We start from the raw sequence: 55,189 nt of genomic DNA, 5'->3' as shown, positions 1-55,189 counted from the left end.
GCACATGCACCGGCACCGGATCGAAGATCGTCAGAACCTGCGCGCCGTTCGCGTCGACGAACTGAGTCACTTCGCCATCGCGGTACTCGATCCCCACGCCATCCGGAATCACCTGCGCCGCCGTCGCCGCCAACAGGTCGGCGGTGAGCGGTACATCGCTCAACAACACGAGTTCCATCGCCATCAGGACATCCCCCCGAGCTCTGTGGCGAGCACAGCACCCAGCCGTTCCTGATCGAGGTCGTAGGCGAATGCCCGCAACTGTGCCCAAAGAGCGTCCCGTCCTGTCATCCGCACCAGCGCACTGGGCACCCGCCCTGGGCCGAGCGTGGTCAGGTCGTGACGCTCGGCAAGCCTCGTGAAATCGAGACGAAGGTCCCTGACCGCGCGCGGACCGATCAGCACTGCCAACGGCGCATCCACTGGCTGAGCCCCCACCCTGAATCCGAAGTCCGCAGCGTTGTGCCTCAGCATCCCGGCCGAAACCATCGCCACCCGCGGCCGGAATTCGTCGACCAGCCCGGACAGCATGCGTGTCACGGTAGGCATGACTCGATCGCGCAGCTCTTCGACCGGTGTGGAGCTCAGACTCGGCAGCGGCACGCCCCCGTGCACGCGCTGGATCAGTCCGTCGCGCGTGCGCGCCACCGTGAGCGAGCACCATGCGCCCAGATCGGATGCAGCGAGGATCACCTCGCTCGCCGGCATCTGACCCTGCACCTGCGTGGTCAGCTCGCGATGATCCCACTGCGATGTCAACGGCTCATCGCGACCGTATCGAGTCAGCGGACCGCCACCCAGCGTCGCCACCGCGTGATCAGCCAGCGGGCCGACGAGGGTGGAGTCCACTGCTCGTTCCGTCGCGTAGATGTCGAAGAGCACGACAGGTACAGGCAGCCCTTCGACTGCGATGTCGGTGTGGCGCTCGGAAGCATCCGTACCGGTCCACAGCTCTGAGATGCTCTGGATGCGCAGTCCGGATCGCGCGTCGAACACTCCCCGGGCATTGCGAAAGGCCCAGAGCGCGCCGCTCTCAGTCATCGCGGTATAGAGGTGGGGGCTGATGAGCGCACCCTCCCCGGTGAGGAGGACCGGTCGCAGACCGTCCGCGCGGCAGTGGGCGAGGAAATGCCGTAGCGGCCGTGAATATGCGATCCGGTCGTGCTCGACCGAGAACAGTGCGTAGTCATCCGTCCACTCATCCGCGAACGGATGGACGGCGGTGACCATCAGATCGGCAGCGCCGCCCGCGCACGCTGCAAAGCGCGCAGTGCGACATCATCGTTCTGCTCGAGCGATCCGCGGATGGCGGCGATCACACCGCGCACCTGGACGCCCGCATCGTTCCACTGCTTCTCCAGGGCGGCGTACTCGTCCGAGACGCCATCGGCCTGGTAATCGGCCATCGCGGCCTTGACATCCTGATCCCGGCGCTCGAGAGCCGCCTCAAGGCGACCCGCGACGGTCTCGAAGTTCGACTGCGTCGACTGGGATGCACCGACGTTGTAGTCGTTGCGATCTGCTTGGTTCTCAAGTGGCATGACATACCCTCCGTGATGTGTCTGAGTCTTGACAGGTCAGGCGCTGGACTGACCCGAGATGCGAGCGAGTGTCGCCTCGCTGCTGAAATCGGCGGACGACTGCCCGGCGTCGTGCGCGGCGGCCCCGTCTTCACCGGCAGTGTTGAACGCGATGTTCTGCCCCGAGATCGCACCGACGATACCCGCGAGAGCACCGTTGAGGCCGTTCGCGATCGCGTCGGTGTTCAGCTTGAAGTTGTCGAATCGTGCACGTGCGGGACCGTTGAAGACCCCTTGAAGCGGCTCAGCGGCCTCGACGAGCGAGCGGACGAGCGTGCCGAGATCTTCGGACTCGGTCGCCGAACGCTGGCCGAGACGGACCAGCGTCTCCGCCTCCATAGCGAATTTAATGTTCATACCGCACTCCTTCCGAGAGACGTGTTCAATGCTAGGGAAACTGCTGCGGAAGTCCATGGGTAATAGTCCCCATGCCCCAAGGTCACAGGCGAACATCAGGTGAACCGGTGCGCTGTGTACGATGGCCGACGTGTCCTCTGATCCTGCCGTGCCATCCCGTGCAGCAGTCCTCACCTCCGTAGGGATGGATGTGCTGACGGTGATCCTGGCGGGTGCGGTCGGCTTTGCGATCGCCCCGTCGGCGCCCCTCGTCTGGGCGCTTTCGGTGGGCGCGGCGGCGGTCGTGGCACTCGTGATCTGGCGCGGGATGCTGGGCGGCAGCATCGGGCATTCGTTGCTGCGACTGCGCAGCATGGACCAGCTTTCGGGGCTTCCCTCCTTCCGCTTCCGCTCTTCGCGCATTGCCCGACGCGGCAGCGAGGACGACCCGTTCGCACTACGTCCGCAGCGATCCTCCATCGCGGCACCGCCGCGGCCCGACTCTCGCCCCGAACCGCCGCGCTCGCACCTCCGTCTGGTCGTGGATGACGGCACGACCCATACGGTGCAGCATTCGGCACTCATCGGCCGCGACCCGACCGTTCCGCTCGATCCCCGACACTCACTCGTCGCGATCCCCGATCTCACCCGCACGATCTCGAAGGTGCACATGCTCGTCCAGATCGGCACGGACGGATTGTCCGTCACCGACCTGGGCTCATCGAATGGGACATACGTAGAGGGTGCGGATGCACCCCTGATCCCGCACCTCGCGACCGTCGTGCCGTGGGGAGCCGCGCTCCTTCTCGGCGATCGTCGGGTCACCCTGGAACAGCGACGGCGCTCGACGGAGGTCTCGTGATCGACTACGACCAGACCCTGCTGGAGTCGACGCGCACGCACCGCGATCGACTCACCGCGGCCTTCGTGCACGGCGCGCAGCGCGACCGGCGCAAGGTCAACAACAACCTCAGGCGTCTGACCGGATCCATCATCCTGGGCGCTGTGATCTGCGCAGGCTGCCTGGGTACCGGCTTCGTGCTGAACATCATCGAGACGCAGCGCGAGGACAAGGCGATCGCCGCATTCCGCTCGGCGATCGCCTCCAGTCCGCTGCAAGCCGGTGACGGGCTTATCGAGGATGAGGAGACCGGTTATCTGATCGACACCGCGACCTCTGAACTCATCGATCCGCGCACGGGATTCATCGTGGACCCGACGACCGGATGGGCCACCGACCCGCAGGGACGCACGATCGATCCGCGCACGGGTTGGTACATCGACCCCGAGACCGGCTATTACACCGACCCGGAGACCGACGTCACCATCGATCCCGAGACGCTCGAGGTCATCGAATCGGTCGAAGATCAGAAGGAATGATGGAATACACGCGCGTCACAGTCATCGGCAGCCGCCGCAAGGCGGACCTCGTGCTGCCGGACGACCACCCCGTCGACGAGTTGCTCCCGGAGATCATCGACCTGCTCGAGGAGCCCGCCGCGGCCGGCTCCCCGCTCGTGCTTTCCACGCTGCTGGGGCAGCCGGTCGACGGACGCGCGCCTCTGTCCGATCAGAGCATCGACCACGGTGCGCTGCTCCGCCTCCTCCCCGCCGACGACGCACCGCGTCCGCCCGACGTCGCAGAGGTCACCGAGGCTGTCGCCGATGCGTCGGTCGGTCGCCCTGATCGTTGGAACAGCCGACTCACGGCGATCGTGGTCGCGTCGACGATCGCCGTGGTCACCACGACGGCCGGTCTGCTGCTTCCGCTGCCGGCGACGGCCGCGATCATCCTTCTGTCCTCCGTCTTCCTGCTCGCCGCCGTCGGTGGCGTCGTGCTCTCCCGGCGCGACAACATCTCAGGACAGCACGGCCTGCTCGGACTGTGCATCGGTGCCGCCCTGCCGCTCGGACTCCACACAGCCGTCTCCTTGCCTGCGCAGGGTGCCGCGGTGATCCCGGTCACACTCGCGATCACCTGGGCACTGATCTGGGCCGCGGTGGCCGTCGTGGTCGGTATCGGCGGCCGGCATCCCGGAGTACTGTCGGGCGCAGCGCTGGCCCTCCTGAGCAGCGCCGTCGTGCTTGTGGCGACGCTGAGCGCGGCGTCGATCCCGCTCGTGGCGGCGTTCTCGGGTATCGCGGCGGCTGTCGTCCTCGCACTCGCACCGTCGTTCGCCCTCAGCAGCGCGGGTGTGACCAGGCTGGACGACACCGCCATGGACGGTGACACGGTCAAACGCACCGACATCGACTCGGCATTGGCCACGGCGTTCGCCTCGCAGACCGCTCTCGTACTCGCACTGACGCCCCCGATCGCATCGACGGCCATGATCCTCGGCGCCGGTGACACCTGGCAGGCCGGCCTCGCCGCAGCCCTCGTCATCCTTGTGCTGGTGCGCAGCAGACTCTTCCCCTTCGCGACCGCCCGCATCGCCCTGCTCGCGGCGACCGTGCTTCCGGCCGCCCACTGGTTGTGGACCACTGACATGCTGCCCCAGCCGTGGCCCGTCCTCATCAGCGGGGTTGTCGTCCTCCTTCTCGTGCTGGTCGCCGTCATGCGACCGTCTGCGGCAGCGCAGGCGCGTTTGCGGCGCTTCCTCGGCGTCCTCGAATCGTTGTCCGCGATCGCACTGATCCCACTCCTGCTCGGCATCCTCGGCATATTCGACGATCTTCTCGGAGCGTTCTCGTGAGCAGGTGGGGAGGGCTGCTCCAGGTCTGGTCGACAGCACGGCACGAGCAGGCGATCTCCGCCGAACGCGACCTGCGCGCGCCCCTCCCGGTGGTGCGTCGGATCGGATTCGCATCGCTTCGGGGCGGAACCGGATGCTCCACCGCAGCGCGTGGCGTCGCATCGACGCTCGACGGGCGCAGAAGCGGTGGTGTCCTGCTCCTCGACGCGGCCGACGCCAGCCCCATCCGGTCCCCTCTTTCGGACTCGGGCACAGGGCGCGCCCCCGAACTCACGCTCACCGACTGGGGCTCCATCGACGCCGCACGGCTCTCCACGATCTCGGCGTCATCTCACGTGCTGTGCTTGACGTCGACGACCGAACGGCCGGCGGTGCAACAGGCCCTGGACGCGGCATCCTCCGTGATCGCATCGGGAACGCCGACGGTACTGGTGGCGTCGTCCGTGCGCGGGAGGGCGACGCCCGTGGCGCGACGGATGCTCGCATCGTCGCCGGTCCCCGTGTTCCTCCTGCCCTTCGACCGCACCGTTCGCCTCGGCGAGCCCGGCGCCCGCAGCAGTGCGAGCGCCTTCGCCCTCGCGACGCTGAGCGCAGAGATCGTGCGCCTCGGCGGACGCTCCTCGACGGAGGTGCTGGTCGCATGACCCGGACGTTGTTCCACCGCCCCACACGAGTGACGGCGCCTCCGACTCCACCGGAGCCCGAACTCATCCCGCCGCCCCCGGCGCTCACCGATCAGGGCGGCGGCATGCCGCTGCAGTTCATGCTTCCGCTGATCGGGGCGTTGTCGTCCGTCATCATGATGGTCGTGCTGCGCAACGGACAGCCGTTGTTCCTCGTTCTGGCCGCCGTGATCTTCGTCGTCGCCATCGTCGGTGGACTCGGTTTCGCCCTGTCCGCACGCGGTCGGGCGGCACGCAAGGCCCGCACTCAGCGCGAGCTGTACCTCGACTACCTCGAGCGCTACCGGTCCGAGTTGCGTGAACGCGGCGCCAGCGACCGCGCCTCTGCGATCGCCGTGCATCCCGCCCCTGAAGCCCTCGTCGGCATCATGCGCGATCCGGCTCGCCGATGGGAACGCCGCCGCTCCGATGACGACTACCTATCCGCACGGATCGGCGTCGCATCGCGTCCGTGGTTCTCACTATCCGTCGCTCGAAGCGATTCCCCGCTCGAGCCCGCGGACCCCATCCTGCTGCGCGAGGCGGAGATCGTCGCACGCAGCCTCGACGCCGTACCCGAGATGCCTGCGACGGCAGATCTGCAGGACGCGTGGGTCGTGTCCGTGGTCGGTGACCGTGACCGCGGCATGTCGGTGATCCGCTCACTGGTCGCCCAACTGGCCACCGCGCACACTCCGGACGATCTGACCCTGGCCGCCGCCTACGCGCCGCAGCACGCCGATCAGTGGAACGGATTCGATCTCCTGCCCCATGTGCAGGATCCCGGTCTCTTCGACGGCCCTGTCCCTGCACGCCGGATCGCTCCCGACATCCGTTCCCTCGCTGATGTCCTCGCGGGCGACCTCGGCAAGCGTGCCGGTTCCGCCGCAGGCGTGCAGCGCCACGGCCGAGGCGAGAATCCGCACGGACGCCTCGTCGTCTTCCTCGATGACCACGGGCGGGCCGCGTCGCGTCTGAACAGCCCGGATCCGCACCTGCGCATTCGTGACCTCAACATCACCGTCGTCCATCTGCTCGCAGACCGTCTGGATGAGCCGGACGACGTCGACATCCGCGTCACCGTCGACGACGACGGTGCGGTGATCACCTCACAGGCGTCTTCGGCCGCTCCCGCGCATGTCGCCTTCACGCCGGATCGGACACACGACGGGACGGTGACGACGCTGGCTCGCTCGATGGCCGCGTTCCGCACGGTGCACGCGTCTCGGCCGCAGAGCGGCACGACCGAGGCCTTCGACATCACCCAGCTTCTCGGGATCACGGATGCGTCCGCGATAGACCCGGATGAGCTGTGGACTCCCCGCTCGCCCAGCGCCTTCCTGCGCGTGCCGTTCGCGCTCGACGACAATGACCGCCCCGTCTTCCTCGATCTGAAGGAGAGCGCGCAGGAGGGCATGGGCCCACACGGCATCTGCGTCGGCGCCACAGGTTCGGGCAAGTCCGAGATGCTGCGCACCCTGTTGCTCGCCCTCGCCCTGGCGCATCCGCCTGAGGACCTGAGCTTCATCCTCGTGGACTACAAGGGCGGCGCGGCGTTCTCGCCTTTCCAGAAGCTGCCGCACATCGCCGGACTCATCGACAACCTCGCCGACGACCCTCAGCTCACCACTCGCGCACGCGCCTCACTCCAGGGCGAGGTGGTCAGGCGACAGCAGCTGCTCAAGGATGCTGATGCGTCGCCCTCCATCACGCATTACCGTGAGCTCCGCAAGACTCGGCCCGATCTGCCGCCGATGCCTCATCTGTTCATGGTGATCGACGAGTTCGGCGAACTGCTCACCGCCGAGCCGGAGTTCATCGACCTGTTCCTGCAGATCGGCCGGATCGGCCGGTCCATCGGCATTCATCTGCTCCTTTCCAGCCAGCGCATCGAGGCAGGCAAGCTGCGCGGACTCGACACGTATCTGTCCTACCGTCTCGGGTTGCGGACATTCAGCGAGAGCGAGTCGCAGGTCGTGCTCGGGACGACGGACGCCTATCGACTTCCGGCATTGCCCGGCTACGGCATCCTCAAGGTCGACACGTCGCTGTATCAGCGATTTCGCGCCGGATATGTGTCCGGTCCGGTGCCGGTCCGGGCCGCGCCTGCACCCAGCGAGGGCGAGCTCACACGCGTCTTCCGCGTGCCGACGTACAACGGCATCAGCCGGGACGACGACGATGACGGGCCATCGGCGAGTCCGGCGTTCACGACGCCAGAGGTCGGGCAGCTGCTCGTGGACGAGGCCGTTCTGCGACTTCGCGCCGACGATCGCACCGTCTCGTCGGCGTGGTTGCCTCCGCTGCCGGAGACCCTCGCACTCGGGCAGATCCTGGGAGAGCGGGAGCGGACGGTCGCCCTGGAGACGCCGATCGGGCTGATCGACGATCCGGCGCACCAGAATCAGCAGCCGTGGATGCTCGATCTCACGCGCGGCGGCGGCCATCTCGCCATCGTCGGAAGCCCCCAGTCAGGGCGCACCACGCTGCTTCGGACCATAGCCGTGTCCCTCGCGCTCGGTCGCACCCCGGCCGAAGTCGCGGTGTACGGGATGGATCTTGCCGGCGGGGGGCTTCGCCGACTCGAGCCGTTCCCGCATGTCGGCGGCGTCGCCACTCGATCGGATCCCGCACGAGTGCGCCGGCTGATCGAAGAACTCGAGTCGATGCTCGCCACGCGTGAGCGCGTGTTCAAGGACTCCGGCATCGATTCGGTCTCGCAGTTGCGTGCACGGCACGCCGCCGGACAAGTGCCGCAGCTGTCGTCCGCAGACGTGGTCGTGCTCGTCAACGGATACGGCGCCCTCAGACAGGAGTTCGACGATCTCGATGCGGCGTTCACCGCTGTGATGCTGCGTGCGTCTAACTACGGCGTGCACATCGTGCTCGGACTCTCCCGGTGGAGCGAGTTGCGCATCGCCCACCAGTCGCTGTTCGGGACGAAGATCGAACTGCGACTGAACGACCCGACCGAATCGACGATCGACCGCTCTCTCGCCAAGACGATCAGCACGTCGACGCCGGGGCGGGCCCTCGCCGACAGCGGACTCCTGGGCCATATCGCGCTGCCCGTTCTCGAGACGAGCAGCGACGAGGAACTGGGTGACCAGATCGAGGAACTCGGACGGCGGGTGGCGGCGTCGTGGGCCGGCCCGTCTGCCGCCCCCATCCGGTTGCTCCCGCAGGAATTGGATCCGGAACAGCTGCCGGAGGCTGTCGACGAACCGGATGCCGTGCCGTTCGGCCTGCGCCAGGACACGATGGCCAGCGCGTTCTGGGAGTTCCAGCAGGCGGATCAGCATCTGCTCGTGCTCGGCGATGCGCGCAGCGGGAAGTCGGCGACGCTGCGCATGATCGCCGCAGGTCTCATCGAGAGATTCACGCCGGAGGAGCTCGCTATCGCCGTGGTGGATTCCCGCGGCCACGTCGCAGAGGTCATCCCCGACGAATACCTCGCCGCACACGCCAGGACGGCGACGCAGGCGTCAGGCCTGGCGTCGTCGATCGCGACGGAGCTCGCCCGCAGACCGCAGATGTCCGCGAAAGAACTCAGGAGCGTTCCCCGAGTGGTGCTGCTCGTCGACGACCACGACATCATCAGCGCGGGCGGCATGGAGCACCTGTCGGCGCTGGCGCCGCATCTGCCCACCGCGCGCGACAGCAAGTTCCACATCGTGCTCGCGCGTCCCGTCGCCGGGTCGGTGCGTGCGATGTACGGCGCCTTCCTGCAGGGCATCCGCGACACCGGGGCAGCGCTGCTGATCCTGTCCGGCGATCGGAGCGAAGGGCAGATCATGCCCCGTCTGTACGCGGAGAGATTCCCGCCGGGGCGCGGACGCTATGCACGGCGCGGAGAGAGCCCGTTCGTCGTGCAGGTCGCGCATCTGCCCGACAGTGCGGAGGCGAGACCATGACCTCGTTGACGTTCCTCGGCACGAGTGGAGGAACCGGCACGACGACCCTCGCTGCTCTGAGCGTGCTGCTTCTGGTCGAGCAGGGCTCGCGGATCCCGACCGTCGTCGCGGAGGATGCGCAGTCGTTCGACCTCCGCCTCGGCACCCTCTCGTCGCCGGTGCGCGGGAGCGGGCACGAGCTGGTCGACGGCGGACGATATCAGGCCGGAAAAGCCGCGGCGGCGATCGAGCAGGGCCGCCTGGTCCTGGTGGGCGCATCCACTCCCCAGGGCGTCGCCGCGCTCGAGAGCAGTCTCTCGGACGTGGCGCAGCGCTTCGGCGCCCCCGGTCTCGAACGCACCCTCCCGGTGCTCTGCTCGGCGTTCGGGAGATCCCCGGCCGTCGCCGGCCGCGTGTCCATCCCCTTCGACGCGCGTCTCGCCGTCGGCGCGCCGCTCACGAAGACGTTTCCGTCCCTGCGCACGCGGACGAAGACCGCACTGAACATGCAGTGGCTGCCCGTCGTGCGGGAGACCTACGGTATCCGGTGACCTGTGCGTCACCGGCGCGGCTCTTCGTCGGAGCGGCTCTTCAGAGACTCTGAACCCAGTTGCGCAGCAACTGGATGCCGGCGTCTCCCGACTTCTCAGGGTGGAACTGCGTCGCTGAGAGCGGGCCGTTCTCGACCGCGGCGAGGAACGGCGTGCCGTACGTCGTCCATGTGAGCGCGGGCTGCGGGAACGGGGGGATCACGTCGAGCTCCCAGCTCTGCGCGGCATAGGAGTGCACGAAGTAGAACCGCTCGTCCTCGATACCGCGGAACAGTACGCTGCCCTCGTCTGGCGTGACGGTGTTCCATCCCATGTGCGGCAGAACGGGCGCGTCCAGTTGCGTCACGGTTCCCGGCCATTCGCCGAGGCCTTCGACGTCCTGCCCGCGTTCCACACCGTGCGAGAAGAGCACCTGCATGCCGACGCACACTCCGAGCACCGGCCGGCCACCGGCGAGTCTGCGCTCGATGATCTCGTCGCCGCCCTTGGCGTGCAGCGCCTCGCGCACCGCAGCGAACGCGCCGACGCCGGGCACGAACAGTCCATCGGCCTCCAGCGCGGCCTTGCGATCACCCGTGAGCGTCGCATCGGCTCCCGCCGCGATCAGCGCCTTGACCGCGGAGTGGACGTTGCCTGATCCGTAGTCGTAGACCGCGACGGTGGGTCTGCGTGTCACAGTGCGCCCTTGGTGGAGGGGATGCCGACCACCTGAGGGTCGAGCGCCTTGGCCTGGCGGAATGCGCGTGCGAACGCCTTGAACTCTGCCTCGGCGATGTGGTGCGGGTCTCGGCCGCCCAGTACTCGCACGTGCACGGTCAGCCCCGCACCGAACGTGATCGCCTCGAAGACGTGCCGCACGAGGGAGCCGGTGAAGTGGCCGCCGATGAGGTGGTGCTCGAATCCTGCAGGCTCGCCGGAGTGGACGAGGTAGGGACGGCCGCTGATGTCGACGACCGCCTGCGCGAGAGCCTCGTCGAGCGGCACGAGTGCGTCGCCATATCGGGAGATGCCGGATTTGTCGCCCAGTGCCTCGCGGATCGCCTGGCCGAGCACGATCGAGATGTCTTCCACCGTGTGGTGAGCGTCGATGTCCGTGTCGCCCGACGCGCGCACGGTCAGGTCGGTGAGCGAGTGCTTCGCGAACGCCGTGAGCATGTGGTCGAAGAACGGCACAGACGTGTCGATGTGACTCTGCCCTGTGCCGTCGAGGTTGAGCTCGAGCTCGACGGTCGACTCGGACGTGCTGCGGGTGCGGGTCGCGGTGCGGGAAACGCTCATGACGCCGATCCTATCGAGGCCAGCGCGTCCAGGAACGCCGTCGTCTCGGCCTCGGTGCCGGCGGTGACCCGCAGGTGGTTCGCGATGCCCACGTCGCGCACCAGCACGCCGCGTTCGTAGAGTGCCTGGAACGTCGCCTGCGGATCTGCCACTCCCCCGAACAGCACGAAGTTCGACCATGACTCGTGGGGCTCATAGCCGAGCGCTTCCAGGGTCGCGGTGATCCGGTCGCGCTGCTCGACGATCTCGTCGACCATGCCGAGCATCGTCGGCGCATTGCGCAGCGCAGCCACGGCGGCCGCCTGGGTGAGGGCGCTGAGGTGGTACGGAAGCCGGACGAGCCGGAGAGCGTCGATGAACGCCGGGTCGGCGGCGAGATACCCGACCCGTGCGCCGGCGAACGCGAACGCCTTGCTCATCGTGCGCGAGACGGCGAGACGGGGGCGACCTTCGAGAAGCGTGAGAGCGGATGCCGACTCTCGGGGCGCGAACTCCTGATACGCCTCATCCACCACGACGACCCCGCTGGACGCCTCGTAGACGGCCTCGATCACGTCAAGGCCGAGCGGGGTGCCCGTGGGGTTGTTCGGCGTGCACAGCATGATCACGTCGGGATCTGCGTCGATGACTTGAGCCACCGCGTCCTCCACGGTGATCGTGTAATCGGGCTGACGCTCCCCCGCGACCCAGCGCCCACCCGTGCCCTGGGTGAGCAGGGGGTACATCGAGTACGTCGGTGCGAAGCCGAAGACCGTGCGCCCCGGCCCTGCGAAAGCCTGAAGGATGTGCTGCAGCACCTCGTTCGAACCGTTGCCCGCCCAGATCTGCGACGCGTCGAGGCCGTGTCCGAGGTATTCGGCGAATCCTTCGCGCAGGGCCGTGAACTCCCGATCCGGGTAGCGGTTCACGTCGCGCAGTGCGACGGCGATGTCGTCGAGGATGTCGCTCGCGACTTCATCCGGCACGGGATGGGTGTTCTCGTTCACGTTCAGCGCGACGGCCAGCGGGGCCTGCGGTGCGCCGTAGGGGGTGAGACCGCGAAGATCGTCGCGGAGGGGTAAGTCGCTGAGTGAAACAGTCACCCTCCCCATGTTAACGGTGAGATCAGCCGGCGTACTCCGCCGGGATCGCGAGCTGCTGTCCGACCTGCAGGGACCCACCGTTCAGAGCGTTGAGCTTCTGGATCTCACTGATGACCGTGCGAGGGTCTTCGGCGGGGGCGACATCTTCGGCGATCGCCCAGAGCGTGTCGCCCGGCATGACGGTCACAGTGTCGAAGACGGTCGCGTCAGCGGCGTCGCCCGAAGCGAGCGCCGAACCGCCGCTGATCGCGGCGAACCCGATGCCGGCCGCCAGAGGGAGAGCTGCAAGAGCGAGCAGAAGTCGACGCCCGCGCGCCGTCAGCCGGAGTCGCGTCGGTGCGCTGGAAGCGGCACGAACGGGAAGAGCTGCGGGGGCGCTGATGCTGATGGTGCTCATGTGATTTCTCCTCTGCCTCTTGGCTGCCTCGGGACTTGCGTCCTTTGGCGTAGCGTTCGCATTCGCCGCTCGGCCGGGAGCGAGGAATGCGAAGCTACGTACCGAATGTATCTTCGAATTCGAACATCTGTCAAGACTTATTCGAAACCCATCCAGCGAATTCACCGACACGCTCGAACAGATCTTCCGTTTCAGTGCGATTCTCGGATACGGTTTCGATACGAACACCACACCACGGGCCACCGACATTCGAAGATGAACGCCGGTGGACACGAACGCCAGCACCGTGAAAGCGCACGAAGGAGCACCCATGAGCGACATCTCCGTCCCCGGCCCTGAGGCTCCGCGCACCCGTCGGCGCAAGAACCTCAGCGCGAAGCAGCTGGCGATCCTCGAGGTCATCCAGACCTCGATCGCGAGGCACGGTTATCCGCCGAGCATGCGAGAGATCGGCGACGCCGTCGGGCTGAAGTCGCTCTCCAGCGTCACCCACCAGCTCGGGCAGCTCGAGCTGAGCGGCTACCTGCGACGCGACCCTGGCAAGACGCGTGCCATGGAAGTGCTCATCGACCTGCCGGGCACGAGCGGCGAGAATCCGGCAGACTCCGCCACACCCGTCGGCGACGCGGCGATGGTGCCGCTGGTCGGTCAGATCGCGGCCGGCATCCCGATCACCGCCGAGCAGCAGGTCGAAGAGATCTTCCCGCTGCCCCGCCAGCTCGTCGGCAAAGGCGATCTGTTCATGCTCAAGGTCTCCGGTGAGTCGATGATCGACGCCGCCATCTGCGACGGCGACTGGGTCGTCGTGCGCACGCAGAACACGGCGGAGAACGGCGAGATCGTCGCGGCCATGCTCGAAGGCGAGGCGACGGTGAAGACGTTCCGCCAGCGCGATGGCCACACCTGGCTGCTCCCCCGCAACTCCTCGTTCGAGCCCATCCTCGGCGACGACGCCGTGGTGCTGGGCAAAGTCGTCGCGGTGCTGCGCGCGGTCTGACCGCATCAACGGGTCTTCCGCTCGCCGTCGCCGAGCGCGCATCCAGCGTGACGCCGCGTGTCAGGCGGACGGCGAATAGGCTCGAGGCATGCAGCCGTACGGAACCTGGTCTTCCCCCTTCCACGCCGCCGACATCGCATCATCCGCGCCGCGCATCGACGGCGCCAGGTTCGTCGGCGATGAGATCTGGTGGGGCGAGTCGGTGCCGGCCGAGGGCGGCCGCGTCACGGTGCGCAGCTCGAACGGCGCGGTGCTCCTCCCCGAGCCGTGGAGTGCCCGATCGCGCGTGCACGAGTACGGCGGTGGGGCATGGACGGCGGATGCGGACGGCACGCTGTTCTTCGTCGATGCCGGTGATCAGCGCGTGTACCGGATGCCGCGTGGCGGGACGCCGGAACCGCTGACACCGACCGGCGCGGACGGCACCGGCCCGAACCATGGCGGGCTGCGTCTGCAGCACGGGCGTCTGCTGGCGGTGCGTGAGGATCTCGCTGCGGAGCCTCACCGACGGGCGATCATCGAGATCCCGACGGACGGATCCGCCGCCGCGGACGCTGCGGCGATCGGCGTGTTCGTCCAGGGCGACGCGTTCTTCGCGCACCCCGCGCTCTCGCCCGACGGCACCCGGATCGCATGGGTCGAGTGGAGCGGCAGGCGGATGCCATGGCAGGAAGCCATGCTCCGCATCGCGGCGGTCGGCGGTGACGCTCGCGCCGACACCCGCGCTCAGGCGGCTCTCCAGCCGGAGTGGATCAGCGACACCGAGCTCGTGTACGCGGACGACCCGACCGGCCGATGGAATCTCCACCGTCTGCGGATGGACGGGCTCGACGCGGGCACTCCGGAGCCGATCGCGCCGGCGGACGCCGACACCGGCTACGGCCTCTGGGTGCTCGGGAACCGCTGGTACCAGTTGCTGGCCGACGGCCGCATCGTCGCCGTGCGCACGAACGGCTCGGACGAGGTCGTGCTCATCGGGCACGACGGGTCGGAGGATCGCATCGAGGTGCCGGCCACGGCCCATGTGAGTGTCGATGACGCGTCCGGCTCGCGCGTGCTCCTCTCCGGCGGCGGCGCCGGTGTGAGCGCGGGCCTGTGGTGCGTCGACGTCGACTCCGGCGCGGTCGAACGGGTGCGCGGCGGACGACCGGTCGACGAGGACTGGATGCCCCCGGCGACCCGCATCACATTCGACCGTGCGAACGGGCCCGTCCACGCGTTCGACTACGCACCCTCCAACCCCGACGCCACCGCGGACGAGAGCGAGCTCCCGCCGTACATCGTCCTCGTGCACGGTGGACCGACCGCGCACGTCGCGGGCGCGGCATCCGCCGCCATCGCGTTCTACACGACCCGCGGGATCGGCGTGCTCGATGTGAACTACGGCGGGTCCACCGGGTACGGCCGCGCGTACCGCGAGCGACTGGACGGCCAGTGGGGCGTCGCCGACGTGGACGACGTGCTGGCCGCCGCACACGGACTGGCCGATTCCGGTCGTGCGGGCCCGAGCCGCATCGCGATCCGCGGCGGGTCGGCGGGTGGGTGGACGGTGCTCGCGTCACTTGTGCGCGGAGGGGTGTTCTCGGCGGGCATCAGCCGCTACGGCGTGACGGATCTACGTGCGCTCGCGGAAGACACGCACGACTTCGAGAAGTACTACCTGGACGGCCTCGTGGGTCCGTTGCCCGCGGCCGAACAGGTCTACATCGATCGCTCCCCGCTCACGCACGCGGAGCGGATCGACGTACCGGTGCTGCTGCTGCAGGGCGCTGACGACCGGGTCGTGCCGCCGTCGCAGTCGGAGTCGATCCGCGACGCCCTTGCGGCGCGCGGCATCCCGCACGAGTTCGTCGTGTACCCCGGTGAGGGGCACGGCTTCCGTCGTGCAGAGACGATCATCGACGCCCTGGAGCGTGAACTGCGCTTCCTCGGCGAGGTGTTCGGCTTCGAACCGGAGCTGTAGGTCGGCTACTCGCCCACGCGGTTGCGCATGCGCATGGCGCGCTGGGCCTCGCGGGTGTCCTGGCGTTCGCGCAGCGTCTGACGCTTGTCGAACTCGCGCTTGCCCTTCGCGAGCGCGATCTCGACCTTCGCCCTGCCGTCGGAGAAGTAGAGCTTGAGCGGGATGAGCGTGTAGCCGCCGGCGGACACCGCGTGCTGCAGCTTCTCGATCTCCTCGCGGTGCAGCAGCAGCTTGCGGATGCGCTTGGACGAGTGGTTCGTCCAGTGCCCCTGCGAGTACTCCGGGATGTGCACGGAGTCGAGGAACACCTCGTTGCCCTTGACGAACGCGTACCCGTCGCTGAGGTTCGCGCGGCCCTGCCGCAATGACTTCACTTCGGTGCCGGTGAGCACCATCCCCGCCTCGTACGACTTCTCGATGTTGTAGTCGTGACGTGCGCGACGATTGGGCGCGACGACCTTCTCCCCGCGTTCCCTGGGCATGATGCTCTCCTGATCCGTGCCGCGCCGAACGCACGACAGCCCATCAGTCTACAACGGCGAAGGCCGCTGCCGGGACGCACGGCCGGATGCTACGTGCGCAGCCACCGGCGGATCGCGAACCCTGCCGACAACGCCGCCAGGATCACGCCTATGCCGATGAGCACCGGCACGACGAACGCAGCATCCTGCATCGTCACCCAGGTGGTGATGAACGGCACCCTGCCCTTCAGATAGCCGTTGACGCCGAAATGCACGCCGGCGATGACGGCCCCGCTGGCGAGCACGGAGCCGATGAAGGCCGCGAACACGCCCTCGAGCACGAACGGCGTCTGGATGAACCGGTTCGAGGCGCCCACCAGGCGCATGATGCCGATCTCCTTGCGTCTGGCGTACGCGGACAGTCGGATCGTGGTGGCGATCAGCAGGATCGCGGCGATGAGCATGAGCACGGCGATGCCGACCGCGATGTAGGTCGCGACGGTGAGCGCGGAGAAGAGCGGATCGAGGTACTGCAGCTGATCGCGCACCTCCTCCACGCCGCTGATGCCGGCGAACGCCTCGACGATCACCTGCGACTGGCCTGGGTCCCTGAGGGTGACGTAGAACGTCTCCGACATCTGCTCCTCGGTGAGCACGCTGGCCTGTTCCTCGCCCAGCAGTTCGGTGATGTTGGCGTAGGCCTCCGCCTTGGTCTCGAACCGTAGGTCACCGATCAGTGACGCGAGCGGATCCGCTTCGAGCTCGGCGCGCACCTGATCGACCTGCTCGGGTGTGGCGGCGCCGTCGATGCAGCTCTCACCGGTCGAGACCGTCGAGCACATCGAGACCGACACCTGCGCGCGCTCGGTCCAGTAGTCGCGCATGGTGCTGATCTGGCCCTGCATGAGGATCGCCGCGCCCACGAACGTCAGCGACACGAACGTCACCAGCACGACGGAGATCACCATCGAGATGTTGCGCCGAAGGCCCCCGAGGGCCTCGGTGAGGATCAGACCCACCCTCACGATGTCGGCCCCACTTCCTCGTCGTCCTTGCCGTCGGAGAGACCGAGGCGATCGGCGACACCGAGCTCGGCGACGTCGACGTCCGGCAGCACGATCGGATGCGTGCCAGGGCCGACGTTCGTCGGAGCCTGCTCGGCCGCCGGAGCCTGCGCGGATGCCGGCGCATCTGCGACCGGCGCCGCGGGAGCGTCAGCGCTGCGCGCTGCCTTCATCTGCGAGATCATCTCGGCGGTGAGGGGCTCGAGCGACTCGGTCTGACGCTGCACCTCCTGCACGGCGGTGAGGGCAGCGGTCGCAGCGGCGCCGCGCTCCTGCTCAGGGACGAGCTGCGGGATCATCGAGCGGTCGCCGTAGCCGCCGTGCACCTCGTCGCGCACCATCTCGCCGTCGCGCAGCTCGATCACGCGGCGCTGCATCTGGTCGACGAACGCGGCTTCGTGGGTGGCCATCAGCACCGTCGTGCCGCCCGCGTTGATGCGCGCGAGCAACTGCATGATGTCGACCGAGGTCGCAGGGTCGAGGTTTCCGGTCGGCTCGTCCGCGAGCAGCACCTGAGGGCGGTTGACGAGCGCGCGGGCGATCGCGACGCGCTGCTGCTCTCCGCCGGAGAGCTCATGCGGCATCCGCTTCTCCTTGCCTTCGAGCCCGACCAGTGCCAGCGCCTCCGGCACTGCCTGCTGGACGAACCCTCGCGAAGAGCCGGTCACCTGAAGAGTGAAGGCCACGTTCTGGAACACGGTCTTGGTGGAGAGCAGACGGAAGTCCTGGAACACCGAGCCGATGTGACGGCGGAAGTACGGCACCTTGCGGTTCGCGAGCGAGCGCAGGTCTCGCCCGAGCACCGCGACACGTCCGGCGGACGGCACCTCCTCGCGGAGGATGAGCTGAAGGCAGGTGGACTTCCCCGACCCGGAGGCTCCGACGAGGAAGACGAATTCGCCCCGTTGGACTTCGAAGTCGACCCCCGCGAGGGCCGGTCGCTTCGTCCCGCGGTAGCGCTTGGTGACGTTCTCGAACCGAATCATGGCGTTATGAGCCTAAGCGCGCGCCTGTCGCTCGACGCGCGCGACACCCCTGCGAGACGGAGAGAGCTCAGTCGTCATCCCTGCGCTTGCGCCAGCGGATGCCTGCCGAGATGAAGTCGTCCAGATCGCCGTCGAACACGGCGGCGGGGTTGCCGGATTCCTGGCCGGTGCGCAGGTCTTTCACCAGCTGCTGACCGTAGAGGAAGTACGAGCGCATCTGATCGCCCCAGCTCGCCGTGATGTTGCCGGCGAGCTCCTTCTTCGTCGCCGCTTCCTTCTCCTTCTGCAGCAGCAGCAGGCGGGTCTGCAGCACGCGCATGGCGGCGGCCCTGTTCTGGATCTGCGACTTCTCGTTCTGCATCGAGACGACGATTCCGGTGGGGAGGTGAGTCAGGCGCACTGCCGAGTCTGTCGTGTTGACCGACTGCCCACCAGGGCCGGAGGAGCGGAAGACGTCGACGCGGATGTCGCCCTCGGGGATCTCGACCTCGGTGGCCTCCTCCATGAGGGGGATGACCTCGACAGCGGCGAAGCTCGTCTGACGCTTGTCGGCGGAGCCGAACGGGCTGATGCGCGCGAGGCGGTGCGTACCGGCTTCGACGGACAGCGTGCCGAACGCGTACGGAGCGTCGATCTCGAAGGTCGCGGACTTGATGCCCGCGCCCTCCGCGTAGGAGGTGTCCATGACCTTGGTCGGGTACTTGTGCTTCTCAGCCCAGCGCAGGTACATGCGCATGAGCATCTCGGCGAAGTCGGTGGCGTCGTCGCCACCCGCACCCGAGCGGATCGTGATGATCGCCGAGCGGTCGTCGTACTCGCCGTCGAGCAGCGTCTGCACCTCGAGCTGGTTGATGACGTCGGTCAGCGCGGCGAGTTCGCCCCGTGCCTCCTGGCCCGATTCCTCATCGCCCATCTCGTTGGCGAGTTCCACGAGCACCTCGAGATCGTCGAGGCGCTGCGCGATGCCGGTGATGCGGGCGAGTTCGGACTGGCGGTGGCTGAGGGCGCTGGTGACCTTCTGAGCGCGCTCGGTGTCGTCCCAGAGGTCGGGTGCGCCCGCTTCCTCACTGAGCCGGGCGATGTCCTCGCGAAGTCGGGAAACATCGACGACCTCGCTGATATCGCCGAAGGTGTGCCTGAGCGCCTGGATTTCGGCGGAGAGATCTAGTTCGAGCATGACACCCCAGCCTATCCTGCCGCGGTTAGTCTGAGGTGTGCGTATCCGCGTGAGACGATCCTTCGCCGTCGCGGCCGCCGCGGCGAGCATGCTCGCCCTCACCGCGTGCACGGCGTCAGGGCCCGCCGCAGACCCGATCGACCTCGCGGTTCTGCCCGACGATGCGGTGTTCGATTACCAGCTCGGCGGAGGATATCCGCCGGCCGACGATGTCACGGTCGTCGTGCGCGATCGCACTGATGCGCCGGAGAGCGGCCTGTACTCCATCTGCTACATCAACGCCTTTCAGACGCAGCCGGGCGAGCTCGACGACTGGCCGTCGGATGCGGTGCTCGTCGACGACTCCGGACTGCCCGTGCGCGACCCGGACTGGCCGGACGAAGCGCTGCTGGACATCTCTTCCCCCGCGGGGCACGAGATCGTCGTCGCCACCGTCGGCGATTGGATCCGGGGATGCGCGGCGGACGGATTCGACGCGGTCGAGTTCGACAACCTCGATTCCTTCACCAGGGCCGGCGGACGGATCACTGTCGACGACGGCGTCGAAGTGGCGGCGAGACTGGTGACCGTCGCGCATTCCGCCGGCCTCAGCGCCGGCCAGAAGAACGCCGCCGAGTTCGCCGCCGTGCTCCGCGAGGAAGCGCACTTCGACTTCGCCGTCAGCGAGGAGTGCGCTGCGTACGACGAGTGCTCCGCGTACATCGAGACCTACGGGACGGGCGTGCTGAACATCGAGTACACCGATAATCTGCCCCGCCCGTTCACGGAGGTGTGCGCCGATGCGGACACGCCGCCGTCGACGATCCTGCGCGACCGCGACCTGGCGACGCCTGCCGAGCCCGCGCACCGCAGAGAGGTGTGCTGAGCGCGGAGTAGCGTGGTCGTGTGAGCAGCGCGTCGTCGGTCCTGAGAGAGTTCGGGCCGATGGTGTACCTGCCGACGATCCTGTTCGCCCTCGGCGAGGGCGCCGTCATCCCGCTGATCCCGGTGATCGCGGCGAACATGGGCGCCGATGTCGCCTCCGCCGCACTGGTCGCCTCCGCCCTCGTGATCGGGCAGCTGTGCGGAAATCTTCCGGCCGGGTGGGCGGTTGCGCGCATCGGCGAGCGCTTCACGATGGTGATCGCCGGGGTCATCTCGATCGGCGCGGTCGCGGGGATGGTTTTCGCCCCCGTGCTGGTCGCGTTCGCGGCATCCGTCTTCCTGCTCGGGTTCTGCGCGGCCGCCTTCGGCCTCGCCAGGCACGCCTTCATGACGACGCGCGTGCCGGTGGCGTTCCGCGCCCGTGCGCTGTCGTTGCTGGGTGGCAGTTTCCGGCTGGGTGTGTTCGTGGGGCCGTTCGTGACGGCCGTCCTGCTGCAGGTCTTCGGCGACGAGCATGCTGCGATCTGGTTCTTCCTCGCGTGCCTGGTCGTCATGGTGGTGCTGGTGCTGTTCGGGCCCGATCCGGATCAGACCACACCGCCGGTCGCGCTGAGCTCCGCCTTCGCCGAAGACTCCGGTGAGGTGGTGACGGGGTCCATCCCGACCGTCGAGCGCGTGGGGATATTCCGCACGATGTGGCAGCACAGGAGCGTGCTCGGGAAGCTCGGACTCGCGGCCGCGTGCCTGTCGGGAGTGCGATCGGCACGGCAGGTCGTGCTGCCGTTGTGGGGCGTCTCGCTGGGGCTGGACGCGCAGACCATCGCCCTGGTCGTCGGCGTCTCGGGTGCCATCGACTTCGCCCTGTTCTACGCCAGCGGCCAGGTGATGGACCGATTCGGCCGGCTGTGGGCGGCGATGCCGGCCATGGTGCTGATGGGGATCGGGTTCCTCGCACTCTCCTTCACGCACGACGGGGACGCCGCGGTGCTGTGGTTCGGGATGCTGGCGGCGGTGCTCGGCGTCGGCAACGGCCTCTCGAGCGGCATCCTGCTGACTCTCGGTGCCGACACCGCGCCGAAGCAGGAGCCGGCGGCGTTCCTCGGCTCATGGCGGACGCTCACCGACGCCGGCGGAGCGATCGCCCCGCTGATCGTGTCCGGCGTGACCGCGATCGCGTCGCTGTCGGTGGCTTCAGGCGTGATCGGCGTCGTCGGCCTGCTCGGCGCGCTCGGGTTCATCCGCTGGATCCCCCGGTTCAGCCCTCGCCCTGATCGCTAGGTCGCTCGTCTCAGCGCAACGCCGTACGGCTCGTCGCCGTCGCTTCCAGCGGCACACCGCCGGGAACGAACGGCGAGAACAGCGGCGGATGCCAGGCAGCCGCGACCGTGACGCGCGCTGTCACACCGTCGGGTGCGGATGCCGACACGAGAGCCGCATCGGTCGTCATCGCACCCACGATCGCGATCGCCTGCTCGTACACTCCGGCGTCCGTCAGCTCTGCCCGTACCGATTCGCCGTCGACCACGAGGGTGAAGCCGTCCGCGCCCGCGAGCGCCGCGGCATCAGCGAGGGAATCGAGTCGCTTCTGCGCGATGTACAGGTCGGTCGCGCAGGTGCAGACGAAGATCACCGCGATCGCGAGCACGACGTAGCCCAGCAGGAGCGGAAGGACGCTGCCGTCCTCGGCATCCCGCTCCTCCGCCTCTCTCGCGAGCCTCTCGAGAGAGGGACGGCGCATCATCCCGTGCCCCACAGACGTGAGACCTTCTGCGCGGCGGCGGCCTCGAGCGGGATGCTCGCCGCCCTGTCCAGCCCGAAGATCGGCGGCACGAACGGCAGCGAGACGCGGGTGGTGACGGTGACGATGACCGTCGCACCGGCCGATGGACACGCGGTGACGGCCGGGGTGCAGGTCATCGACACGTCGACGCTCCCCTGGTCGATCCCGTATTCCTCCAGCACGCTCGCGAGCACGGCGTCGCTGTTCGCCGCTGCGGAGTCGACGTCATCCGCCTGGCCGATCACCCGCGCTGTGTGCCGTGCGGCGGCCTCGACGCCGAGAAGGCTCTCCTGCACGGCGCCGAGCGTGATCACGAGGTATGCGAGCGGGACGAGCAGGATGACGCCGACCGTGATGAACTCCAGCGCCGCTGATCCGTCGTCATTCTTCGCCCAGAGTCTCCAGCGGGGCATCCGCGTTCACCTCCATCGCGTAAGGGATGCCGAGCAGACCGATGATGGGCAACGTGGTGCGCACCGTCACGACCGCCGTCGGGTGTCCGAGCCGGTCGCTCTCCGCGACGGCGACGTCCTCGGCGTAGGCCGCACCGACCGCTCTGGTGATCGACATGCGTGTGCGGTCGGCGCCCTCCTCCAGCGCGGTGTCGGCGAGGGCCGCGTAGTGCGCTCCCTCCACGGCCGCATCGTGCACGACGTTGCGCACGTACACCGCGAAGCCCAGTTGCAGCACGGCGAGGGTGAGGACGGTGAGCAGCGAGCCGACGAGCACGAACTCGACCGGGCTCGACCCGCGGTCGTCCGTCGCCGCCTCGCGCCAGCGCACGTCAGAGCCCGGACACTCGCGAGATCGCCTGCTCGAACAGTCCGGTCAGAGCCGGGCCGGCCACCGCCCAGATGAGCACGACGAGACCAGTCATAACGCTAACGGGGTAAAGTAGGGCCATGGCAACTCGACGTAGGCGCGCCCCCGGTCCCCTCGACCACCTCGGCCCCGAGACGTGCGTGATCTACCTCCGCATCTCTCAGGACCGATCCGGCCAGATGCTGGGCGTCGAACGACAAGAGCCCGAGTGCCGAGCCCTCGCCGCACGCCTCGGACTGCACGTCGACCACGTGTACACCGACAACGACATCTCGGCGACGAACGGCAAGACCCGCCCCGAGTTTGAGGCGATGCTGAACGCGCACCCTGAGGTGATCATCTCGTGGCACCAAGACCGCCTCCTCCGCCTCACAAGCGATCTGGAGCGCGTGATCGACCTCGGCGTCGATGTGCATTTCGTCACCTCATCGAAGGGCGGGCTGGACCTCTCGACGCCCGCCGGTCGTGCGGTCGCCCGCACCGTCGCCGCATGGTCGCAGTACGAGGGCGAGCAGAAAGCCGAACGGCAGTACGCCGCGAACCGCCAGCGCGCCGAGAAAGGGCACTGGCAGTTCTCCCGCCGCCCCTACGGCTATCAGCGCCTCGACGGCCAGATCGTGATCGTTCCCGACGAAGCCGATGTGGTGCGCGAGTGCTACCGCCGGTACACCGCCGGGGAAAGCCTCTATGCCATCGCGAACGACCTGAACGACCGCGGCATCCCGACGCACGACACCAACGCCGCCGAAGGCGAGCGCACCGCCTGGTCGATGCGCCGTGTTCAGCAACTCCTCCGCAATGAGCACTACGCGGGCATCGTCACGTACCTCGGCGAGCGCATCGACGCCGAGCCGACGTGGGAGCCACTGATCGACTCGCGCACCTGGAGCGACTACCTCGCGATGCGTGACGGTCGCACCCGCGATGGCGCATGGAGCACTGCGACGAAGCACCTCCTGAGCGGCATGCTCACGTGCGCCGTCTGCGGTGGCCGGATGCTCGCCCGCCCGGACCGCGGCAAGCAGGTGTACGCCTGCACGGCCAACTGGTGCGTGTCGATTCAGGCGTCAGACGTGGAGCCCGTCATCAACGGCATGGTGCTCGCCCGGCTCGCCGATAAGCGCATCCTGCGAGCGCTTCGCGCCGAGCCGAACACCGCGCCCGTAGTCGCCGAACTCGACACTCTGCGGGACCGTCACCGAACCCTGATCAGCCTCGTCGCCGATGGTGCTCTCCCTCGCGCGGAGGCCCGTCAGCGTGGCCTGGCATTGGCCGAGAAGATTGAGACGCTGGAGAAGCGTCTAGCGTCGATGCGGCGGGAGAGTCCGCTGACTGACCTGGCGCTCGCACGGTCGATCCCGACGCGGTGGCGAAGGATGCCGCTCCTGGAGAAGCGCCGCGTCATCGAAGACCTCGGCCTCCTCGTGAGCATCGGCAAGACAAACCGGCGCGGGCGCGGCCCGCTCGACGCCGAGGGAGTGGCGATCCCCGACCTCGACCGCATCGCGTTCGCGTGGCGCGACACCCCAGCGGAAGAATCCTAACCAGGGTTAGGGATAATCCCTGATCAGAGGCTATATTCCTCGCCCCCGATGGAGTAGGATCGTCATAGGTCATCACGAGGTGGCCCGTGCACGACAACGCGGACACATAAGAACCCGGTTAGCCCTCAGGGCGTGGTCTGTGAGCGCTCCAGAGGTCCAAGAGCGCGGAACAGGACGCGCCCATGTCGGCAGCAGTGCCGCCGTCACAGGCACACGCGAGAAGTCGTGTCGCCAACGCGGTCAAGTACGGGCTACCGCCTGAGGTCATCGCGGACCGACGGCGCGACCTCGCGGCGGCGAACATCGCCGCCGCCATCGACCGAGCCCTCTCGACCGCTCCCGCACTGAGCGATGAGCAGTGCGCCCGGCTCGCGGCCCGACTCCGCGGTGCGTGATCACGGGCGCCTCTCTCGTGTTCGCCGCCCTCGACGCGGCCCACCGCGTCGCGCTCGGCCACGCCCCGACACGGCTCCTCGTTCGCCTCGCGCTGAGCGCTCGCGACGATGACACGGCACCGTGGGCGCGGCTCACCATGGCGGACCGATGCGCCGCACTTGGATGCGACGACGACACCGCCGGGCGTTCAGCAGTCAGGCGTGCGACGGCGGCAATCGTCAAGGCGAAACTCGCCGCACTCGCCGAGGGTGGCAACCGATCCGGCGCGGCCCGGTACGTGCTCACGCTCGCCGAGAAAGGTAACCGCTCAGCGGTCAGCAACCGCGGCGAAAAGGTAACCGCTCAGCGGCAGAAAGGTAACCGCTCAGCGGTCAGAAAGATAACCGCTCAGCGGTCAGCCAAGGAGGACAGAGGAGACACAGAGGAGGAGACGCGCACGAGCGCGCCCCTCCCCCTGACCTGCCCAACGCATCCCCACGGCAACGCATCCGAGCCGTGCCGCACCTGCGGAGACATTCGGCGAGCGCTCGCCGCCCTGCCGACCGTCTCAGCCCCGCGATCCGTTCAGCCCGGCGAATGGTGCTCTCTCGGCGATCATCACGTCGTCGGCGACGGCACGTGCGTGCGATGCGATAAGCGCGCCGACGACATCGCCGCCGAACCGATCCGGTCGCGCTACGTCGGAGGGACATCATGAGCCACCGCTACCGTGACGCCGCCGATCCGCTCGACCACTGGAGCGATGAGCACTGGACCAACACGCCCGCCCGTCTCGCCGCGTACGAAGCCGAGACCGAGGTATTCGCGGCCCTGATGTCGTACAGGAGCGCGATGCACCCATCGTCATTCGCAGCGGCGGTCGCCGACATCGTGGAGACGGTAACCGCGATGCCCGACTGCGACTGCGGCCCCGAGGACGCACCATGACCCGCACCTACGTCGCAACGCATCAAGCCCTGCGGCGAGCGCGAGGCACCGCCCGAGGCCGCGCGTGCGTCGCCTGCGGTCGCTCCTCCGAGGTGTGGGCGTGCTACCCCTGCGCAGACGCCGACCTCCTCGACGGCAGGAACTCCAGTGGTCGCCCCGTGACCTACGTCGCCGACCTCGACGGCTACGCGCCGATGTGCTGGACGCACGCCAACCATCACGACCGAGACCGCGCGATACGCCGACATACGACGGCTCACCTCGCCCTCTCCCCTGTCCTCGACCGACCAACCACACCCGGCCGACAACGCACGACGCCGGACCCCGGCCCGGCACTTTTCGCGCTGATCGATGGCGAATGGCTGACTCACGGAAACCCGAAACGGAGGCTCGCATGAGTAACCCGGCACCCGTCCGAAACGCCCCGGCCTACAGCGCCGAGAACACTGCGGCGCAGACCCACGGCGCGTACTCGCCCCGCACGGTCGAAGCGCTCGCCGCCGACATTGCTCAGAGCGTCGTGGATGCGGTACCGTACACCGGCCTCGACCGGTTCGCGCTCGCTCTCCGCGCGTACTCGCATGCCGAAGCACGGGCCGAGTTGATCCGCCGTCACCTCGACCACCACGGCATCTTGAACAACCGCAACACGCCGAGAACATCGCTCCTCGTCATGCTCGCCGCCGCCGAACGCGCCGCATACCGGGGACGGCAGGAACTCGGCCTGTCACCGGAGAGCGCCGCCCGTATCGCGTCGATGATCCGTACCGGAGGCGCTTACCTCCTCAGCCCGTCCGAGCGTCGGGAGGTTCTGCGATGATCCCGCGCCCTGACCGTCCCGACCGGGATCGTCTCATCGCCGACCTCGGCATCCAGCCTCGGCATCGTGATGCTGACGTGGAGGAAGTTCTCGCCGCTCTCGCCGCCCTCGAAGAGCGTCGGTACATCGTGCTCGACACTCCGAGGCGAGACCAGAGACCACTCACCGACGCCGAGTATCAACACGCCTTCGACAGCCTCGCCGAGCTTGTCGAGCACGAACGCCGGGAGGACTGGTGGTGATTCGCCGATCCCTGGCTGAGGCGGAAGCCGTCGCCCGCGCCCGTATCGCGTCAATCCGTGCCGCTGAGGCGGCGGCGGCATCCGACAGGGTTCGCGCCCTCGCCGCCTCGGCACGCGACCGCCTCCGCCTCGCCGCGGTCGCCCGCGATCCGCTCGTCTGGCATGCGGCGGCGATCCGCGCCGAGACAACCGCTCGCGAGGCGGTGCATCCTCTGACCGGCCACCCCGCGCGCGTGGTCCTACCCGTCTTTGACGACCTGCTAACCGGCGTCACCGAGTACGCCCGAGACATCGAATGGAGCCGACCATGAGTGGCCGAGACATAGACGCCCACCGCATCCGCTCAGCCCATTACGCCAGCCTCGACCCCGAGACGGCTGACCGCGTGATGCAACGCGAGTACCGGTCAGCGGTGCGCCGCGACCGAGGCGTGCGCGAACGACGCCCGGAGGTCGACCCTGCCGCGGTCATCGCGCTCACGTCCGCACTCGCCCGCGTTGCCGTGGTGCCGGGCGCGCTCCTCGTCCCGTGCGCCGAGCATCGGGCCGAAGCTGGCCGATACTGCGGTCGCGGTATCCGCTACGTGTGCGCTGACCGCGTGAGGAGGGCGGCATGAGGTATCTGGGCGAGTCCTGGCAACACGAGATGATCCGGGCTGAACTCGCTGAGACTGAGCGGCGGCGGAGAGCCGAGGCACAGACGACGGTCGCACGCACACGGCCCGCTTTGCCGCCTCCTCGCCTGGCTGAGACGACGAAAGCACCCATGGCACCCGAAACCCCGTCCGCGCCCTCTCGACCCCGCTGGGCGCGGCATGGTGGCGATCACCCTAACGACTACCGAATGACTCCAGAAGAGAGCGACTAATGAATACGACGACAGACCTCGCGCCCATCGGCCTCCAAACGACACCCGACGGCATGAGTCCGTGCGCCGCCTGCGGCATCCCCACGACGGGCGCGACGACCGCCTACCCCGTCCTGTCTCGGATGATCACGACGGCAGGCGGCGAGCGCGCCGACACGATGGCGACCGGAGCGAGCGTCGACCTCCCGACGTGCGACGACTGCCAGGACATCGGCGACGTCACGGCCCGCATCCTCGCTGATCATCCCGGCCTGATCAGAGCCCTCGGCACGGTCGCATCGTGGCGTCTATGCGCGGCCCTGTACGCGCTCGACGCCCTCGGCCAGCGACTTCCCGACCCAGACATCTCTCCGGAACGTCTCGCAGCCCTGGTGCATCGTCTCGCCGACCCCGGAGCCCTCGTGACGTACTCTCGCCGGTTCTCCCCGGTATGGGAGACAGGCACCTCCGCGAAACGCTCCGCCCGCGCACGCTGGAGCGCGGTCCCGCCCGACGCGCTCGCCGAGTGCCGACGCGGCGCAGTCGATTGGCTGGCCGACGCTCGTCCTCCGCGGTCCCTGCCGCACCCGACCGGCGAATGGTGCCAGTGGTGCGGCACCTCGACCGCGCTGGGACGACGCGCGTCCGAAGCATGGTTCGGTGACCTGTGCGGCACGTGCGCGTCGGTGAAGTCCAACGGCGGCGACACGTACACGGCGCTATGGGATGCTGTGGACCCTGACCGCGCTATCCGTCGCCGGTCGATGTCCCCACCGGACCTCGACGGCGTGCGTCCGTGGTCACGTACGGGCGGTGGCGACGGCATGCCGTGCTCTCATCACGGCGGCATCGACGCGCTCCGCGATCGTGTCGCCTTCCTCGTCACCGGGGCTTGAGACGCTTCTCGGCTACGTCGTCGGGAACCTCTTGCCGCACGTGCGACAAGTCCCCCCACACGCCGTGAGCCGGTCGTCGGGGATAGTGCCCTCTGACCCACGGTTAGGGCATGTCATGACCCTGAACCTAGCGACAGATCGCGCGGCGACGCTATCCCTGTTCGCCGCGGCCTGACCTCCGGGCGAGTGGGAGACTGCATGCATGTACGTCCCACTTGTGAAGTATCCCGGTACCTGGCTCTCCTTCCCGGTCGCTGACCCAGATGCGACACGCCACATCGAATCGCTCCTGTACGAGATGACGAAAAGTCTCGGCGATGCGGCAATTGCACAGGAGTGGTTCGAGCATGCGCAGGCTTCACGTAATCCGCACGATGAGTGGGCGCGAGCGGCCGCGATTCGCCAAGAAGCCTCCGACCTCATTCGATCGGGTTCAGGTTCGCATCACTCCGACTGGGAACGGGAGTCGATCGAGACCGACGAACTCGCGATCAGGCTTGCCAGCGAGCGCGGGATCTGGCCCCGCGGTTACGGTTCACGTTTCGCGTTCATTCACGCGCACACGTTTCTCTACTCGCTCGACGCAATCGCCAAGTCTCTGGGCGTGCTCGCCAAGCGCACGGACTCGCCTTCCGGCGTCGCTACAGCCCTCGATGACTGGAATCGCATTTTCCCCACGGTCAAAGCGATTCGAGACAGCGCCCACCATATGGAAGATCGCGCCCGCGGACTCGGCAGACGGGAGAAGCCGCTGAACCTCCAGCCCATAGACAATCAGCTCGTGTCAGCGCCTGGCGGCGGCGTGCTCATAAACTCGTCCCTGATGAACAACCGATTCGGCACCACCACCGAGTCGGGTCACTACGAGGAAGTCGAAGTTGACGTGAACTCGCTCGCGGCGGCTCAGGCCGTCGTGCAGAAGACGATTGATGCTTTCGATTGGAGGGGACCGGCTCATCTTGAGCCGTCTCCATAGGTCTCCCGCGGGCGTAGGCGCGACGGCTTGCCACTCAGCGCACTGGCACCTAATCCTGCGCGAGCACGCCCGGCATGTCATCAGGGCCTAAAACTTGCCCTCGCCCTAATTCGACCGCCGACGCGAGCAGTCGATCAACCCTTGAACTTTGGGTTTGGGCGGCGCACGATCACCTTCGTACGTTTGCCCGTGAGCCATGTCCCGCTCGACGTGCTGGAAACGACTTCCCACCCCTTGCGGATGTACTTCTCGGCCTCGCGTTCAGTATTGAGCGTCTTCGTCTCGTACTCGTCGCGCTTACTCGCCATGCTCGGCCTCCTAATAATGTGACTCATAGTCCGTGGACTCATTGTCAGCATACCGAGACCGTTGACTAGTGCCCTCCTCGACCCACCGCGCCCGCTTCGGAGCGCGCGTGCGTTCACTCCGAGAGGAACATGGCATGTCCCAGGAGAGCTTCGCGCATCTCGCAGGACTGGACCGGACATACGTGAGTGGCATAGAGCGCGGACGACGCAACCCGACCCTCGAAGTGATCGTGCAGTTGGCCGACGCACTCGACGTATCCCCAGCCGAACTGTTCCGCCAGCAGTCCTAAAGTCCGACGTGCTCCAGCCTGCCTAATTGGAGCGCCGAGCGCTGAGAATCACGAACGCGGGCCGTCGGACCGTAGTATGTAGGCGCCACGGACCGTCCCTATTTGCAACGGAGATGCATGAATCTACTTTCGACGATCATGCCGGGGATACGGGAGGCCCGAACTCCATTGGCTGTTGGCGTGCTGTGGCTTATTGCTGCATACATGGCAGTGGTCCCACCGTGGGGCGACACGTTGGAAAACGCGCCCGGCATTCGATGGCTCGCTAGCCAGCTCAACGCAATACCTCAGGTGTACCTCGTTGGCGGCCTTGCGTTCGCGTCGTATCTAGTCGGAGCCGCACTGCAACCGCTCTCCACGCTGCTCGCGCGTCGGTTGCTAAAACCGTTCACCGATGCTCAACGTGGCGGGTATCCGCAGGGCAAGATTCGTCGTGCGTTCTTCAGATTAGTACGCCGCAGGGTCGACGTATCTGAATACCTTGGGCCAGTTAATGACGCAATCACGCAGACCTACGTTGCCGCAGGCCTCCCCTCGATGATGGCGATTCACTACCCCCACGAACGCGTCGTCGCCAAGTTTGACGCGACCGCCCTGCAACTATGGAATTCCCACCCCGATCAGTACCAGGAGTATGACCGTCTCCGTGCTGAAAGAGACTTCCGACAAGGCATCTGGCTTCCGATCCTCGTCATCGGAATCGCCTGTGGCCCGCTGTTTTCTTGGTGGGCCACAGTTGGCGTCGCGATTGGCGCGCTGGTCCTGCTCTATCAGAGTTGGGGAACCGACCACAGGCGGATCGTACTCATCGCCAATGCGCTATTTCAGAACTTGGTGGAGGATGCAGAGCTAACCTCCATGGTTCAGAACCTTGCGGCGCTGAAGAGGCCGCGCAATTGGCGTGAGACGGAGTCTGTCAGGTGCGCCCTCACCGCAGTTGCATTCGCAAAGGTAGGAGATTTTGAGTACGCGGACGAGTTGACTTGGGAGGCAGCCGCGGTCACTTTGTCCGATGCCATTCCCGAACTGCATTACCCCGACGCTGAAGTGGACATCGCAGACGCACGTAGCCGACGCGCCATCTCTGCCGTCGCGAAGCAGATCAGGAGCGTGTATCGGGCCAATGACGAAGCAGACGAAATTCCCGTCTACGATGGGCGTCTCAAAAAGCACCTCAAAGATGCGGGCAAAGAGTCTGCTTGATTCGGACCGTTAACGCACTCGCGACCCCCTAGCGCACGCGCCGCGTAACGCCCCTCGCACTCGGGATCATCCCAGACGTGACGAGGGAACACACCTCACAGACCTCACGGCGTTAGCACTGTCAGCCCGGCCGTCATCAACGTCACCAGAACCCAGCCGGGCACGTCGCCGGATTCGTCTTCGGCGAGCGCCCTGGTGTCGGCGGTGAGCGCTGCCCACCAGCCTTGGATTGCTCTCATCATCTGTCCTCTCGTGGATGGGTGGTTCAGGTCGTCGTCTCAGCCGAGTCCGAGTCGCAGAATGAACAGTCCGGGGAAAACTGCGAACAGCACGCTCAGCGGGAGGATCAGGAACACCAGTGGCAGCATCATGTAGATCTCGCGCCGGCCGGCCTGTTCGATGAGCACCCGCTTGGCGTCCTCCCGGGCATCCGCCGCCTGCGAATGCAGCACGCCGGCCAGCGGTGCCCCGTGCTCGAGCGCTGCGATCACCTGATCGACCGCTCGCGACAACCCAGGCAGCCGCAGCCGTGCGGACATCTCAGAGAGGGCATCCGCCAGCGGCGACCCCGTGCCGACGGCGAGCACGACCTGTCGAAGCTCGTGGGTGAGCTCGCCCGAACCTATCGAGGCGACGCGGCGCAACGCGTCCAGGAACCCCTCGCCCGCCGACAGGCAGAGCGCGAGGAACTCCAACGTGGTCGGCAGCTCGTCGCTGAGCCGCGACAGCCGCGCCTTGACTCTGGCGGTGAGCATCAGATCGACGGCCACCGCTCCCACGGCACCGACCAGCACCGGCAGCACTGCGGCGGGCGGCGTCATCCGTCCGGTCAGCGCGAGGATCACGACGAGCACGCATCCGGCGCCGAATCCGGTGACCGCCCACCCGAGTTGTCGGGCGCGGAAGGACGCGGGCGTGTCATCGATGCCCGCCTGTGCGAGGCGGAGCGCCAGTGCGTCACTGCCGCCGAGGCCGCGCGCGAACATGCGCTTGAGGCGTTCCCAGCCGTTTCCGCCGTGGAGGGGAAGGACTCCCGCTCGAGGAAGGATGCCGGTCGGCAGCGCTGCATCGTCGACGGCATCCCGCACGTAGGGAGCGATGCGGACCGTCAGGGACGCGGCACCCCAGCGCGGGGCGGCGGCGAGGACGCACAGCATCCCCGCCGCAAGCAGCCCACCGAGGAGGAGCGCCATGGCGGCATCCGTGACACCGCTCATGCGAACCACCGTCTGGGCTCGGGAAGACGGCCGATGCGCACCATGATGCGGAATGCCACGACCGACACGGCCGCACCGGCGCAGATCACGAGCACTCCCTCTGGGCTCGTGTACGCCTGCGCGCCCTCCGGTCGCAGGGCCAGGAGCCCGAGGATGACCCACGGTGCGATCACGCCGAGGACCGCCGCACCGCGGATCCAGGACTGCCGAGCTTCGACCTCGCCGCGCAGCGCGGCGTCAGCGCGCACGGACGACGACAATGAACGCAGCACGCCGGTGAGCTCGGTCCCGCCCACCTGACGCGCCATCTTCAGAGTCTCGATGATCCGATCGGCGATGGGATCGGCCAGCGAGCTCTTCAGCCTCTCGATGCTGGTCTCGAAGCGTCCGGTCGAGTGCAGATCCCTCGCGAACACGACGAACGCCGGACGCACCATCGCGGGCGCCGACTCCGCCAGGGAGGCGACCGCATCCGGCAACGACAGCCCGACGCGGATCGAGGCGATCAGGAGATCGCAGACGTCCGGCCAGAGCTGTCTCCGTGCCTTGAGCAGCCGCAGTCGACGCGCCCGCAGGAACGCTATCGGAGCGGCCGCTCCCCCGATGGCTGCCAGCACCGCCAGCGTCGGGATGCCGGTGACCAGCCAGGTGGCCGCTGCCGCAGCCGCCGCGACGGCGATGATGACGACCACGGCGGTGCGCTGCTGCACGGAGGCGTACCCTGCTTCATCCATCAGACGGACGAGCCGACCGCGGCTGCTCGTCTCCCGCTGCTCCTTGTCGCGTCGCGGCCACAGCCATGGCGATGCGCACAGCAGGAGTCCGGCCGCGAGGATCGCGCCGATGAGCAGCGTCATACCGGTGGCTCCGCCCGGTAGATGGTTCGCGTGATGATGCGCCCCTCCACGACCTCTCCGGTCGGCGCGATCACCTCGGTGACGCGCCGGGCGCCCGCGGCGTCACGCGTGCAGTGCACGACCATCGAGACCGAGGCTGCGAGTGCCGGTGCGATGAAGGAGCGATCGATGTTGCGTCCGGCGAGCAGGGGCAGGATCGTCAACTTCTCGAGCGCCTCGACCGCCGAGTTCGCGTGCACGGTGCCCGCACCCGGTACCCCGGTGTTCAGCGCGAGCACGAGATCGAGCGCCTCCGCGTCGCGGACCTCGCCGACGACGAGGCGATCGGGCCGCATGCGCAGGGCCTCCTTCACGAGACGGCGCAACGTGATCTCGCCACTGCCCTCCAGACTCGCCTGACGCCCCTGCAGCGCGACGAGATCGGGACCCTGCACGGCCAGTTCGAAGGTCTCCTCCACCGTGATGATGCGCTGGTTGTCCGCGCACGAGGCGAGCAGAGCGCCGAGGAGGGTGGTCTTGCCCGCGTGGGTCGCGCCCGAGACGACAACGCTGAGCCCGTCGCGCATCGCCGTGCGCAGCATCTCGGCGACCTCCGCCGGCAGCATTCCCAGCTCGACCAGCGCATCGAGCGTGCGATACCGGGGCAGGAACTTCCTGATGTTGACAGCCCAGGAGCCGCGGACGACATCCGCGATGGCGACGTGCAGTCGGGAACCGTCCGGCAGCGAGGCATCGACGAACGGTTGGCTGATGTCGACGCGGCGGCCGGTCGCCTGCAGCATCCGCTCCACGAGGTCGCGGATCATCGCGTCGGTCAGACGCAGCCCGATCCGCTCCGAGACGCCCTCGCGCGCGACGAAGACGCGGTCGGGCCCGTTCAACCAGATCTCCTCGATGTCGGGATCATCGAGGAGCGGCTGAAGGGGCCCGAAACCGCTGACCGAGGCGAGCACGTCGCGTACGCAGGCGATCTCGTCGTCGATCGTCTCTTCGCCACGCGACAGCGCGAGGTCGTTGTGCCTGCGGACCTCTGCCTGCGCGACGCGCCGCGCCTCTTCCGGCGCGAGCGAGGGATCGGTGCGTTCCGCACGCAGACGCCGGCGCACGCGCTCGGCGACGACGAGGGTGCTCTGGCTCACACGGGCATCCTCGCAAGAATCGGCGCCCGACCTCGGAAGTTATCCACAAGGGACTGCTCAGAACCGTATCCCGCCGCCGACGGCGGCGAGGTTCACCCGGCCTCGCGCTCGGGCCGGAGCATCGAGTCGGGGCGGAACTGCGCGAACGTCCCCGTCCCCCGATCGAGGTCGCTCTCAGCCGCGACCTGATCTGCACGGGCGTTCAGAGCAGCCGTCGTGGCGACGTTCGCCCAGCGCCCGGTGTCGAGCCTGTCCTGCAACGCGCCGACGACGGCGGCGAGCTCGGCATCCGAGTAGGCGCAGTGCCCCGGACGATCGACGAACACCTGCCGGAGCTGCGCGTTGGCGCCGGAGTGACGAACTCGTTCGGCATACGTCTGCGCCTGGGCGACGGTCGGCGCGGTGTCTCCGGTCTCATGCAGCGTCAGGACCGGCCCCGAGATCTGGCCGGTCGGCGTCGCATTGCGCTGCATGTACTCGACGGCTGCCGTATCGGCCGAGATGCGATCCGCACTCTCGAGGACATCCAGATCCTCTCTCAGGTCGAGACCGGCTTCGGCGTACAGCGCGCGAACGAGCTGCGCATTGTCTGATCCGTTCAGGGACTTCGAATAGTCGACTCCCGTGTTCCAGGAGAAGTTGCCCCCGGCGCGGGCCTCCAGCGGCGCTCGCGGAGAGATCACGCCGAACATGAACGCGCGGTACAGCTGCTCCTGCTGCGCCGCGATGTCTGCGCGTCCCGGCTCGACAGTGCCCTGCTGAGTCCACGGCGGTATCTGAGCGAGACTCGCGGCCAACGCGATGCGGGCGCGACCCTGCGGCGTCTTCTGCGCCTCGTCCAGCACCTCGCGGAAGGCCGCCTGCCGCTGCGGCTCGTCCTGCACGTCCACGAGTTCCAGGCGATCGTCGTACGGCGCCAGCAGCATCCGCAGTGCGAACGCGCCGTCCAGCGCCTGATTGAGCATCGGGATCGTGCCGGCGACCGACCCGCACAGCGGCAATGCCGCGTCGAAGACCGAGGGATGGTTCTCGAGCAGCGCGACCGAGGTGAGCCCTCCCATCGACGACCCCCACGCGACCACGTGTTCGGGTTCGCCCAGCGAGGCGCCGGCGACGTCGGCGAGCTGCGGCTGGTCGACGAGCAGGTCCTGCACGCTCCATCCGGAGGTCGAAGGCTTCGAGCCGGCGAGCGCGTACCCCTCGTCGAGCAGCCAGGAGATGACGTCGGCATCCGGTCCGGCGACGGCCTCGCCGCCGGCGCTGCCCGAATAACCGGGGCTCCAGACGAGCAGCGTGCCGTTCCAATCCGCGGGCGTCAGCAGCACGTACCGGCTGCCGCTGGCCAGGCTGCCGCGCGTCTCGCCGTGCTGCTCCGAGCCGGCGGTGGACGAGGCAGGGATCGCGCTCGAGGTCGACGTCGCCCCAGCGGTGAGGGGCGTGAGGACGAGCGCGCCGGCGGCGATCAGGCGGGCGGCCGCGCGCGGGAAGAACGTTGAAGGCATGGTGATGTCCTTTGCCGGGCGTGCGAGCGCCCGAGGTGATGAGGGTTCAGCCCTCTGTCAGCAGCGACGTCGCTGCTGCGAAAGTGTGGTGGGTGACGTGTCCGGCGAGATCGTCTCGGTACGGCCGAAGGAGGCGCCGGACTGCCGACTCGGCCGCGGGGCCGAGTGCATCGTAGACGGTTGCGCACACCGCGACGGCGCGATGCAGCGGATAGTCCGCCCCGAGCAGTTCGTCAGGCAGTTGCGGGTCGCTGCGACGCAGCATCCGCCAATCCGCCATGATCGACGTCCGGATACGGAGGGCCTCGTCGGCCGGACGCTCCGCAGAGTCCGACATCGCGTCCAGCACGACCGTCGGACCATCGCTCTCGAGGCGTCGGGCGACGGGCGCCCAGCGATCGAGGAACCGCCGATAACCCGCGGCGCGCTCCTGGAGCTGGAACGCTCCCACGATCGCCTCCCGATCGGTCCCCCGGGGAAGACGTGCGGAGGTGAACACCGTCACCTGCTCGGGGCCGAGCTCGACAGGCATGCTCGACAGCATTCCGGCGATCGGCTCGGACGCGTCTCCCGGTCGAAGCCACAGGGCGTCGTACAGCGGGGCGAAACGCAAGAGCCGGAGCCGATCGCGCAGCGCACGTCGCGTCCCAGCGGCGTCCTCCGGTACTGAGTACGCCACGACCGTCCAGGTTCCGTCCCACTCCGGTATGCGGTGGCTCAGGAAGAGCACCCGCACATGCGAGTCGATGATCTCGCGCGTCATGGGCGCCACGGCGTACTCCGTGTGGCGTCCGGACCTGGCGCCCACGAGGAATCCCCGCTGGGCGAGTCTCTGGATCGCGCCCCTCGCACCGGCCGCACTCACATCGAAGAGCCCGAGAAGATCCACGAGCGCTGCAGAAGGCAGAGGTTCGGCCCGCGCGAACCAGTAGTCGCCGAGCAGCACCGACAGCAGCTGCTGAGAGTGCGCACCGCGCTGAGAGCGCGGCAGAACTGTCTCGGAAGGCGACGGCATGGGGCGATTCTGTCACGTGTCCACTCCGCACCGGTTCAGCGGATCGGGTGCAGCGTCAGCGGTGCGCAACGCGGTCCGTATTCGAGCCAGTTCATCATCGTCACCTCACCGGCGAGCTCGAATCCTTCGGTGCGCTCGAGGATCGTCTGCAGCGCCACGAGGAGTTCCAGTCGCCCCATGGTCGCCGCCGGACATCTGTGGGCGCCACGGCCGAACGCGAGATGGGAGTTGCCAGGGCGGCGGAGGATGAAGTCGTCCGGAGCGTCGAACACCTCCGCGTCCCTGTTCGCCGACGGGAACAACAACGCGATCGGCTCCCCCTCGCGCACGAGGCGCCCACGCATCGTCGTGTCGCGCACCGCGGTGCGCGCGAACACCCGGTACGGGGCGTGCAGGCGCAGGAACTCCTCTATGGCGGCAGGAAGGTCGTCGGGGTGCCGCCGTAGATGCCGCTGCAGGTCCTGATCCTGCGCGAGGTGCACAAGGCAGCTGCCGAGTGCCGCCTGCGGTGCCCCCATCCCCGCGACGATCATCTGCCTCACCGTGGCGACGGCGGTCTTTCTCGTGATGTGGTTCGCCGGATCCTGCGCGGCCGCGTCGAGGCTCGCGACGAGATCGAGGTCAGGATCCGGATGCTGCGACAGCCTGTCATCGTAGACGCCTTCGGCGATCTCGTAGAGCTGCGCACTGCATTCCGCGATGACGGCGTCATCCATGTCCTGGATCGCGAAGGAGTAGCGCACGCCCACCTCGCGGATGCGTCGCGTCAGTGGTGCGGGGACGCTCAGGAACGCGGCGAAGCAGTCCATGACGTACGGGGCCGCGAAGTCGCTGACCGCATCGGGGGCGCTGCTGCGCAGCATCTTCGCGACGAGATCCTCTGCGCTCGTGCGGAACGCCGCCTCGTGCGCTCTCACGACGCTGCGGCGCAGCACCGGATCGATCGCGTCCCGATACGCGGTGTGCTCCGGCGGGTCGAAGTGCAGCGGTGGGCGCCGCGAGCTCCGCGGGACGTGCGGCACGACGTTCTGCACTGACGTGATGAACAGCTCGTCGTCCTGGGCGATGCGCACGACGTCGTCGTACGTGGTGGCAGCCCAGAACCCTCCGAACTCCTCACTCCACGGGAACGCGTTGCCGGCGCGCAGCGCCGCATAGTCGGCGTGCGCGCTGCCGAACTCCTCCTCCAGAGCCGGCGCCCACTCCGAGCCGCGCTCCTCGCGCGTTCGAGCATCCGGCTTCGCAGCGACGGTGTCGTCGGAACCGTACCCGAATGGACATGTCGCCACGTCAGATCACCTTCTTCCGCGCCCAGCGCGCGACGGACTCGAGGGCCACGACCACAGCCACCAGGCAGATGAGGATGCCCGCCGTCGTCTGATAGTCCAGGGATGCGACCGATTCGTCGAGGAGGAAGCCGATACCGCCGCCCCGACGATGCCCAGCACTGCGGACTCGCGCAGCGCGAGGTCGGACGTGAACAGGCTGTTCCCGATGAAGCTCGGCACGAACTGCGGCCACACGCCGCTGACGAACACCTGCAGCCGATTCGCCCCGGTGGCCTCGAGCGCGCGAAGCGGCGCCGGATCGACCTTCTGCAGCGCGTCCGTGAAGAACTTGGCCGCAAGGGCCGTGCACGAGATCGCCAAGGCGAGGAACCCTGCGAACGGCCCCAGCCCCAGCGCGGCCACGAACACGAGCGCATAGATGATGTCGGGAACGCCTCGAACGAGCACGATGATTCCCCGCAGAAGCAGCGACAGTGGCGCGAACCGGATGACCAGGTTCGTCGAGAGCACTGCGATGACGAGGCCGAGCACCACCCCGAAGGTGGTGGCGGTGAGGGCCATGATGACGCTCTCGAACACGCCGCCGAGGACGTCCACCGTGATGATGGGCGGCACGAACCCGGAGAGCAGCGCGAGAGCGTTCTCCCCCGCTCGCCCGAGTCGCGCGGGATTGAAGCCCAGCTGCATGAGCGAGAACGCGAACAGCGCGACGGCGACGAACGCACCGGCGGTACGCAGTGTGCGCCCGCGGCTCCAACCGGTGACGACCGGATCGGTTCTGCGTCCGTAGAGCTCGGTCGCCGTGCCGGTGTCGGCATGCTCGGCCACCGCGCGTTGAACGGCGTACGACACGACCTCGAGCACGAGCAGCATCCCGATGATGACGAGGATGATGCCTGCCGCGCGGGGATAGTTCAAGGATCCGATGGCGGTCTGCAGCGCGACACCTATGCCGCCGGCACCCACGACGCCGAGCACAGCGGACGCGCGGATGTTGATGTCCAGTCGGTACAGCACGAGCGACGTCATCGCCGGCAGGGCGCGGCTGAAGGTCGTCGCGACGAAGTTCTGAAGTCGTCCCGCCCCCACGGCGGCGACGGCGTCCTTCGGCGACGGATCCTGCTCCTCGAACACATCGGCCATCATCTTGCCGATCATCCCGACCGAGTGCACTGCGATGGCCATGCCGCCGGCGAGCGGTCCGAGCCCGAAGATCCTCACGAAGATGAGCGCGAACACGAGAGAGGGCACAGCTCGCGTCACGACGATGATGAGCTGTGCGATCCATCGCACGACGCGCGGACCGGTGAACGTGCTCGCCGCGGCGGCCGCGAGGAAAACGGACAGCAGCGCGGCGATGCCGGTGCCCGCGATCGCGATCCACAGCGTCTCGAGCGCACTGGAGAGCAGGCTGGGAACGCTGCCGGTCTCTGGTGGCAGCATCCGTTCGAGCAGCCGGGCGATGTCGCCGAATCCGGCGGCGAGCGCCTCCGGGCGGATGTCGATCCACCACACACCGAACGCGGTGACTGCGAGGTAGGCGAGCGGGATCGCCCACGTGGTCGCACGCCGGACCGGGCGCGTGTCGTCGCCCGCCCGCCGTCCGACGCGGGGAGGATCCTCGAGTGTCTGCGTCATGCGCCGGACGCCTCGGCGGTGCGATAGACCGCCCTGAGCTGGTCCTCGGTCGTGTCGCTCGTCGCGGCGTCGAGGACGATCCCGCCGTCGCGCACGGCGACGATCCGATCACTCACCTGCAGAGCGAGGTCGACCTGGTGGAGCGAGCAGATCACGGTGAACCCGTCCTCGGCACTGAGCCTGCGCAACATAGCCAGCACCGACACGCTCGCGGTCGGATCGAGCGAGGCGACCGGCTCGTCCGCGAGGACGATCTCCGCGTCCTGCAGCAGGCTGCGAGCGATCGCCACGCGCTGCTGCTGGCCCCCAGAGAGCGTGTCGCAGCGTTGGAAGCGCTGATCGACGAGTCCGACGCGCTCGAGCTGCACGGTCGCGCGCTCGCGCAGCGCCCGTGGATAGCTCGCCACTCCGTAGCGCGGCATCCGCAGCGCCCCCAGTGAACCCATCAGCACGTTCTCGACCGCCGAGAGGCGCCCGACGAGACCGAACTGCTGGAAGACGAAGCCGACGCGGGCGCGGAGTCGCTGCAGTTCACGGCGACTGCACGTCGCCGGGTCGATCCCGAGCACCTCAACGGATCCGCCCGTCGGTCGATGACTGCCGTTGATCAGGCGCAGCAGCGTCGACTTGCCCGCCCCCGACGGACCCACCAGGGCGACGAACTGCCCCGGCGAGACCTCCAGATCGATGCCCCGCAGCACCGACTTGGCGCCGAAGCTCTTGTCGAGGTCGCGTATGACCAGGCTGCGGGCGGCGGTGTCTGTTCTCGTCATCTGCTTCTCGGATTCAATCGTGAGCATGCTCGCTTGCACCTTCGGTCAGTCCTGGCGGCAGACTTCTGCCTGAGTGGATTCGCAGATGTCGCGAATGGTGTCGTAATCCCCGTCGGTCGCCGGTTCGAACGCGAATGCACCGGTGCCGCCCCACTCGCACGCCATGGTGCCGACGTACTCGTCGCCCCACGGTGCGGGAGCCTCGCGCTGGGCGTCGTCGCACAGACCTGCCTCGGCTGCCGTGACCGCGTCGTGCTCGAGGACCGCGTCGACGATCTTCTGCTTCAGCTCCGCGCTCAGCCAGTCTCCGATGACCAGCGGCGTGCCGGGGATGTCCGGTGACGTCCACACCGTCTCGGTGTCCCCTTCAGCGATCAGGCCCCGCGCGGGCAGGATGTCGGTGACGAAGGTGCTGGCCACGAAGGCGACCTCGCAGTCGCCGGCGAGCATCTGCGTGACCGCCACATCGTGCTTGCCCGCGAACACGGGCGTGATGTCCGATTCGGGATCGATGCCCGCATCGAGCAGTCCCGCCGCTGCCGCGAGGTAGCCGGTCGTCGATGCCGGATCCGTGAAGCACACGGTGCGGCCGGCGACATCCTCGATCGAGGTGATGTCGGATCCCGCGGCGACGACCCCGAGTGAGTTCACGGCCCCCGAGCCCGGTTCCGGGGTGAGCTGATCCATCGCGACCGGAGTGACGTCGGCGACATCCTTGGCCAGGTAGTACGAGAATGCGCCGTACACGGCGATGTCGACGCGTTCGGCGGCCTGGGCCTCGATGACGCCGGCGTTGCTGCTGACCGCCTCGATGCGGGTGGTGATGCCGGTGCCCTCCTCGATCGCGGCCACCAGAGGCTCGAACGACGCCTCGAGTGCCTTGCTGTCATCTGTGGGCACGACGGCGAAGACCAGTTCGGTCGGCGTCTCGGCTGTGTCATCGGCCGGGCGAGCGTTGGGGCTTCCGCCGCAGCCGGCCAAGGCGAGGCTGAGGACCGCCAAGGACACGAGGTAGGGGGTCTTGCGCATCATCGGGCTCTTTCTGTCGTCGGTCACGGCGGATCCGAATCCGTCATACGGCACTTCTATGTACTGTCGATCTAGAAACTGTGGCCTATTGCTCATCACTGAACCAGGGCTGAATTTCGGGTTAAGCAGATTCCAGCATCAATTGTTGAATGTGTCAATCATTTCCGACGGTGCCATTTCGGGGTTCCCCTCATCCGATGCGAGGGTTCACCCGCCTTTTCCGCACCGAAGTGCGCCCCTAGACTGAAAGCACAGCGCGGGAGTGGTGAAATTGGTAGACACGCAGGATTTAGGTTCCTGTGCCCCAGGGCGTGTGGGTTCAAGTCCCACCTTCCGCACAGCACGTATCGATTGACCGCCGCACGACCTGCTCGATGGGACACCATGCATCAGATCGCCCTCATCCCCTGGCTCGACCCTGAGCTCATCATCGGCGCGGCCGGGCCCTGGGCACTGCTGGTGGTCTGCTTCATCGTGTTCGCGGAGACCGGTCTTCTGGTCGGTTTCCTGCTTCCGGGCGACACCCTGCTCGTGATCGCCGGGCTTCTCACCCACACGAACAACGTGTTCGGTCTGAACATCTGGTTCGTCGCGCTGCTGATCGCCCTCGCCGCGTTCGTCGGCGGTGAGGTCGGGTATCTCATCGGCCACAAGGGCGGCCCCGCCGTGTTCGAGCGCAAGGAGTCCGGACTCTTCAGCCGCAAGAACGTCGAGCGGACGAATGCGTTCTTCGAGCGCTACGGCGGACTGACCGTGATCCTCGCCCGATTCGTGCCGATCGTGCGCACCTTCGCACCCGTCGCAGCGGGCGTGGGGCATATGCCGTGGCGCAAATACAGCCTCTACAACCTCATCGGCGCCCTCCTGTGGGGCTTCGGTCTGACGATGCTCGGCTACCTCATCGCCTACATCCCGTGGATCGCGCACCTCGTCACCGAGTACATCGACATCATCCTGCTCGTCGCCGTCGGCGGCACTGCGGTGATCACGCTGTGGCACTACTTCTCGGAGCGCTACAAGGTCAAGAAGGAACTCGCCGCCGGCGGCGACGCGACGGTCGACGCGGCTGAGGCCGAGCATCTCACGCTCGACCCTGAGGTCTTCGACCGCGCTCCCGACCTGGACGGCGACGGCAAGCACTGACTCTCAGCGAACGGCGCTCACCCGGCATCCTTCTTCTTCGCCCGTGAGCGCTCGACACTCGCCTTGAGAGCCTCCATGAGGTCGATGACCTCACCGCCCTTCTCGTCCTCGCCCTCCTCGGCGAAGGTCTCCTTGACGTCGAAGGTCTCGCCCGCCTCGATCTTCGCGTCGATCAGGGTGCGAAGCTCCTTCTGATACTCGTCGACGAACGACTCGGGATCGAAGTCACTGGAGTAGCTGTCGACGAGGCTCGATGAGAGCTCGAGCTCCTTCTTCGAGATCTTCACGTCCTCGTCGAGTGACGCGAACTCGGCCGCGCGCACCTCGTCGGCCCACAGCAGCGTCTGCAGCACGAGCACATCCCCGCGCACCCGCAGTGCGGCGAGCCGCGTCTTCTGACGAAGCGTGAAGCGCACGATCGCCGTCCTGTCGGTCTGCTCGAGGGTCTTTCGCAGCAGCACGTACGCCTTGGGCGACTTGGAATCCGGTTCCAGGTAGTACGCCTTGTCGAGCGTGAGCAGATCGACCTGCTCGCTCGGCACGAACTCGACCACATCGATCTCACGGCTGCGCTCGGCAGGCAGCGCGTCGAGGTCCTCCTTGGTGAGGACGACCATCTGGCCGTCGTCCTCGTAGGCCCTGTCGATGTTCTGATAGGCGACGACCTCACCGCACACCTCGCACGTGCGCTTGTACCGGATGCGCCCGCCGTCCTCATCGTGCACCTGGTGCAGGGAGACATCGTGGTCCTCGGTAGCGGAGTACACCTTCACCGGCACATTCACGAGCCCGAACGTCAGGGCTCCCTTCCAGATCGACCTCATGAGACCAGTACACACCGCGGGAGCAGTCGAATGCCAGAGGGTTGCGGTTACTCTTTCGTCATGGCAACAGGCGGGCAGGTCGTCGAAGTCGACGGACGTCGTGTGCGCCTGACCAACCTCGACAAAGTGCTCTACCCGGAGACGGGGACCACCAAGGGCGAGATGATCGCCTATTACACCGCGGTCGCCCCTCGGATGCTTCCGCTCCTGGCCGGGCGGCCGATCACGAGGAAGCGCTGGGTGGAGGGCGTCGGAACCGCGGATGCCCCGGCGGATGCGTTCTTCGCGAAGCAGTTGGATGCCGGGGCGCCGAGCTGGGTGCACCGGATGCCGATCGAGCACTCCGGCGGCCCGAAGGAGTATCCGATCGCGGATGACCTGCCCACGCTGGTGTGGCTGGCCCAGGTCGCGAGCATCGAGCTGCACGTTCCGCAGTGGCGGTTCAGCGCATCGGGCGAACGACAGGGCCCCGACCGTCTCGTGCTGGACCTCGATCCCGGCCCCGGCGCCGACCTTCCGCTGTGCGCGCACGTCGCCGGGCTCGCCAGAGACATCCTGCGCGACATCGGCCTGGATCCGCTGCCCGTGACGAGCGGCAGCAAGGGCATCCACCTCTACAGTCATCTGGACGGCACGCAGACGAGCGACCAGGCCTCGGCGATCGCCCGCGAACTCGCCCGCGCCATCGAGGCCGACCATCCCGACATCGCCACCAGCACCATGTCGAAAGCGGTCCGCGGTGGCAGGGTGTTCCTCGACTGGAGCCAGAACAACGGCAAGAAGACGACCATCTCCCCGTATTCACTGCGCGGGCGCGCGCACCCGACGGTGGCGGCTCCCCGCACCTGGGACGAACTCGATGACCCCGACCTGCGCCAGCTGCGCTTCGACGAGGTCATGGAGCGTGTCCGCGAGGGGATCGACCCTCTCGCGAGCCTGGTCGCAGCAGCGAGTTCAGATCTTCTCGAGCCGTATCGTGAGAAGCGCGACGCGAAGAAGACTCCGGAGCCCATGCCGCAGGCGCCTCCGGCACCGGATGCCGGCGGGCTCCCCCGCTTCGTGATCCAGGAGCATCACGCCAGGCGCACGCATTTCGACCTGCGCATCGAACGCGATGGGGTCCTGGTCAGCTGGGCGGTGCCGAAGGGCGTCCCCGAGACGCCGGAAGGCAACCACCTCGCCGTGATGACGGAGCCGCATCCGCTGGAGTACTTGACCTTCCACGGCGAGATCCCGAAGGGCGAATACGGTGCGGGGACGATGACGATATGGGACACCGGCACCGTCGAGCTGGAGAAATGGCGCGACGACGAGGTGATCGGCACGTTCACCGGTGCGGGTCCGCTCGGCCGTGCGCGACTCGCCCTGATCCGCACCGACGGGTCGGGCGAGAAATCGTCCTGGCTGCTGCATCGCATGAAGGAGCAGAAGGATGCTGCGCGCCGCCCCGCCGCGTCGAAGCGCCGCCGTGCGCCTTCCGTCGACGATGCACCGTCCGACACGACCCCCGTCGGGGCTCCCCCGCGCCCGATGCTCGCCGAGTCGGGGACGGTCGGGCTGGTCCGTTCGTTGCGCGATCCATGGATCGAGATCAAATGGGACGGCATTCGTGCCATCGGCACCTGGGCGGAAGGGCGGATGAGCCTGCACGCGCGCAGCGGCACCGACATCACGGCGCGATATCCCGAGCTCACCGCTGACGGCGCTCCCCACCTCGCCGTCGAGGATGCCGTCATCGACGGCGAGATCGTCGCTCTCGACGCCTCCGGCCGCCCGAGCTTCAGCAGACTGCAGAGCCGCATGCATCTGACGAAGGCGCGCGAGATCGAGCGAGAAGTGGTCCGCACACCCGTCCGGTACCACGCGTTCGACCTTCTCCGGCTCGACGGTCATGACCTCACCGGCCTGCCGCTGCGCGATCGGCGCGCCCTGCTGGAGACGCTCGTGGACGGCGTGGATGCGCCGATCCTCGTGCCACCGGTCTTCGACGACCTGGATGCGGCGCTGGAGACCAGCGCGGCATTCGATCTCGAGGGGGTCGTGGCGAAGGACTCCGGATCCGCATACCGACCAGGCATCCGGTCCGGTTCGTGGCTGAAGATCAAGCACACCCGCACACAGGAGGTCGCGATCGCCGGCATCCGACCGGGTAAGGGCGACCGCGAAGGCCGCATCGGCTCGCTGCTGCTCGGGATCCCGGATGCTGAGGCAAGAGCCCTGCGCTACGTCGGACGGGTCGGCAGCGGCTTCACGGAGCGGATGCTCGGTGATCTCGCAGCCCAGCTGGAGCCGCTTCGCACGAAGAGCGCCGAGATCACCGGTGTTCCGGCTCCGGACGCGCGTGACGCGCTGTGGGTGCGCCCGATTCTGGTCGGCGAGGTCGAGTTCGCGAACTGGACGCCGGACGGCATCCTCCGTCATGCCCGCTGGCGCGGGCTTCGTCCGGACAAGTCCGTGGACGAGATCGTCGTCGAATCCTGATCCGCCCGTCAGGCGTGGGCCTCTTCGCACTCCCCCGCTTCGGCGGATTCGATCTGGAACGTCGAGTGCGCGACATCGAAGTGGTCGGTGAGGCAGCCCTGCAGCTCTTCGAGCAGCAGATCGGAGCGTCCGGTCGCGAGCAGCGCGGGATCGACCTTGACGTGGGCAGTGAACACGGGTGCGCCGCGCGTGAGCTGCCACACGTGCACATCGTGCACGCTGCGCACACCGTCGAAGGCGAGCAGGTGGTCGCGGATCTCGCTGACGTGCGTGTTCTTCGGGGCCGACTCGGCGAGAACCGAGAACACCTCGCGCAGCAGCGCGATCGCGCGCGGGATGATCATGACCGCGATCAGCAACGACGCGATCGCATCCGCCGGCATCCATCCGGTCGTGACGATGACGATCGCCGCGACGATCACGGCCGCCGAGCCGATCATGTCGCCGAGAACCTCGAGGTAGGCGCCGCGCACGTTGATGCTCGTCTTCTGCGCGGCGCTGAGCAGCCACATCGCCACCGCGTTGGCGATCAGGCCGATCACCGCGACGATGAGCATGAGCGGACCGGCCACCTCGGTCTCGGCCGGCTCCAGCAGACGCTTCACGCCTTCGATGCCGACGAGCACCGACAGCACGATGAGGATGATGGCGTTGATCAGCGCGCCGAACACCTCGGCCCGCTGATAACCGAACGTGCGCCGGTCATCCGCCGGACGCGCAGCGACAGCCGTCGCGATCAGCGCGACCACGAGTGCCGAGGCATCCGTGAACATGTGGGCCGCGTCGGCCAGCAGGGCGAGCGAGCCGGTGAGGATCGCGCCGACGACCTGCACCAGCATCACCGTCGCGGTCAGGCACAGCGAGATCGTCAGCAACCGGCGGTTGCTGAAACCGCGGATCCCTGTCCCGTGTGCGTGATCGTGCATGCATCCAGGCTACGGCCGGAACAGCGTAGGAGAGCGCCTATCCGCCTAGTCGGGAAGGGTAACGATTCTCAGTTGCGGAGGCGTGCGGCAGTCGCGCTCAGAGCGTCTGAAGCAGCGGGATGAGTGCCTGGAAGGCACGCGCCCTGTGCGACTGCGACTGCTTCTCCTGGTCGGAGAACTCCCCGACCGACCGCTCCGGGGCCTCCTGCCCGTCGGGAATGAAGATCGGGTCGTAGCCGAAGCCGCCGGAACCCGATGCCTCACGTGCCAGACGTCCCGGCCACACACCGGCGACCGTGTGCTCGGCTCCGTCGGGGATGACGAGCGCGATGGTCGAGACGAACTGCGCAGCACGGTGCGGATCGGCGATGTCGGCGAGCTGATCGAGCAGCAGCTCGAGGTTCGCCGCGGCGTCCTTCTTCTGCCCGGCCCAGTACGCGGAGAAGATGCCGGGCGACCCGCCGAGCACATCGACGCAGATGCCCGAATCATCGGCCATCGCCGCGAGGCCGGTGTGCGCAGCGGCGGCGCGAGCCTTGAGCAGGGCGTTCTCGGCGAACGTCACGCCGTCCTCCACCGGCTCGGGGCCGTCGTAGCCGACGACCTCCAGGTCGGGCCTGGTCATCGCGAGGATCTGCTGGAACTCCGCGACCTTGTGCGGGTTGTGCGTGGCGAGGACGATCTTCATCGTCACTCGCCTGCCAGCGCCTTCAGCTGATGCCCCTTCAGCGTCTCACAGCCCGCAAGGCCGAGCTCGAGCAGAGCGTCGAGTTCGCGCTTGTCGAACGGCGCCCCCTCGGCCGTGCCCTGCACTTCGACGAACAGTCCACGACCGGTCACGACGATGTTCATGTCGGTCTCAGCGCGCACATCCTCGACATATGGCAGATCGAGCATGGGTGTGCCGTCGATGATCCCGACCGAGATCGCCGAGACGGAGTCGAGCAGCGGCTTCGCGTTCTTGCCGATGAACTTCTTCTCGCGTCCCCACTCGATCGCGTCGGCGAGAGCGACGTATGCCCCGGTGATGGCGGCGGTGCGGGTGCCGCCGTCGGCCTGCAGCACGTCGCAGTCGATCACGATCGTGTTCTCGCCGAGCGCCTTGGTGTCGACGACCGCGCGCCGCCCGCGTCCGATGAGACGGGAGATCTCATGGGTGCGCCCTCCGATGCGGCCCTTGACGCTCTCGCGATCGTTGCGGCTGTTCGTCGCGCGCGGCAGCATCGCGTATTCGGCGGTCACCCACCCCTTGCCCTTGCCGGTGAGCCAGCGCGGCACCCCGTTCGTGAAGGATGCCGTGCACAGCACCTTCGTGCCGCCGAAGCTGATCAGCGCGGAGCCCTCGGCGTTCGCGCTCCAGCCGCGCTCGATCGTGATCTCGCGGAGCTGGTCGGTGGAACGGCCGTCGGCGCGGACGATGTCGGTCATGAGGTTCCTTCTGGGTTGGAGATACCGGCCTCAGCCAGTTCGGAGAGGTCGGGAAGCGTGATCACACCGGTCTGCACGTGCTGCACGTCGCGCACCTCGCGGCCCATGAGCCGGTTGGCGAGCGCGGTGAACTCCTCGGTGGACTCACCGGTGGCCTCGTACACCGCGGTGGCGACGGCATCCGGCGGTGCGAGCAGATCGCCGCGCACGAGCTGACGGTACACGTCGCCGGCCGTCTCGTCGTCGCTGGAGACGAGGCTCACGCCGTCGCCCATGACGTAGCCGATCGCGCCGCGCAGGAACGGATAGTGCGTGCAGCCGAGCACCAGAGTGTCGACGTCGGCGTCACGCAGCGGAGCGAGGTACTCCTCCGCCACCGCGAGCACCTCAGCGGTGCCGGTGATACCGGCCTCCACGAACTCCACGAAACGGGGGCACGCGGCCGTGAACACGGAGAGCCGCTCATTGACCTCGAGCATGTCCTGGTAGGCGCGCGATCCGATGGTCCCCACGGTGCCGATGACGCCGATGCGGTTGTTGCGCGTCGTCGAGACCGCGCGGCGCACCGCGGGCCCGATCACTTCGATCACCGGCACGTCGTAACGCTCCCTTGCGTCGCGCAGCATCGCGGCGGACGCCGTGTTGCACGCGATCACGAGCATCTTCACGCCCTGATCGACAAGCGTGTCGAGCACCTCGAGCGAATAGCGGCGCACGTCGGCGATGGGCTTCGGGCCGTAAGGCGAATGGGCGGTGTCACCGATGTACACGAACGATTCCCGCGGCAGCTGGGCACGGATCGCGCGAGCCACCGTGAGCCCGCCGACACCGGAGTCGAAGATTCCGATCGGCGCGTCATTCATGACTACCGAGCCTACCCTTCGACTCGTACTGCGCGCTCAGGGCGGCGCCGTGTCCGCCGCGCTCGCCTACCCGCCGCGCTCACTAAGCTGAGCGCATGACCTCGTCTACGGCGCTGCTCACAGACCGATACGAACTCACGATGCTCGGCGCAGCTCTGCGGGACGGCACAGCCGCGCGGCCGAGCGTCTTCGAACTCTTCTCGCGGCGGCTCTCCGGCGGTCGACGCTTCGGCGTCGTGGCCGGCACCGGACGCCTGCTCTCGCTCATGCGCGACTTCCACTTCGGTGAGGATGAACTGCGGTTCCTGCACGACGGCGGCGTCGTGGATGCGGAGACGCTGAAGTATCTGGAGGACTACCGGTTCACGGGGTCGGTGCACGGCTACCGCGAGGGAGAGCTGTACTTCCCCGGCTCCCCCATCCTCACTGTGGAGGGCACCTTCGCGGATGCCGTCGTGCTGGAGACACTCGCACTGAGCGTGCTCAACCACGACTCGGCCGTCGCGACGGCCGCCTCGAGGATGAGCATGGCCGCCGGCGAGCGCCCGTTGGCTGAGATGGGCTCGCGCAGAGCCGCGGAGCGGTCGGCTGTCGCGGCTGCCCGCGCGGCGTTCATCGCCGGTTTCAGCTCGACGAGCAATCTCGAGGCGGGGCGGCAGTGGGGCATTCCGACCATGGGCACTGCCGCGCACTCATGGACGCTCCTGCACGATACGGAGGAGGACGCCTTTCGCGCGCAGATCGAGAGCCTCGGCACCGACACCACTCTGCTCGTGGACACCTACGACATCCGCACCGGGGTCGAGACCGCCATCCGCGTCGCGGGAACAGGGCTCGGCGGCGTGCGCCTGGATTCCGGTGACCTCCCGACGGTCGCGGCAGCGGTGCGCACGCAGCTCGACGAACTCGGCGCCACCGGTACCAGGATCACGGTGACCAGCGACCTCGACGAGTACGCGATAGCCGCCCTCGCCGCATCTCCCGTCGATTCATACGGCGTCGGAACCTCGGTGGTGACCGGTTCCGGATATCCGACGGCCGGGATGGTCTACAAGCTCGTGGCCCGCCAGGATCCGTCCGGATCGTGGATCGGGGTCGCGAAGGCGTCCACCGACAAGGCCTCCAAGGGCGGGCGCAAGGCGGCGTTCCGCACCCTGCGCGACGGCGTCGCGGTGGCCGAGACCGTGGTGGTCTCCGATGGATTCGAAGACATCAGCACCGGAGCCGAGCACCCCGATTCCCGTTCGCTGCAGGTGATGCTCGTCGACCGCGGAGACATCGACGAGCGCTACGAGGGGGCAGAGGGCACGGCATCCGCTCGAGAGCATCACATGCGCGTGCGCGAGGAGATGCCGGTGCGCGCACTGGCGCTGAGCAAGTCCGACCCCGCGATCCCGACGGTGTTCGTCGACGCGGAGTAATCCGAGGCGGGGCTCTCGAGCGCGGTCAGTTGACCATCGACTCGTAGATCTCCTTGCACGTGGGGCAGATCGGGAACTTCTCCGGATCGCGACCCGGAGTCCATTTCTTGCCGCACAGGGCACGCACCGGCTTCCCGGAGATCGCCGACTCGAGGATCTTGTCCTTCTTCACGTAATGCGAGAAGCGCTCGTGGTCGCCCGGCTCGAGGTTCTCTTCGTTGAGAAGTTCTTCCAGTTCGCGATCAAGCGTTGCCACGCCGCCCTGATCGGGGCTGTCCAGCGGAGTACTCATAGCGGTGAGTCTAACCGTCCTCAGGCCTGCGCGGGGCGCAGATCGTGCACTCAGGCGGTCTCGACGAACTCCATCAGGCGTGCGCCGCCGCGGTCGTAGATCCGGCCACCCGCGAACGTGCCGAGCGCGAGGACCAAGGCGCCAGTGGCCAGGCCGACCCAGAACGTCAGCGGGTTGTAGACGCCGTCGGTGATGATCGTCATGATGAACAGCCACAGCGTCGGAGCGCTGACGATCAGCGTGCCGATGAACGCGGCAGCCGGGCCGAAGGAGCCGCGCGATGCCGATCGTTGAGGCTGCTGGAACGGGCTGTCACCGGGCCGCGAGACCGCGTACGGGGAGACGACGGAGGAGATGCTGGACAGGCCGAGACCGGAGAGGAAGAGACTCGATGCGAGCCCGATCATCGGAAGCAGCAGATACCAGCTCTCGATGAGCGCGAGCGTCAAGGGTATGGCGATCGCGAGCACGGGGATCGCCACCAGCGCGATCGGGACCAGGCGGCCCAGGCGATCAGGGAGACCGCGCACGCCGCTGGCGACATGCGTCCACAGTGCGGTCGAGTCGTACGCCACATCGTTGTGCGGGAGCCAGCCGAAGAACAGCGCCATGACCGAAACAGGCACGAGCGCGGCGATGTACAGCGGCACACCCGCGACGAGCAGCGGGAAGACCGTCAGAATCCCGGCGATGGGGACGACGATGATGTTCACGATGTAGCGGCGATCGCGCAGCCAGTACACCAGGCTCCGCGCGGCGATCGCACCGAACGCGTTGCTGGGCAGAAGCGCGAACCAGCCGAGGCCCGCCCGTTCACGCGATGCCACCGGGCGCTCCGTGGTCGTGAGCAGCCGGCGCACGACCCATGACCACGTGAGCCAGGCGCCGACCACCGTCGCCGCGGCGACGATCCCGCTGATCCACGCCCCTGCGGTGTCGCCGGCGGCGATCGCGAACGGGAAGGCGGGGATCGCAGCGAACGGCGTGAAGCCGACGACCGTCGTCGCGACCGCCACCGGACGGGGCACTGCGCCGTCCCATTCCAACGAGGCGAGGAACACGGCCACCGGGAAGGCCACGACCACGACCGCGAGGGCGAACAGCGCGGTGAGCTCGCGCGAACGACGCTCAGGCAGAAGGAGTGCGCTCAACGACATGCCGATGCGGGACGCGAGAGCGGACGCGAGCACTCCGAGCAGCGCGAAGAGCACGGCCGCGATCCAGGGAGCTCCCGACTGCACGACGAGGATCACGATGCACACGCCGACGGCGAGCAGCGCGAACGAGGGCACGCTGACCAGCGAGGCGAGCGCGAGGATCCACGGCATCTGCCGTTCGTCCACGCCGAAGACGCCGAACCTGCGCGGATCGAGCTGATCGACCGTCCCTGTGAGGATCGGGCCGATCAGGAACCCGAGCAGAACCGCGGTGCCGCCCAGAACGATCACGGCACGGGCGACGGCGAGGGGCGCGTCGGCGAGACTCAGTACGGCGATGCACACGGCGACCGTCACGATCACCACCGCGGCCAGCCCGAGCAGGGTGCGCACAGCTCGTCCGCCCCGGAGAGCGCCGAGCATCAGCATCAGCCTCAGTCGGAGAACGTGTGCAACCACTCGAGTCCCTCCACCTCGCTGATGCCGCCGGAGAGCTCGACGAAACGCGCTTCGAGGGTCGACCCCGCACGCACCTCATCGATCGTCCCCTCGGCCAGCACATCACCGCCGACGATGATCGCGACGCGCGAGCAGACCCGCTCGACGAGGTCCATGCCGTGACTGGACAGGATGACCGTGCCTCCGTGCGCGACATACGCGCGGAGGATGTCGAGGATGACCGCGGAGGACACAGGATCGACGGCCTCGAACGGCTCGTCGAGCACGAGCACCCGTGGCGAGTGGATCATGGCACCCGCGAGCATGATCTTCTTCGTCATACCCGCCGAGTAGTCGGAGACGACGCGGTTCAGGGCATCGGCGAGATCGAACGCGCGGGCGAGATCCGCGGTGCGCTTGTCGATCACGTCGGAGGCCAGTCCGCGAAGCAGACCGTAGTAGTGCAGCAGCTGGCGGCCGGTGAGTCGGTCGAAGGTGCGCAGACGATCGGGCAGCACGCCCATCAGGCGCTTGGCTCCGAGCGAGTCCTCCGCCTGATCGATGCCGCAGACGACGACCTGCCCGGATGTCGCGCGGAGCAGGCCGGCGAGGATCGACAGCGTGGTCGTCTTACCCGCCCCGTTCGGCCCCACGATTCCGTAGAAGGAGCCGGCGGGAACAGTGAGGTCGATGCCGTTGACCGCACGCTGATCGCCGAAGTCCTTGACGAGGTCGCGCAGGATGACGGCGTGCTCCGCGGATGCCGGGCCCGCGAGGGTGTCGGCGACCGCTGCGGGCGTGGCGTCCTCGGGCTCGATGACCTCGGGCTCGACGTCCTCGGGCTCGACGTCCTCGGGCTCGACGACCTCGGGCTCGACGACCTCGGGCTCCGGGGACGTCGACTCCGCGACAGCCGGCTCGGTGACCGAAGATGTTGCGTCCGCGCTCTCCGCTGCCGCATCGGCGTGAGCCGGCTCGGACGAGAGGAGGTCGGCGAAGAGTACGTCGTCCGCGCCTGCGTCCTCGGCGGGGCGCGGAGCCGCGGGCTCGGGTGACGCGACCGTCTCAGCCGTCGGCGCTGCGGCGTCCGCCGCGACGACGGGCTTGGGTCGCGTCGCAGCACTCGTCGCGCGGGGCTTCGTCGTCCGCGCCGTCTTCTTCGGAGCCGGGCGCTTGGCGGCGGGCGTGCGCGCAGGTGCCGCGGGTGCGGTCGCGGCCGGCGTCTCCGCCTTCTGCTGCGCCGGCTCGTCTGCGTCTGTCGCCGGGCCGGATCCCGCCGCATCGGCCTCGGCGGCTTTCGCCTCGGCCGCCTTCGCCGCAGCTGCCTTCGCGGCAGCGCTCTTCGCTGCGGCCGACTTCGCTGCCGTCGTCTTGGCCGCCGCAGCCTTCGCAGCGGCGGTCTTGGTCGCTGTCCTGGCCGCCGCGCTACGAGCGGCAGCGGACTTCGCCGCGGCCGTCTTCGCCGCGGTGGTGCGCGCAGCCGCTGTCTTCGCCGCCGCGGCCTTGACCTCGCCGGACTTGACCGCTGCGGCCTTCTCGGCCATCGTCTTCCCGGCCGGCGCAGCGGCAGACTTCGCCGCGGCAGATTTCGTGTTGGTCGACTTCGCGGTGCTCGACTTCGCGGTCGCCGTCTTCGTCCGCGCCGCTGTGCTCTTGGTCTTCGGCGATGCCGATCTCGCCGGAGGCTTCTTCGCCGAGCCGTCGACGGGGGCCGCCGTCACGTCGTCTGGCCCATCGGCGCGATCATCTGGAGAAGCAGTCACCGTCCTACGGTATCAATGGCACTGGACTTTCCGAGGGTGCGGCGAAACAATTCAGTGAACGCCTGATTCCGCACCGCGCTGCACCTGTGCGTCAGGTGTGTACTCGATCACGAAATGGCAACGGCGACGGCCTGTCCCGGGGGTTCCCAGGGGGCATCGCTAACATGAACTCGGCACGAAGAAGTGTCTGGTCGGTGAACCGACCGTGAACACAGATTCTTTTTAAGGAGTATTCGTGACTCTTCAGACCGTCATCCTCGCCGCGGGCATGGGCTCGCGCCTCGGCCGCGCCCTTCCGAAGCCGCTGACCGAGCTCAACGACGGACGCACGATCATGCAGCAGCAGCACGAGAACATCCGTGCCGTGTTCGGCAGCGACGCCCGCGTCACCGCCGTCGTCGGGTATCGCGCCGAGACGATCATCGAAGCCTTCCCGCACGTCAACTACGTGCACAACGAGCGCTACGACGAGACCAACACGTCCAAGAGCCTGCTGCGTGCCCTCGGAGCCACGGGCAAGGGCGGCGTGCTCTGGATGAACGGCGACGTGGTGTTCGACCCGCGCATCCTCGGCCGTGCGATCGAGTTCATCGAGCGCGACCAGTCGTTCGTGGCCGTGAACACCTCCAAGGTGAGCGACGAAGAGGTCAAGTACACCGTCACCGCCGAGGGCTTCATCGACAAGCTCTCCAAGAGCGTCAAGGGCGGGCTCGGCGAGGCCATCGGCATCAACTACATCTCCTCGACGTACAAGAAGGCGTTCATGCGCCAGCTTGCACGCGTCGACGACCAGGAGTACTTCGAGGGCGGCCTCGAACTGGCGATCGCCGAAGACGGCCTGCTGCTCGAGCCGATGGATGTGTCCGATCTCTACGCCGTCGAGGTCGACTTCGCCGAAGACCTCGAGCAGGCGAACCTGTACGTCTGATCACCGCATCGCCGAGAGCCGCGCCCTGA

60 protein-coding genes and 1 tRNA gene (1 of these 61 only partly in view) are annotated in these 55,189 nt (G+C 67.8%); 27 read left to right on the top strand and 34 right to left on the bottom strand.

What is annotated here, in order from left to right; all coding sequences use genetic code 11:
• The 4 genes in view from ACNPNP_RS19795 to ACNPNP_RS19780 are tightly spaced (at most 36 nt apart) and all read right to left on the bottom strand, a layout consistent with a single transcriptional unit that may run on beyond the window.
• A protein-coding gene (locus ACNPNP_RS19795) for a hypothetical protein (RefSeq protein WP_448967743.1) crosses the window boundary here: on the bottom strand, window positions 1-184 show its 5' portion. Its footprint begins 152 nt before the window's first position; the window shows 184 of its 336 coding nt (coding positions 1-184); it begins with the start codon at window positions 182-184; its stop codon lies off the left edge, out of view.
• Window positions 184-1,230 (bottom strand): DUF6177 family protein, encoded by a 1,047-nt coding sequence (locus ACNPNP_RS19790; RefSeq protein WP_448967742.1) that lies wholly within the window; start codon window positions 1,228-1,230, stop codon window positions 184-186. Before ACNPNP_RS19790 ends, ACNPNP_RS19795 begins: the two co-directional genes overlap by 1 nt.
• Window positions 1,230-1,541: a pore-forming ESAT-6 family protein gene (locus ACNPNP_RS19785; protein WP_448967741.1), complete on the bottom strand. Its 312-nt coding sequence runs from the start codon at window positions 1,539-1,541 to the stop codon at window positions 1,230-1,232. The genes ACNPNP_RS19790 and ACNPNP_RS19785 overlap by 1 nt, the downstream gene beginning before the upstream one ends.
• A gap of 36 nt (window positions 1,542-1,577) precedes the next feature.
• Window positions 1,578-1,937: a hypothetical protein gene (locus ACNPNP_RS19780; RefSeq protein ID WP_448967740.1), complete on the bottom strand. Its 360-nt coding sequence runs from the start codon at window positions 1,935-1,937 to the stop codon at window positions 1,578-1,580.
• Between the two features lie 130 nt (window positions 1,938-2,067).
• Here ACNPNP_RS19780 and ACNPNP_RS19775 point away from each other — a divergent pair, with 130 nt between their 5' ends.
• The 6 genes from ACNPNP_RS19775 to ACNPNP_RS19750 are packed head-to-tail and all read left to right on the top strand — an operon-like array spanning window position 2,068 to window position 9,718.
• Complete coding sequence (locus tag ACNPNP_RS19775) at window positions 2,068-2,778, top strand: FHA domain-containing protein (protein ID WP_448967739.1); 711 nt, start codon at window positions 2,068-2,070, stop codon at window positions 2,776-2,778.
• On the top strand, window positions 2,775-3,296 hold the full coding sequence (locus ACNPNP_RS19770; protein ID WP_448967738.1) for an OCRE domain-containing protein: 522 nt from the start codon (window positions 2,775-2,777) through the stop codon (window positions 3,294-3,296). The genes ACNPNP_RS19775 and ACNPNP_RS19770 overlap by 4 nt, the downstream gene beginning before the upstream one ends.
• Window positions 3,293-4,612: a type VII secretion integral membrane protein EccD gene (eccD, locus tag ACNPNP_RS19765; protein WP_448967737.1), complete on the top strand. Its 1,320-nt coding sequence runs from the start codon at window positions 3,293-3,295 to the stop codon at window positions 4,610-4,612. Before ACNPNP_RS19770 ends, eccD begins: the two co-directional genes overlap by 4 nt.
• Complete coding sequence (locus ACNPNP_RS19760) at window positions 4,609-5,256, top strand: hypothetical protein (protein WP_448967736.1); 648 nt, start codon at window positions 4,609-4,611, stop codon at window positions 5,254-5,256. The genes eccD and ACNPNP_RS19760 overlap by 4 nt, the downstream gene beginning before the upstream one ends.
• Window positions 5,253-9,188 carry a type VII secretion protein EccCa gene (eccCa, locus tag ACNPNP_RS19755; protein ID WP_448967735.1) on the top strand — a complete coding sequence of 1,312 codons (3,936 nt, stop codon included), beginning with the start codon at window positions 5,253-5,255 and terminating at the stop codon, window positions 9,186-9,188. The genes ACNPNP_RS19760 and eccCa overlap by 4 nt, the downstream gene beginning before the upstream one ends.
• A complete protein-coding gene (locus ACNPNP_RS19750) occupies window positions 9,185-9,718 on the top strand; it encodes a hypothetical protein (protein WP_448967734.1) in 534 nt (177 codons plus the stop codon). The genes eccCa and ACNPNP_RS19750 overlap by 4 nt, the downstream gene beginning before the upstream one ends.
• Before the next feature lie 40 nt (window positions 9,719-9,758).
• Here ACNPNP_RS19750 and hisH read toward each other — a convergent pair whose 3' ends face one another.
• Genes hisH through ACNPNP_RS19730 form a run of 4 tightly spaced genes read right to left on the bottom strand, consistent with a single transcriptional unit; the run spans window position 9,759 to window position 12,475 of the window.
• Window positions 9,759-10,394, bottom strand: a complete 636-nt coding sequence (gene hisH, locus ACNPNP_RS19745) for an imidazole glycerol phosphate synthase subunit HisH (protein ID WP_448967733.1) — start codon at window positions 10,392-10,394, stop codon at window positions 9,759-9,761.
• The gene (gene hisB, locus ACNPNP_RS19740) at window positions 10,391-10,996 is read right to left on the bottom strand and encodes an imidazoleglycerol-phosphate dehydratase HisB (RefSeq protein WP_448967732.1); all 606 of its coding nucleotides are present in this window, start codon (window positions 10,994-10,996) and stop codon (window positions 10,391-10,393) included. Before hisB ends, hisH begins: the two co-directional genes overlap by 4 nt.
• Window positions 10,993-12,087 (bottom strand): histidinol-phosphate transaminase, encoded by a 1,095-nt coding sequence (locus tag ACNPNP_RS19735; RefSeq protein ID WP_448967731.1) that lies wholly within the window; start codon window positions 12,085-12,087, stop codon window positions 10,993-10,995. Before ACNPNP_RS19735 ends, hisB begins: the two co-directional genes overlap by 4 nt.
• Before the next feature lie 13 nt (window positions 12,088-12,100).
• Window positions 12,101-12,475: a LysM peptidoglycan-binding domain-containing protein gene (locus ACNPNP_RS19730; protein WP_448967730.1), complete on the bottom strand. Its 375-nt coding sequence runs from the start codon at window positions 12,473-12,475 to the stop codon at window positions 12,101-12,103.
• 310 nt (window positions 12,476-12,785) lie between these two features.
• On the opposite strand from ACNPNP_RS19730, the gene lexA reads away from it, so the two are divergent.
• Both lexA and ACNPNP_RS19720 read left to right on the top strand, forming a co-directional pair.
• Window positions 12,786-13,472: a transcriptional repressor LexA gene (gene lexA, locus ACNPNP_RS19725; protein WP_448967729.1), complete on the top strand. Its 687-nt coding sequence runs from the start codon at window positions 12,786-12,788 to the stop codon at window positions 13,470-13,472.
• An 88-nt stretch (window positions 13,473-13,560) separates the two neighbouring features.
• A complete protein-coding gene (locus ACNPNP_RS19720) occupies window positions 13,561-15,435 on the top strand; it encodes a S9 family peptidase (RefSeq protein ID WP_448967728.1) in 1,875 nt (624 codons plus the stop codon).
• 5 nt (window positions 15,436-15,440) lie between these two features.
• Here the strand turns inward: ACNPNP_RS19720 and smpB are convergent, their stop codons facing one another.
• The 4 genes from smpB to prfB form a co-directional block, all read right to left on the bottom strand.
• Entirely contained in the window at window positions 15,441-15,917 is a 477-nt protein-coding gene (gene smpB, locus ACNPNP_RS19715; protein WP_448967727.1) for an SsrA-binding protein SmpB, read from the bottom strand.
• 89 nt (window positions 15,918-16,006) lie between these two features.
• The gene (gene ftsX / locus ACNPNP_RS19710; RefSeq protein WP_448967726.1) at window positions 16,007-16,921 is read right to left on the bottom strand and encodes a permease-like cell division protein FtsX; all 915 of its coding nucleotides are present in this window, start codon (window positions 16,919-16,921) and stop codon (window positions 16,007-16,009) included.
• Window positions 16,918-17,946: a cell division ATP-binding protein FtsE gene (ftsE, locus tag ACNPNP_RS19705; protein WP_448967725.1), complete on the bottom strand. Its 1,029-nt coding sequence runs from the start codon at window positions 17,944-17,946 to the stop codon at window positions 16,918-16,920. Before ftsE ends, ftsX begins: the two co-directional genes overlap by 4 nt.
• A gap of 67 nt (window positions 17,947-18,013) precedes the next feature.
• Entirely contained in the window at window positions 18,014-19,123 is a 1,110-nt protein-coding gene (gene prfB / locus ACNPNP_RS19700) for a peptide chain release factor 2 (protein ID WP_448967724.1), read from the bottom strand.
• Between the two features lie 49 nt (window positions 19,124-19,172).
• On the opposite strand from prfB, the gene ACNPNP_RS19695 reads away from it, so the two are divergent.
• Both ACNPNP_RS19695 and ACNPNP_RS19690 read left to right on the top strand, forming a co-directional pair.
• Window positions 19,173-19,988: an endo alpha-1,4 polygalactosaminidase gene (locus tag ACNPNP_RS19695; RefSeq protein ID WP_448967723.1), complete on the top strand. Its 816-nt coding sequence runs from the start codon at window positions 19,173-19,175 to the stop codon at window positions 19,986-19,988.
• 59 nt (window positions 19,989-20,047) lie between these two features.
• A complete protein-coding gene (locus ACNPNP_RS19690) occupies window positions 20,048-21,265 on the top strand; it encodes an MFS transporter (protein ID WP_448967808.1) in 1,218 nt (405 codons plus the stop codon).
• Between the two features lie 10 nt (window positions 21,266-21,275).
• Here ACNPNP_RS19690 and ACNPNP_RS19685 read toward each other — a convergent pair whose 3' ends face one another.
• Genes ACNPNP_RS19685 through ACNPNP_RS19675 form a run of 3 tightly spaced genes read right to left on the bottom strand, consistent with a single transcriptional unit; the run spans window position 21,276 to window position 22,550 of the window.
• Complete coding sequence (locus tag ACNPNP_RS19685) at window positions 21,276-21,728, bottom strand: pilus assembly protein TadG-related protein (RefSeq protein WP_448967722.1); 453 nt, start codon at window positions 21,726-21,728, stop codon at window positions 21,276-21,278.
• Window positions 21,725-22,180: a TadE family protein gene (locus ACNPNP_RS19680; RefSeq protein WP_448967721.1), complete on the bottom strand. Its 456-nt coding sequence runs from the start codon at window positions 22,178-22,180 to the stop codon at window positions 21,725-21,727. The genes ACNPNP_RS19685 and ACNPNP_RS19680 overlap by 4 nt, the downstream gene beginning before the upstream one ends.
• On the bottom strand, window positions 22,149-22,550 hold the full coding sequence (locus tag ACNPNP_RS19675; protein ID WP_448967720.1) for a TadE/TadG family type IV pilus assembly protein: 402 nt from the start codon (window positions 22,548-22,550) through the stop codon (window positions 22,149-22,151). The genes ACNPNP_RS19680 and ACNPNP_RS19675 overlap by 32 nt, the downstream gene beginning before the upstream one ends.
• Before the next feature lie 119 nt (window positions 22,551-22,669).
• On the opposite strand from ACNPNP_RS19675, the gene ACNPNP_RS19670 reads away from it, so the two are divergent.
• From ACNPNP_RS19670 to ACNPNP_RS19625, 10 genes are all read left to right on the top strand, one after another.
• A complete protein-coding gene (locus ACNPNP_RS19670; RefSeq protein WP_448967719.1) occupies window positions 22,670-24,133 on the top strand; it encodes a recombinase family protein in 1,464 nt (487 codons plus the stop codon).
• A gap of 182 nt (window positions 24,134-24,315) precedes the next feature.
• Window positions 24,316-24,528 (top strand): hypothetical protein, encoded by a 213-nt coding sequence (locus tag ACNPNP_RS19665; RefSeq protein WP_448967718.1) that lies wholly within the window; start codon window positions 24,316-24,318, stop codon window positions 24,526-24,528.
• Entirely contained in the window at window positions 24,525-25,226 is a 702-nt protein-coding gene (locus ACNPNP_RS19660; protein WP_448967717.1) for a hypothetical protein, read from the top strand. Before ACNPNP_RS19665 ends, ACNPNP_RS19660 begins: the two co-directional genes overlap by 4 nt.
• The gene (locus ACNPNP_RS19655) at window positions 25,223-25,456 is read left to right on the top strand and encodes a hypothetical protein (RefSeq protein ID WP_448967716.1); all 234 of its coding nucleotides are present in this window, start codon (window positions 25,223-25,225) and stop codon (window positions 25,454-25,456) included. The genes ACNPNP_RS19660 and ACNPNP_RS19655 overlap by 4 nt, the downstream gene beginning before the upstream one ends.
• Before the next feature lie 394 nt (window positions 25,457-25,850).
• Complete coding sequence (locus ACNPNP_RS19650) at window positions 25,851-26,276, top strand: hypothetical protein (RefSeq protein WP_448967715.1); 426 nt, start codon at window positions 25,851-25,853, stop codon at window positions 26,274-26,276.
• Window positions 26,273-26,518, top strand: coding sequence for a hypothetical protein (locus tag ACNPNP_RS19645; RefSeq protein WP_448967714.1), 246 nt, complete (start codon window positions 26,273-26,275; stop codon window positions 26,516-26,518). The genes ACNPNP_RS19650 and ACNPNP_RS19645 overlap by 4 nt, the downstream gene beginning before the upstream one ends.
• A complete protein-coding gene (locus ACNPNP_RS19640) occupies window positions 26,515-26,829 on the top strand; it encodes a hypothetical protein (protein ID WP_448967713.1) in 315 nt (104 codons plus the stop codon). The genes ACNPNP_RS19645 and ACNPNP_RS19640 overlap by 4 nt, the downstream gene beginning before the upstream one ends.
• Complete coding sequence (locus ACNPNP_RS19635) at window positions 26,826-27,134, top strand: hypothetical protein (RefSeq protein WP_448967712.1); 309 nt, start codon at window positions 26,826-26,828, stop codon at window positions 27,132-27,134. Before ACNPNP_RS19640 ends, ACNPNP_RS19635 begins: the two co-directional genes overlap by 4 nt.
• Window positions 27,135-27,384: 250 nt before the next feature.
• Window positions 27,385-28,260 carry a hypothetical protein gene (locus tag ACNPNP_RS19630; protein ID WP_448967711.1) on the top strand — a complete coding sequence of 292 codons (876 nt, stop codon included), beginning with the start codon at window positions 27,385-27,387 and terminating at the stop codon, window positions 28,258-28,260.
• A gap of 202 nt (window positions 28,261-28,462) precedes the next feature.
• Window positions 28,463-29,236 (top strand): hypothetical protein, encoded by a 774-nt coding sequence (locus ACNPNP_RS19625; RefSeq protein WP_448967710.1) that lies wholly within the window; start codon window positions 28,463-28,465, stop codon window positions 29,234-29,236.
• A gap of 134 nt (window positions 29,237-29,370) precedes the next feature.
• On the opposite strand, the gene ACNPNP_RS19620 is transcribed toward ACNPNP_RS19625, so the two are convergent.
• A complete protein-coding gene (locus ACNPNP_RS19620; RefSeq protein ID WP_448967709.1) occupies window positions 29,371-29,544 on the bottom strand; it encodes a hypothetical protein in 174 nt (57 codons plus the stop codon).
• 68 nt (window positions 29,545-29,612) lie between these two features.
• On the opposite strand from ACNPNP_RS19620, the gene ACNPNP_RS19615 reads away from it, so the two are divergent.
• Window positions 29,613-29,834: a helix-turn-helix domain-containing protein gene (locus ACNPNP_RS19615; protein ID WP_448967708.1), complete on the top strand. Its 222-nt coding sequence runs from the start codon at window positions 29,613-29,615 to the stop codon at window positions 29,832-29,834.
• Window positions 29,835-29,951: 117 nt separating this feature from the next.
• Window positions 29,952-31,037, top strand: coding sequence for a hypothetical protein (locus ACNPNP_RS19610; RefSeq protein WP_448967707.1), 1,086 nt, complete (start codon window positions 29,952-29,954; stop codon window positions 31,035-31,037).
• Window positions 31,038-31,141: 104 nt separating this feature from the next.
• Here ACNPNP_RS19610 and ACNPNP_RS19605 read toward each other — a convergent pair whose 3' ends face one another.
• From ACNPNP_RS19605 to phnD, 10 genes are all read right to left on the bottom strand, one after another.
• Window positions 31,142-31,276, bottom strand: a complete 135-nt coding sequence (locus tag ACNPNP_RS19605; protein ID WP_448967706.1) for a hypothetical protein — start codon at window positions 31,274-31,276, stop codon at window positions 31,142-31,144.
• Between the two features lie 39 nt (window positions 31,277-31,315).
• Window positions 31,316-32,254, bottom strand: coding sequence for a type II secretion system F family protein (locus ACNPNP_RS19600; protein ID WP_448967705.1), 939 nt, complete (start codon window positions 32,252-32,254; stop codon window positions 31,316-31,318).
• Window positions 32,251-33,111 carry a type II secretion system F family protein gene (locus ACNPNP_RS19595; RefSeq protein WP_448967704.1) on the bottom strand — a complete coding sequence of 287 codons (861 nt, stop codon included), beginning with the start codon at window positions 33,109-33,111 and terminating at the stop codon, window positions 32,251-32,253. The genes ACNPNP_RS19600 and ACNPNP_RS19595 overlap by 4 nt, the downstream gene beginning before the upstream one ends.
• Window positions 33,108-34,250 carry a TadA family conjugal transfer-associated ATPase gene (locus ACNPNP_RS19590; protein ID WP_448967703.1) on the bottom strand — a complete coding sequence of 381 codons (1,143 nt, stop codon included), beginning with the start codon at window positions 34,248-34,250 and terminating at the stop codon, window positions 33,108-33,110. The genes ACNPNP_RS19595 and ACNPNP_RS19590 overlap by 4 nt, the downstream gene beginning before the upstream one ends.
• 92 nt (window positions 34,251-34,342) lie before the next feature.
• The gene (locus tag ACNPNP_RS19585) at window positions 34,343-35,752 is read right to left on the bottom strand and encodes a prolyl oligopeptidase family serine peptidase (RefSeq protein ID WP_448967702.1); all 1,410 of its coding nucleotides are present in this window, start codon (window positions 35,750-35,752) and stop codon (window positions 34,343-34,345) included.
• A 46-nt stretch (window positions 35,753-35,798) separates the two neighbouring features.
• The gene (locus ACNPNP_RS19580) at window positions 35,799-36,767 is read right to left on the bottom strand and encodes a PaaX family transcriptional regulator (RefSeq protein ID WP_448967701.1); all 969 of its coding nucleotides are present in this window, start codon (window positions 36,765-36,767) and stop codon (window positions 35,799-35,801) included.
• 35 nt (window positions 36,768-36,802) lie between these two features.
• The gene (locus ACNPNP_RS19575; RefSeq protein WP_448967700.1) at window positions 36,803-38,056 is read right to left on the bottom strand and encodes a cytochrome P450; all 1,254 of its coding nucleotides are present in this window, start codon (window positions 38,054-38,056) and stop codon (window positions 36,803-36,805) included.
• A 6-nt stretch (window positions 38,057-38,062) separates the two neighbouring features.
• A complete protein-coding gene (phnE, locus tag ACNPNP_RS19570) occupies window positions 38,063-39,694 on the bottom strand; it encodes a phosphonate ABC transporter, permease protein PhnE (RefSeq protein WP_448967699.1) in 1,632 nt (543 codons plus the stop codon).
• The gene (gene phnC / locus ACNPNP_RS19565; protein WP_448967698.1) at window positions 39,691-40,494 is read right to left on the bottom strand and encodes a phosphonate ABC transporter ATP-binding protein; all 804 of its coding nucleotides are present in this window, start codon (window positions 40,492-40,494) and stop codon (window positions 39,691-39,693) included. The genes phnE and phnC overlap by 4 nt, the downstream gene beginning before the upstream one ends.
• Before the next feature lie 18 nt (window positions 40,495-40,512).
• Window positions 40,513-41,523, bottom strand: a complete 1,011-nt coding sequence (gene phnD / locus ACNPNP_RS19560; protein WP_448967697.1) for a phosphate/phosphite/phosphonate ABC transporter substrate-binding protein — start codon at window positions 41,521-41,523, stop codon at window positions 40,513-40,515.
• Between the two features lie 229 nt (window positions 41,524-41,752).
• On the opposite strand from phnD, the gene ACNPNP_RS19555 reads away from it, so the two are divergent.
• Window positions 41,753-41,834: transfer RNA gene (locus tag ACNPNP_RS19555), tRNA-Leu, on the top strand.
• 46 nt (window positions 41,835-41,880) lie between these two features.
• Window positions 41,881-42,639 carry a DedA family protein gene (locus ACNPNP_RS19550; protein WP_448967696.1) on the top strand — a complete coding sequence of 253 codons (759 nt, stop codon included), beginning with the start codon at window positions 41,881-41,883 and terminating at the stop codon, window positions 42,637-42,639.
• 17 nt (window positions 42,640-42,656) lie between these two features.
• Here ACNPNP_RS19550 and ku read toward each other — a convergent pair whose 3' ends face one another.
• A complete protein-coding gene (ku, locus tag ACNPNP_RS19545) occupies window positions 42,657-43,463 on the bottom strand; it encodes a non-homologous end joining protein Ku (protein ID WP_448967695.1) in 807 nt (268 codons plus the stop codon).
• A gap of 60 nt (window positions 43,464-43,523) precedes the next feature.
• Here ku and ACNPNP_RS19540 point away from each other — a divergent pair, with 60 nt between their 5' ends.
• Window positions 43,524-45,944, top strand: coding sequence for an ATP-dependent DNA ligase (locus ACNPNP_RS19540; RefSeq protein ID WP_448967694.1), 2,421 nt, complete (start codon window positions 43,524-43,526; stop codon window positions 45,942-45,944).
• Between the two features lie 8 nt (window positions 45,945-45,952).
• On the opposite strand, the gene ACNPNP_RS19535 is transcribed toward ACNPNP_RS19540, so the two are convergent.
• The 4 genes from ACNPNP_RS19535 to murI all read right to left on the bottom strand — a co-directional run bounded on the left by ACNPNP_RS19535 (window position 45,953) and on the right by murI (window position 49,161).
• On the bottom strand, window positions 45,953-46,870 hold the full coding sequence (locus tag ACNPNP_RS19535; RefSeq protein WP_448967693.1) for a cation diffusion facilitator family transporter: 918 nt from the start codon (window positions 46,868-46,870) through the stop codon (window positions 45,953-45,955).
• Between the two features lie 97 nt (window positions 46,871-46,967).
• A complete protein-coding gene (rdgB, locus tag ACNPNP_RS19530) occupies window positions 46,968-47,558 on the bottom strand; it encodes an RdgB/HAM1 family non-canonical purine NTP pyrophosphatase (RefSeq protein ID WP_448967692.1) in 591 nt (196 codons plus the stop codon).
• Between the two features lie 2 nt (window positions 47,559-47,560).
• Window positions 47,561-48,298: a ribonuclease PH gene (gene rph / locus ACNPNP_RS19525; protein ID WP_448967691.1), complete on the bottom strand. Its 738-nt coding sequence runs from the start codon at window positions 48,296-48,298 to the stop codon at window positions 47,561-47,563.
• Window positions 48,295-49,161, bottom strand: a complete 867-nt coding sequence (gene murI, locus ACNPNP_RS19520) for a glutamate racemase (protein WP_448967690.1) — start codon at window positions 49,159-49,161, stop codon at window positions 48,295-48,297. Before murI ends, rph begins: the two co-directional genes overlap by 4 nt.
• 95 nt (window positions 49,162-49,256) lie before the next feature.
• Between murI and ACNPNP_RS19515 the strand changes: the two genes are divergently transcribed.
• Entirely contained in the window at window positions 49,257-50,582 is a 1,326-nt protein-coding gene (locus ACNPNP_RS19515) for a nicotinate phosphoribosyltransferase (RefSeq protein ID WP_448967689.1), read from the top strand.
• Between the two features lie 25 nt (window positions 50,583-50,607).
• Here the strand turns inward: ACNPNP_RS19515 and ACNPNP_RS19510 are convergent, their stop codons facing one another.
• From ACNPNP_RS19510 to ACNPNP_RS19500, 3 genes are read right to left on the bottom strand one after another with little or no spacing between them, the layout of a single operon-like run.
• Window positions 50,608-50,874, bottom strand: coding sequence for a DUF3039 domain-containing protein (locus tag ACNPNP_RS19510; RefSeq protein ID WP_033106861.1), 267 nt, complete (start codon window positions 50,872-50,874; stop codon window positions 50,608-50,610).
• 50 nt (window positions 50,875-50,924) lie between these two features.
• On the bottom strand, window positions 50,925-52,454 hold the full coding sequence (locus ACNPNP_RS19505; RefSeq protein ID WP_448967688.1) for a hypothetical protein: 1,530 nt from the start codon (window positions 52,452-52,454) through the stop codon (window positions 50,925-50,927).
• Between the two features lie 11 nt (window positions 52,455-52,465).
• Entirely contained in the window at window positions 52,466-54,232 is a 1,767-nt protein-coding gene (locus ACNPNP_RS19500) for an ABC transporter ATP-binding protein (protein ID WP_448967687.1), read from the bottom strand.
• 235 nt (window positions 54,233-54,467) lie between these two features.
• Between ACNPNP_RS19500 and ACNPNP_RS19495 the strand changes: the two genes are divergently transcribed.
• A complete protein-coding gene (locus tag ACNPNP_RS19495; protein WP_448967686.1) occupies window positions 54,468-55,160 on the top strand; it encodes a phosphocholine cytidylyltransferase family protein in 693 nt (230 codons plus the stop codon).
• Window positions 55,161-55,189 lie beyond the last annotated feature (29 nt).

This window comes from Microbacterium xerophyticum, from assembly GCF_053543555.1.
Note: the sequence above shows the minus strand (reverse complement) of the source record. Positions and strands in the feature narration are given on the sequence as shown.

Coding starts and splice junctions, on each gene's coding strand:
- ACNPNP_RS19730 (WP_448967730.1), bottom strand. CDS start 12,475: ATGAGCACCATCAGCATCAGCGCCCCCGCAGCTCTTCCCGTTCGTGCC.
- ACNPNP_RS19605 (WP_448967706.1), bottom strand. CDS start 31,276: ATGAGAGCAATCCAAGGCTGGTGGGCAGCGCTCACCGCCGACACCAGG.
- ACNPNP_RS19650 (WP_448967715.1), top strand. CDS start 25,851: ATGAGTAACCCGGCACCCGTCCGAAACGCCCCGGCCTACAGCGCCGAG.
- ACNPNP_RS19645 (WP_448967714.1), top strand. CDS start 26,273: ATGATCCCGCGCCCTGACCGTCCCGACCGGGATCGTCTCATCGCCGAC.
- ACNPNP_RS19600 (WP_448967705.1), bottom strand. CDS start 32,254: ATGAGCGGTGTCACGGATGCCGCCATGGCGCTCCTCCTCGGTGGGCTG.
- ACNPNP_RS19550 (WP_448967696.1), top strand. CDS start 41,881: ATGCATCAGATCGCCCTCATCCCCTGGCTCGACCCTGAGCTCATCATC.
- murI (WP_448967690.1), bottom strand. CDS start 49,161: ATGAATGACGCGCCGATCGGAATCTTCGACTCCGGTGTCGGCGGGCTC.
- phnE (WP_448967699.1), bottom strand. CDS start 39,694: ATGACGCAGACACTCGAGGATCCTCCCCGCGTCGGACGGCGGGCGGGC.
- eccD (WP_448967737.1), top strand. CDS start 3,293: ATGATGGAATACACGCGCGTCACAGTCATCGGCAGCCGCCGCAAGGCG.
- ACNPNP_RS19750 (WP_448967734.1), top strand. CDS start 9,185: ATGACCTCGTTGACGTTCCTCGGCACGAGTGGAGGAACCGGCACGACG.
- ACNPNP_RS19690 (WP_448967808.1), top strand. CDS start 20,048: ATGGTGTACCTGCCGACGATCCTGTTCGCCCTCGGCGAGGGCGCCGTC.
- ACNPNP_RS19505 (WP_448967688.1), bottom strand. CDS start 52,454: ATGCTCGGCGCTCTCCGGGGCGGACGAGCTGTGCGCACCCTGCTCGGG.
- ACNPNP_RS19540 (WP_448967694.1), top strand. CDS start 43,524: ATGGCAACAGGCGGGCAGGTCGTCGAAGTCGACGGACGTCGTGTGCGC.
- ACNPNP_RS19785 (WP_448967741.1), bottom strand. CDS start 1,541: ATGCCACTTGAGAACCAAGCAGATCGCAACGACTACAACGTCGGTGCA.
- ACNPNP_RS19685 (WP_448967722.1), bottom strand. CDS start 21,728: ATGATGCGCCGTCCCTCTCTCGAGAGGCTCGCGAGAGAGGCGGAGGAG.
- ACNPNP_RS19630 (WP_448967711.1), top strand. CDS start 27,385: ATGAATACGACGACAGACCTCGCGCCCATCGGCCTCCAAACGACACCC.
- smpB (WP_448967727.1), bottom strand. CDS start 15,917: ATGCCCAGGGAACGCGGGGAGAAGGTCGTCGCGCCCAATCGTCGCGCA.
- ACNPNP_RS19535 (WP_448967693.1), bottom strand. CDS start 46,870: ATGCACGATCACGCACACGGGACAGGGATCCGCGGTTTCAGCAACCGC.
- phnC (WP_448967698.1), bottom strand. CDS start 40,494: ATGCTCACGATTGAATCCGAGAAGCAGATGACGAGAACAGACACCGCC.
- ACNPNP_RS19610 (WP_448967707.1), top strand. CDS start 29,952: ATGAATCTACTTTCGACGATCATGCCGGGGATACGGGAGGCCCGAACT.
- ACNPNP_RS19515 (WP_448967689.1), top strand. CDS start 49,257: ATGACCTCGTCTACGGCGCTGCTCACAGACCGATACGAACTCACGATG.
- rdgB (WP_448967692.1), bottom strand. CDS start 47,558: ATGAAGATCGTCCTCGCCACGCACAACCCGCACAAGGTCGCGGAGTTC.
- rph (WP_448967691.1), bottom strand. CDS start 48,298: ATGACCGACATCGTCCGCGCCGACGGCCGTTCCACCGACCAGCTCCGC.
- ACNPNP_RS19620 (WP_448967709.1), bottom strand. CDS start 29,544: ATGGCGAGTAAGCGCGACGAGTACGAGACGAAGACGCTCAATACTGAA.
- eccCa (WP_448967735.1), top strand. CDS start 5,253: ATGACCCGGACGTTGTTCCACCGCCCCACACGAGTGACGGCGCCTCCG.
- ACNPNP_RS19790 (WP_448967742.1), bottom strand. CDS start 1,230: ATGGTCACCGCCGTCCATCCGTTCGCGGATGAGTGGACGGATGACTAC.
- ACNPNP_RS19625 (WP_448967710.1), top strand. CDS start 28,463: ATGTACGTCCCACTTGTGAAGTATCCCGGTACCTGGCTCTCCTTCCCG.
- ACNPNP_RS19595 (WP_448967704.1), bottom strand. CDS start 33,111: ATGACGCTGCTCATCGGCGCGATCCTCGCGGCCGGACTCCTGCTGTGC.
- ACNPNP_RS19585 (WP_448967702.1), bottom strand. CDS start 35,752: ATGCCTTCAACGTTCTTCCCGCGCGCGGCCGCCCGCCTGATCGCCGCC.
- ACNPNP_RS19680 (WP_448967721.1), bottom strand. CDS start 22,180: ATGCCCCGCTGGAGACTCTGGGCGAAGAATGACGACGGATCAGCGGCG.
- ACNPNP_RS19510 (WP_033106861.1), bottom strand. CDS start 50,874: ATGAGTACTCCGCTGGACAGCCCCGATCAGGGCGGCGTGGCAACGCTT.
- ACNPNP_RS19735 (WP_448967731.1), bottom strand. CDS start 12,087: ATGGGGAGGGTGACTGTTTCACTCAGCGACTTACCCCTCCGCGACGAT.
- ftsE (WP_448967725.1), bottom strand. CDS start 17,946: ATGATTCGGTTCGAGAACGTCACCAAGCGCTACCGCGGGACGAAGCGA.
- ACNPNP_RS19780 (WP_448967740.1), bottom strand. CDS start 1,937: ATGAACATTAAATTCGCTATGGAGGCGGAGACGCTGGTCCGTCTCGGC.
- ku (WP_448967695.1), bottom strand. CDS start 43,463: ATGAGGTCGATCTGGAAGGGAGCCCTGACGTTCGGGCTCGTGAATGTG.
- ACNPNP_RS19670 (WP_448967719.1), top strand. CDS start 22,670: ATGGCAACTCGACGTAGGCGCGCCCCCGGTCCCCTCGACCACCTCGGC.
- lexA (WP_448967729.1), top strand. CDS start 12,786: ATGAGCGACATCTCCGTCCCCGGCCCTGAGGCTCCGCGCACCCGTCGG.
- ACNPNP_RS19655 (WP_448967716.1), top strand. CDS start 25,223: ATGAGCCACCGCTACCGTGACGCCGCCGATCCGCTCGACCACTGGAGC.
- ACNPNP_RS19720 (WP_448967728.1), top strand. CDS start 13,561: ATGCAGCCGTACGGAACCTGGTCTTCCCCCTTCCACGCCGCCGACATC.
- ACNPNP_RS19665 (WP_448967718.1), top strand. CDS start 24,316: ATGTCGGCAGCAGTGCCGCCGTCACAGGCACACGCGAGAAGTCGTGTC.
- hisB (WP_448967732.1), bottom strand. CDS start 10,996: ATGAGCGTTTCCCGCACCGCGACCCGCACCCGCAGCACGTCCGAGTCG.
- ACNPNP_RS19580 (WP_448967701.1), bottom strand. CDS start 36,767: ATGCCGTCGCCTTCCGAGACAGTTCTGCCGCGCTCTCAGCGCGGTGCG.
- prfB (WP_448967724.1), bottom strand. CDS start 19,123: ATGCTCGAACTAGATCTCTCCGCCGAAATCCAGGCGCTCAGGCACACC.
- ACNPNP_RS19635 (WP_448967712.1), top strand. CDS start 26,826: ATGAGTGGCCGAGACATAGACGCCCACCGCATCCGCTCAGCCCATTAC.